The sequence below is a fragment of the Limosilactobacillus frumenti DSM 13145 genome, from assembly GCF_001436045.1.
GTDB classification, from domain to species: domain Bacteria; phylum Bacillota; class Bacilli; order Lactobacillales; family Lactobacillaceae; genus Limosilactobacillus; species Limosilactobacillus frumenti.
In genome coordinates, this window is sequence record NZ_AZER01000004.1 from 57672 (window position 1) to 115342 (window position 57671).

The following is a 57671-nucleotide window of genomic DNA, read 5'->3' on the forward strand; positions in this document are numbered from 1 at the left end:
GCGGTGCCCTTGACCAATCACAGTCGATAACCCCGCTGGTAAAGTGGCCACTAGATTATCTAGCCCAACCACATGAACAGCTTTTTCAACCTGCCGATCACTGACATCTGGCGTATAAAAAGCGATGTTGTTACGCAGTGTATCCTCAAAAATGTAAGGATGTTGCGGAATATACAAGATTTGCTGCTGCCAATCACTAATGTTCATTGAATTAGTCATTGTCCCTTGTACATTAAATTGGCCAGCGGTCGGTGCTAAAAAGCCAGCCAGTAAGTTAATCAGAGTTGTTTTGCCAGCGCCGCTCATACCAATAATTCCCACCTTTTGGTAGCCCGTCAAAGTTAAATTCAACGGTTTCAATTGACTACCAGACGGGTACTGGTAACTGACCCCAGTCAATTTCAACTGGTCGTTCGGTAACCACGAATGTAATTGGACTTGAGGCCGCTGGGGTTCAGCCATTTTCAAAATCCGGTAAACCGCATGAAAAGAATTCTTACCATTTAATGTGGCATGGTAATCGTTCGCAAAATTACGAATTGGCATGAAGTACTCCGGAGCCAAGATCAGAATGGCTAACGCCGGAAACAACAATAAGTGCCCATCAATCAATCGCAGCCCGAGGAAAACCGCTAGGATCGCAATCGCTAACGTAGTGAAAAAATCCAACGCGAAGGTTGACAGCATGGCTACCCGAATAACGCTCATCGTTGAGCGCCGAAACTGCTCACTAGAACGAAAAATGCTTTTTGAATATTGCTTGCTGATGCCAAAATACTTTAAAGTGTCAATTCCTCGTAAGGAATCAATAAAGTGGTTCGATAACATTTGAAAATTGGCATACTGGCGATCCGCCTTTGCCTTGGCCGCGTAACCCAGAATAATCATAAATAGGATGATTAATGGGTAAATGGCTAACATTACTAAACCAGAAACCCAATCCAAATATAAACACACGATCAGGAGCAAAATGGGAATGACCATCATTGACACAAATTTGGAAAACAACAAGTTAATGTAAGTTTCCACTTCCGAAATTCCATCTAATGCTAGCGTCACCATATTCCCGGTCCCTTCCCGATTTATCAGAACGGGGCCCAAGGTAAATAGACGTTTTAACAACTGTTGACGCAATTGGTCGGCACAATGACGAGCATAACTATCAAGTCGCGCCTGTTCGAGCCAATTAGTCAAGTGGCGGGCAGTAAAGCAACCGGCAAATAACAAGAGCCACTGCCACTGACTGGCTAAGGGATGTCCTTGCCAGAGGTTTGTTAAGAGCATCGCAAGCCCTAAAGCTTGACCAAGGATAAGAAAAGCTTGCAGAACGTACAGTCCCACAAGCTTTACCATGATCTTCTTGCTCTCTGGAAGTGTAAAGAGTAATCGATCAATCATTCTATTACTTGTCCTCCGTAATTACTGGCATCGCAATCCGCTTCCGGAAAATCCAGTATGCCCAGATCGTGTAAGCCAGAACGAATGGCAATAGGCAGCAAGTGGCAATTGTCATCACAGTTAAGGTGTAGTGAGTCGATGAAGCGTTCTGAATTAACAGGTCATAACGTGAACTAATGGAACTAATCAGGACACGTGGGAATAGACCAATAAAGATCAATGCAACCAGTGAAACAAGTGTAAGACCACTGGCAATGAAGGCAGTTAATTCCTTCTGCTTCATCGTTGCGGCATGTGCAACAATCGACAGGATAACAATTACTACTAACATCGTTAACGTACCAACTGGATGAACATGAATGAAGTCCGTCATGAAGATCAACATTAGAGCAAAGACGATTAAGCCTAAGTACAGTACCCAGTATAAGAATTGAGCATAGTTGTTTGACCGCTCCTCGACTTCACCAGCTGTCTTCAAGGACAAGTAGTTCAAGCCATGCAAATAAGTTAACAGGGTTAACGCAATTCCACCAACCACTGAGAACCAATTAATGTAGTCAAAGAATGTTGCATGAAAATTACCATTAACATCAATTGGCATTCCTTTGATCATGGAAATAAACATAACCCCAAGGAAGAACGGAACCATTGCGGAACCAATTCCTAACGTCCAGTCCCAAATCTTCTTATGCGGCATTGGGCTCTTTGCCCGAAATTCGAACGAGACACCACGAATAATTAAGCCGACTAAGACCAACATTAAGATCAAGTAGTAACCACTGAACAAGCTGGCGTACCAGAATGGGAACGATGCAAACATCGCACCACCAGCCGTGATCAGCCAAACTTCATTACCGTCCCAAACAGGGCCAATTGTTTGCACCATTTGATCACGTTCTGCTTCGCTATGAGCAACCGTGATTGTTGCCATCCCAACACCGTAATCAAAGCCATCTAGGAAGAAGAAGCCCGCAAACAAAACACCGATCAGGAAAAACCATAATAATTGAAGAGCACTCATTTAGAACGCCTCCTTATCAAATGGATCCAGAACCTTCTTAAATTTAGGTTCAATTGTTTGAGTTGGGTCCTTCTTTAATTCCCGAACAACTAAAGCAATCATTGCGATAGCTAACGTGGTAAATAAGCAGAAGTAAATAATATTGGATGTTAGTAAGGACGCAACCGAAACGTTTGGTGAAACACTTTGTTGAATGGTAAATAAGCCATAAACTGTCCACGGAACACGTCCAAATTCAGTAACAAACCAACCAGCTGTATTACCAAGGAATGGGAAGAATGTCGTAATCGCAATCAACCACATTAACCAACGATGGCGATAAAGCGATTGCGACTTTTCACGACTCATAATTAAGCCGATAAGTGAAATTAGGATAATCCATGCAGCAACACCACACATAATCCGGAAACTATAGAACAAGGTGTTAACGGGTGGATAGTAATCAATGTTCTTGCCATACTTATGTTTGTACTGAGCGTTTAATTCATTCATCCCAGTGACCGCACCAGAGGTTGAATGATATGACAAAATACTCAATGCATACGGTACATCAAGGTTGTATTCTTCCTTATGCTGCTTTGAATTAGCAATCCCAACAACTGTCCATGGAGCATGCTTGCCAGTCGTAGTATAAACAGCTTCGGTGGCTGCAAACTTCATTGGCTGCTCCTTAATCAGGTATTGCATTTGCAAATCACCAAGGACTAAGCCAAAAATAGCGAAGATCAGTGAAATGGATAATCCTAACCGCAACGTCTTCTTATAGATGTGACGAGCAGCATCAGATGCTTGCTTCTTCTTTAACAGTTGAAAAGCAGCTAAGCCAGCGAATATTACACCACCCATCATGATGGCATTCAAAATAACATGGCCAAATTCGTACCATAGTTGAGGATTTTTCAATAAAGCACCAAAATCAACCATTGTGGCCCGTCCATTTTTCTCGACGTAACCAACTGGGTGCTGCATAAAGGAGTTCGCTGTAAGAATCCATAATGCAGATGTTAAAGAGCCAAAGCTGGTCATCCAGATAAAGAATGCGTGTAAGCCCGGCTTAACTTTATCCCAAGTGAATACCCACAATCCAATAAATGTAGATTCGATAAAGAATGATAGCAATGCTTCAAGAGCCAAAGGAGCACCAAAAATGTCCCCCATAAATCGTGAGTAATCAGACCAGTTCATTCCAAACTGGAATTCTTGAATAATTCCAGTAACGACACCGACAGCAAAGCTCAGCAAGAAAATATTTCCCCAGAACTTCGTCATCTTTTTATATGATTCATCCTTAGTATGAACATACATGCTTTCCATAAGTGCAACGACAAAGGCTGTCCCAATTGAAAATGGAACAAAGAAGAAGTGATAGACCGTCGTCATCGCAAATTGGAAACGAGCAAGACTAAGAATAGTCATAAATAAGAACCTCCCTCCAAAGGATATAATTCTGAAACCGTTTCCTGTTTCATTCCACTTTCATCATAATACTTGTGATAAGGAATTACAAATGTATTTGCCAAATATTTTAGAGGTTTAAATACAAATAAACCCTTTAGACCATGCGTATCGCATTTGCTTATCAAATGATATCATTTTATTTAAAAATAGATAATAAAAGAGCAAGCCGATAACACCGACTTGCTCTTCAAATACGTTTTAAGCATTCGCTAATGAAGCTAACCGATCCTTGGCGGCAGCAAGCTTTTGCTGCCAATCCTTAGCCTTAGCACGTTCTTCGTCAACAACTGCCTCAGGGGCATTGTCAACAAACTTTTGATTACTTAACTTCTTTTCAGAACGTTGGACTTCTTTTTCCAGTTTAGTGATTTCTTTTTGCATCCGTGCGCGTTCCTTATCAAGGTCCACCAATTCAGCCATTGGGATATCCACTTCAGCACCGGTAATGATTGAAGACAAAGCTAACTTTGGCGTTGCCACATCAGTACCAATGGTCAATTCTTCAGGATGGCAGAAGCGATCAATATAGTCTTGGTTATCCTTAAAGATATCAGCCAGCTGCTGAGTTTCGACTTTGATCACCATATCAACGGGCTTGGACATCGGGGCATTCGCTTGATTACGAATGTTCCGTACCGCCGTGATTAATTCGATCAAGTGGCTCATTTCTTCAGTAGCATCCGCATCGTTAAATTCAGGGTGGTCAACCGGGTATTTAGCAACCATGATGGATTTACCATCATGAGGCATTGACTGCCATAGTTTTTCGGTAACAAATGGCATGATTGGGTGCATTAACTTCAAGATCTGATCCAGGACATAGCCAAGGATGTTCTTGGTGTCCTGCTTTTCAGCAGCGGTACCATTGTTCAACTTTTCCTTGGTCATTTCAATGTACCAGTCACAGAAATCGTTCCAGATGAAGTTGTAGAGAGCCCGACCAGCTTCACCAAATTCGAACTTATCGAACTGGGCAGTAACCTGAACAACCGTTTCATTCAAACGTGATAAGATCCACCGGTCTGCTAAGTCCCACTTGCTCTTTTCTGGTAATTGTGGAGCTGGCATGTCGCCTAAGTTCATAATAACGTAACGACTAGCGTTCCAAATCTTGTTAATGAAGTTCCAAGCAGCATCCATCTTAGTGTAAGAGAAACGAATGTCTTGTCCAGGAGTAGAACCAGTAATTAGGAACCAACGTAGAGCATCAACCCCATACTTCTTGATCACATCCATTGGATCAATCCCATTACCAAGCGACTTACTCATCTTTCGACCCTGTTCATCGCGAATTAAACCGTGCAATAAGACATTCTTAAATGGTGCCCGACCGGTAAATTCTAGTGACTGGAAGATCATCCGAGAAACCCAGAAGAAAATAATATCATAACCGGTTACCAAAGTATTGGTTGGGAAATACCGCTTATAGTCAGGGGCATCAGTGTTTGGCCAACCCATCGTTGAGAATGGCCATAATGCACTTGAGAACCAGGTATCAAGAACATCTTTATCTTGTTCCCAATTTTCAGCATCTTTAGGTGCTTCCATTCCAACATATACTTTACCGGTTTGCTTGTTATACCAAGCTGGAATCCGGTGTCCCCACCAAAGCTGACGAGAAATAACCCAGTCATGGATATTCTCCATCCACTGTGTAAAGGTATGTTCAAACCGCTTTGGAATGAAGTTAACCCGGTCGTCAGTTTGTTGGTTCTTTAAGGCTGCTTCCGCCAATGGCTTCATCTTAACAAACCATTGAGTAGACAAACGTGCTTCTACTTGAACACCAGTCCGTTCGGAGTGACCAACAGAGTGGACAATTGGAACGACCTTAAGCATGTAACCCTGGTCTTCCAAGTCCTTTACCATCGCTTTACGAGCTTCAAACCGATCCATGCCCTCGTACTTACCAGCATTTTCATTCATTGAAGCGTCTTCGTTCATAGTATTTAATTCTGGCAGATTATGACGCTTACCAACCTTAAAGTCGTTTGGATCGTGGGCTGGGGTAATCTTAACCATCCCGGTACCAAAGTCTGGGGTAACGTAGTCATCAGCGATAATTTCGATTTCACGATCAACTAACGGAACTCGAACTTTCTTGCCGACTAATTCCTTGTACCGGTCATCATGCGGGTTAACCGCCACCGCTTCATCACCAAACATTGTTTCTGGACGAGTGGTGGCAATTTCGATGTAGTCCTTACCATGGAATTTGGTGCCATCAGTAAATGGGTACTTAACATGGTAGAAGGCCCCCTTATCGTCCTTGTGGATAACTTCGATGTCTGATAAAGCAGTCCGCGCTTGTGGGTCCCAATTAATAATATAAGTTCCCCGATAGATCAAGCCCTTATTGTAAAGATCAACAAAGACTTTCCGGACAGCTTTATTTAGACCCTTATCCAAGGTAAAGCGTTCCCGATCATAGTCAACGGAGATTCCCATCTTGGCCCACTGCTTGTGAATAATATCAGCATATTCGTCTTTCCAGTCCCAAACCTGCTGAACAAACTTGTCACGGCCAAGGTCATAACGAGAAATTCCTTGTTTTCTTAACCGCGCTTCAACTTTTGCTTGAGTAGCAATACCAGCATGGTCCATCCCTGGAATCCACAAAACATCATAACCCTGCATCCGCTTTTGGCGAATAATCATGTCTTGTAAAGTTGTATCCCAAGCGTGTCCCAGGTGTAATTTACCGGTAACATTCGGCGGTGGAATAACAATTGAGTAAGGATGTGCTTTCTTATCGCCACTAGGCTTAAATAAGCCCTGGTCAATCCACCATTGGTAACGACCGGCTTCGACAGCTGTCGGATCGTACTTGGTAGACATTTGTGTTTCGTCAGTCATAAATGATCTCCTTTCGAAATAAGCATAAACAAAAAACTCGTCCTATCGATAATAGGACGAGTTCCGCGGTACCACCTAAATTGGATTGTAAAGTTACAACCCCACTTAATCATTTAATAACGGTAAATGAACCGCCCCAGCCTACTTGGTTCAGCCGGGTTGCTCCCGAATTACCTTCAGGCACAGTCAGAAGGGGATTTTTCACCAATCATCCCTCTCTAGACTTCTTTCTGTGTCCTACTCTTTCGGTCAATGCTTTTCAATATGCTTGTATCATAGCCAATTTCTGCAACATCGTCAAGGCTGATTACAGAAGTTCTGCAAAGACGTCTTCATTTTGATTCAAGAAATCTTCACCATTATGAATTTCTGTGATTTTAATTCCGTCTAATGCCCGTTTTATTAAGCCATCAATATCTAGCCGCTGTTCGTACTTCCGTGTCCGTTCCAAATTAGGCTTAGTTTTCGGCGACGGTGGTGTAAAGACAGTACAACAATCTTCATATGGCAAAATTGATAAATCATAGGTATCAATCTGCTTGGCTAGTGCAATGATTTCAGTCTTATCAAATGACAGTACTGGCCGCAGTACTGGGAGGTTTGTCACATCATTGATGACTAGCATACTTTCCATTGTCTGGGAGGCCACTTGACCCAATGATTCACCATTAAAGATCGCCAAACCGTGGCGTTTCATCGTGAGTGCTGCTGCCAATCGCAACATCATCCGTCGCTGAACAGTCATTAGATAACCTTCTGGAACCTTTTCTTTTACTGTTTCTTGAATTTCCGCAAACGGTACCTGAATGAATCGAATGCTACCACTATAACGAGCAAGTTTGGCAGTCAGTTGCTTAGCTTTGGCCAATGCTTGCGGGCTAGTATATGGCGGACTAAAGAAGTGGACCATTTCCATTGAAACGCCCCGTTTCATACCCAAGTATGCGGCAACTGGGGAATCAATACCACCTGACAACATCATCATACCCTTACCCGCAGTGCCAACTGGTAACCCACCAGCACCCTGGATAGTTTCACTTGACAGGAAAATTCCATTCAGTCGAATTTCAACTCGAATCGTCAAGTCTGGATGATGAACATCAACCTTTAATAAGTCAGGAAATTTTTGCAACAGGTAACCACCTAAGCGGTCGTTCATTTCAAAGGTGTCGATCGGGAATTTATGATCAGACCGCCGCGTATTAATTTTAAAGGTAATCGGGTGGTCCACTTGTTCTTGCACCATCTTAACGGCTGCCGCTGCAGTGGCTGCAAATGTCTTATCGACCCGAATAGATGGTGAAAAGTTTTGAATACCAAAGACATCCTTTAAACGATTCATCACCTGGTCATAATTGGCACCGTTTAATTCAACGTGCAGGCGATCACGCTGAGCATGAACTTTAACTTGCTCAAATCGGTGCAGAGCCTTGCGAACATTGGCCCCTAAACGGTCAATAAAGTTTTTCTTATTGTGGCCTTTGGTGGACAGTTCACCATAGCGGACCATAATTTCTGTGTATTCCACTAGTTCATCCCCTTCCAATCCTATTCAATGATTTTCTTGAAACCAGCGTACAGTTGATCAAAGACTTTGTTAAATTGGTCAGCTTCTTCTAACGTATTTTGGTCACCCAAGCTAATCCGGACAGCACTGGTAGCAATGTTATCAGGAACTTTCATAGCAGCTAAGGTACCAGCTTCTGAATGTTTCTTAGATGAGCAGGCACTCGTCGTGGATATAAAGATGTTTTGATCTTCAAATGCGTGGACAATCGTTTCTCCTCGTACGCCTTCGATTGCAAAGCATAAAATGTGGGGGGCGAAACCTTTGTCACGACCGGAAATCATGTGAACATGGTCAAATTTACTAATGTGATCATAGATTCGTTCTTTAATTGCTTGTTCACGCTTAACAGCTGCTGCTTCATTTTCCTTAACTAAACGAATTGCCCGAGCCATTGCAACATCCCCAGGCGTATTTTCAGTACCACTCCGCAGTGTCCGTTCTTGACCACCCCCGGCAACCAAGGGTGCTAGTTTACGTCCTGAACGAACAAAGACAAAACCGGTCCCCCGCGGTGCATGGAACTTATGGCCAGAGAACGTCGCAAAATCAACCCGGTCACTAAATACTAAATCATCAAGACCCTTACCAATAGCTTGAACCGCATCCACATGGTAATGAATATTTGGATAGTCTTTCAGAATCTCGCCGACTTCCTTAATAGGCTGAATCGTACCAATTTCATTATTGACCGCCATGATGGAAACCAGAATCGTATCAGGACGAATGGCAGCCTTAACATCTGCTGGATTGATTCGTCCTTCCTTATCTACCGGCAGATAGGTAATATCGAATCCTAAATCTTTTAATTGTTGCGTTGGGTTCCGCACGGCCGCGTGTTCCACTGAAGTAGTGATGATATGCTTACCAAACCGGTGCTTGGCCATTGCTGTCCCCTTAATAACCCAGTTGTCACCTTCCGAGCCACCAGAAGTGAAAATAATTTCACTTGGCTTAACATGAAATAAGTCAGCAATTTGCTGACGCGCTTGCTCTAATAAATTCCAAGCATTTTCTCCCCAGCTGTGTAAACTACTTGGGTTCCCCCAGATCTTTTGGCTGACGGTATCGTAGGTTTGTAAAACTTCGGGAGCGACTTTGGTAGTCGCACTATTATCAAAATAAATCATTTAGCTATGAACCTTCCCATTGATTAATCTTTAAGCGCATTGGATAGATTATATTGGTTCCTAATTTGATAAATCGATTGTTAATTATAGCAGAACTTGCCATTAAATACAGCGGTAACCCTTGATAAATTAAAGCAATGTGATGTCCGACTCAAAGTAAACGTGTAAGAAACCCTCCAGGGATAAAAGGAGACTCTAGAGTCTCAATTCCAAACTCTAGAGTCTCCTTTTACCTATGAAATTAGTTTTATCATAAGTCTGTTCTTTAAAAAATTACTTTAATTCTGCATAGTAGCTGTCCTCAATGCGTTTGTAGCTGCCTGGTTCAACTTCTTCCAAGGCAGTAGCAATAGTCTCCAAACTAGCAGTGTAGTTATAGTTTTCAAATTGTTGGCGTGATTTAGCAGCAGCAGCGGCAATCTTTTTATTGTCAGCCAAGCGGTTCGCATATTGTTGAAGACGTTCCGTCAGTTCAGCGCTATCGCGAACATCATTGGTCTTGTCGCGAAGAGTTTCCAAATCAGATTCAACAATAATTAATTGCTTCGTCACTTCATCCATATCAACTCGATATTGGTTTAACTCTTCCGCTAGTTTTTTGATTTCATCACTAACCCCAAAGAAGTAATTTAGATAATCCTTTGGAAAGCCTGGCAAGTTCAATTGGTCAACCTGGCGCCGCAAAGCTCGAATCTGAGTAGCGTACTTTTGGAGCATCTGCTTAGCACGTTGTTCATCAGTTTGAAGTTTGGCAACCTCATCATTAATCTTGGCTTGCTGCTCTTCAATCTGATGAAGTGACTTTTCATTAGCTTGCTCACGGTCTAGGACTTGACTATAAATTGCTGTTTGCTTCTCAATCGCCTGAGAATCTTCCTGGTATTCTTTACGGATCGTACTAATTTGCTCATTTAAGGAACGGGTATCCTCAATCTCATGATTGTTCAAACTGTAATTAATACTCAACCGATCAAGTTCGCGAGCGAGTTCATCATTTTGATGTGCCGCATGATCCACAAACTTGCCAATAACACCCATTAAGTGTTTGACCTGTGGCTTAGCATCTAGTTCTTTTTGCATCGTGGCATACAAATCGTCAATCTGGTCCGCCATTTCCTTATTTGATCGTTCAATGTCAGTCAGATCTAACGAATTAATTTGATCGATAGCCTTTTGGCGCCGGTCTTGCAAATCGGCAATCTGGTTAGGAATATCTTCAGTCGTAAAGTGATAGTGCTGCTTTGTTAGTTGGTCATAGCCCTGCTTCAATTCATCTAATTGAGTCGGAAATTCTACTGCTAATGGACGGTATAAATCGGGTATTTGTTCAATTTCATTTGCTAACACGGTGTTGTCATGTTTCAAATCATTTAACAGTTTTTCCGCGCCTTCATAATCACCCTGATCAGTTAGCTCAATAAAATGGGCATACTGCTGTTCCAATTCAGCCAGTTTTCGCTTCAACGGCGTGATACTATCACCAAACTGAAAACTCTTTTCATCCAAGACATGGTGGAAGTGACGATAGCGGGCCTTAATCTGATCGATGGCATGTTGGTGTGATTTTTGCAACTGAGTTAAGCGCTGAATGGTGCCCGTTGCTTGGTGCAATTCCTGTTTTATCCGGCCAATCAGCAACTCCAGATCATTTAATTGCTGGCTTAATGAAAAGACTCTACTGGTGTGGACATTCTTCTCTGCCGCATCCAACTGATTCTTTAATTGCTTAAATAATGGTTGAACGTCATCATGATAATGCTTTTCCAGCTGAGTTAATTCTTTTTGTGAATCACCACTAACCTTTAGGCTTTGCGCATCCTTTAATTGTTGATCCATGTTTTGCTCAACCAGTCGTTGGTACTGTCCCTTCAAGTCAGTAACCCGTTTGACAATATGTTGTTGGTACCAATAAATTCCACCAAGGATGACAACAACAACAATTAAAATACCAATAATAATTTGAAACATATTCAATCCACCTACTAAATTACTAGCCAACGTTGACAGAACTTGCGTTAAGCCATAAAATTCTAACAAAATTATAACATAGTCGTAAAAGCAATATGAAAAGAGGTAATAAATAATGGCAGATTTGTCCTTATTGAATGAACAAGTGACCGCTCTTCTTACCGATGAACACAACCCCATCGCCAATCTGGCCAATGCCAGTGCATTGATCATGGAAAACGTTGAGCAGCTTAACTGGGCAGGCTTTTACTTATTTAATGACGATAGCCAGCAATTAGACTTGGGACCTTTCCAAGGAAAGGTTGCTTGTATGCACATCGCACTCGGTAAGGGTGTTTGTGGGGTGGCAGCCAGCAGTAAAGAAACACAAGTGGTGGATGACGTGACCCAATTCAAGTCCTATATTGCATGTGATAGTGCCGCCCAATCCGAATTAGTTGTCCCCTTATTTAAAAATGATCAGCTGTACGGGGTCCTCGATCTTGATGCCCCTGTCAAAGCCCGCTTCAACCAGGCAATGGCAAAACAAATGGAAGAGTTTGGTCGTCGGCTCATGAAAACCATTGACTAAGCGCTAGTAGTCGTTGTATAGTTGTATTTGTGTAAAATAATGCAGCAGTGAGGGACAAGCTCGTCAACAGACTGGTGCCAGATGGTGTTTTTAGTAACCCAGCTGCAAGGGTGAAAAATTCAAATCAGCCTGCACGAATGTCAAGCTCACAATCGGATTATTTTACTCCAACAAAATTATTGGAGGAATTTATTTATGTCTCGTTATACTGGTCCAAGTTGGCGTGTATCTCGTCGTCTTGGTGTTTCACTTTCAGGTACTGGTAAGGAATTAGCTCGTCGTGCATACGCACCTGGTGATCACGGTCGCGACCGTCATGGTAAGCTTTCTGAATATGGTACTCAACTTCGTGAAAAGCAAAAGCTGCGTTTCATGTATGGTATGACTGAACGTCAATTCTCCAACCTCTTCGTTCGTGCCGGTAAGATCAAGGAAGGTACCCACGGTGCTAACTTCATGGCCTTACTGGAACGTCGTTTGGATAACATGGTTTACCGTCTTGGTTTGGCTACTACTCGTCGTCAAGCTCGTCAATTGGTAAACCACGGTCACATTACCGTTGATGGTAAGCGTGTGGACATCCCTTCATACGAAGTTTCCGTTGGTCAAGTAATTGCTGTTCGTGAAAAGTCCAAGAATCTTGACGTTATCAAGAACGCTGTTGATGCTGTTGTTTCTCGTCCTTCATACGTTGACTTTGATGCCGACAAACTTGAAGGTAAGTTAAACCGGATCCCAGCTCGTGAAGATATGGACGCTGATATTGATGAATCACTTATCGTTGAATTCTACAACAAGTAATCTTTAAGATTGCTAAAAGGTTGATTTATCAACTAAGGGCACCTCATCATGAGGCGCCCTTTTTATATACCTTTATTTAAGGAGGACTGCTCATGCCAAATAAAGATAAATCGGCAGTGGATCAAAGACTGGAAAATGGTATTTATGGGACCCCAAAAATCAAACCAGACGAACAGCGCAAGTACCTTGGAACATTTCGTGAACGAGTTTGTTTAACCATTAGCGTCGCTGAATTGCAACAACGTAATTGGACGGTTGCCGTTACCAAGGAACTGCAACGGGGGATCGGTAATTTGGTATTTATGAATGGCAACCTTCCCCATTCTGAACTACATCCCTATATTAAGGCAGCAGTTGCTGCTAAAAGTCAATTCACAATGAAGACGGATCCTGAATTTAAAACCGATCCAGATTCACTTGCCATTGTCATCGCTGCAAAAAATGCAGTTTATCAATCACCAGTCGATGTGGCCAAACGTTATCCCCGCTTACTAGAAGATCACAATGCTCAACAGCCCCAAAAGGCACCTGCTCATCATAGCTGGTTAAATAAACTTTTTTCAAGGAAAGGTGACTAATAATGCAGCATCCCCTTGCCTATCGCATGCGGCCCCGCAACTTATCTGAAGTCGTGGGTCAACAACACCTTGTTGGCCCCGGTAAAATTATTGCACGGATGGTGAAAGCAAAGACGCTCTCTTCAATGATTCTGTACGGTCCGCCCGGCACTGGTAAAACCAGTATTGCCAGTGCAATTGCTGGATCAACTAAGTATGCTTTTCGTAAGTTAAACGCGGCAACTGATACCAAAAAGGACCTTCAAGTTGTCATTGAAGAAGCCAAAATGAGTGGAACCGTCATTCTACTATTAGATGAAATTCATCGATTAGATAAGGCCAAACAAGATTTCCTACTTCCTCATTTGGAAAGTGGTCGGATTATTTTGATTGGGGCAACAACTGAGAATCCCTATATCAATATTAACCCTGCCATCCGCAGTCGAACCCAAATTTTCCCGGTTCATCCCCTGACAATTGATGATATGAAAACTGCCGTTGAAAGGGCCCTTACGGATAAAGAACGCGGGCTGGGCAAGTTACCTATTCAGCTAGATGCCGACGCTGAGCAGCAATTAGTAACTGCAACCAACGGTGATTTACGTAGTGCCCTGAATGGCCTTGAGTTGGCAGCTAAGTCGACTGACCCGGCTGATGATGGCATGATTCACTTAACATTGCCAATTATTGAAGAGTGCGTTCAAAAAAGGGCACTGAAAGCCGATAAAGATGGTGACGCTCATTATGATGTCATTTCAGCATTTCAAAAGTCCATCCGCGGGTCTGATACTGACGCCGCTCTCCATTACTTGGCACGGCTGATTGCGGCTGGCGATCTAAATAGTATAGCGCGACGGTTAATCGTAATTGCTTACGAAGACGTTGGCTTAGCTAATATGCCAGCAGTTCAACGGGCCGTCACTGCTGTCCAGTCCGCTCAACAAGTCGGTTTACCAGAAGGGCGAATTCCACTAGCTGATGCAGTCATCGAATTGTGTCTTTCGCCCAAGTCAAACTCTGGAATCACAGCAATTGATGATGCACTGGCACAGGTGAAAGCTGGTGGCTATGGTGAAGTTCCTGATCACCTTAAGGATGCCCATTATCAGGGTGCCGCTAAATTAGGTCACGGTACTGATTATGTCTTCCCGCATGATTTCCCAAATGATTGGGTTCCCCAACAATACTTGCCTGACCGTATCAAAAACGCCGAATACTTTCACCCGAAGAAAAATGGCCGTTTTGAAGCCGCATTTAGTCAACGCTACTGGCAATTAAGAAATACTCAACGCCAAGCACTGCGTGGCCATCACCATCCCCAAAGCAGATGATTGCGTAATTGATATAACCATGCTAGGATAATAGGTGAAGATTCTGTGGTGTACGCGTTGTCTAAACGCAGGTTTGCCTTACAGTCTTTTAATTTTGGGACTAGTACATTCGTAACCGGACAACATGCCTTTTCACTTGGTAGTTGGAAAGTTAACAGTCGTGTCCCACCTGTCTTAAACACAGGTCAACACTGAATGACAATTAACGGCACTAACGGAGTTTTCGTACATATTAAAGAGAGGCTGGGTTCCCCAACCTCTTTATTTTTATTTACGAGGTAGAAACAATGCTTTTATCAATCCTAATGACGGTTTTTGGACTGATTGCCCTTTATGAGGGCGTCTTCTTTCTTACCCATACCACTAAACCATTCTTGGTGTTTGAGCCAAACAGGGACCTAGCGCTGGCAAAGGCTATTAAGATTTGGGGAATTATTCTCACGATTGTCGGCCTGCTCGCCTGTTGGTCCGCGTGGGCAAATTCCCTTGCCTTTCTGGTAATTATGGTAATTATTGGCTGCGTTTTAGAAACGCTCATGGCATACTCTTTAATGGGTCATTTTCAAGCGACAAATAGGCAAAAGTAGCTGTTTGCCCCTTTACGGCATTTTTTGATTAAGTGTATAATAGAAGTAAATAAATAAGGAGGCACCGTGATATGGCTCAACAATATAAACACATCTTGGTTCCTGTCGACGGCTCTGAAGAAGCTGAATTAGCCTTCAAGAAGGCAGTCGCAGTTGCTAACCGTAATGGTGAAGATACGGAATTACGTCTACTACACGTTGTTGATACGCGGGCATTTCAAAATATTTCTAGCTTTGACAGTTCAATGGTTGAACAAGTTACCGAAACTGCTAAGAAGACGTTAGATAAGTACATTGAATACGCAAAGAACAATGGTGTTAAGAATGTTAGCTATTCAATCGAATATGGTGCACCAAAGACAATCATTGCTCGTGATGTTCCAAAGGAAATGAACGCTGACCTGATTATGATTGGTGCCACTGGTTTGAATGCCGTTGAACGGATTCTCATTGGTTCAGTTACTGAATTCGTTACCCGGACTGCTATCTGTGATGTCCTAGTCGTTCGGACCGATTTGAAACAAGCCAATTGAGGTTGAACCAAAGAAGAAGTAACATTAATAAATAAGAATTACTAAAAAGAGAACTTAGTTGATCAACTAAGTCCTCTTTTTCATCTGCAATTTAATCTAGTGATATTAATGCTGCTCGAATTTGTTCTCTGACTGCCGATTCTTTCCGGGCAATGCTAATACTTTGGGCAATCTGCAGCGACTGCTTTGCATCATCTTTCTTGCCCAGGTTTTGTGCTGCTAATCCCTGTGCATAATACAGTTCATCAAGAATAAAGAGTGAATCATGTTGGCGACATAGTTCCACTCCCCGAGTAGCCATTTCTTCAGCTTGCGAATATTCACCTAATTCTTGATACAAGTTAGCAAGCTGACAATAAATAGACGCCCACTGATGCAAGCTCCCAATCAGTTTCTTATTATCAATTAACCGTACGGCGCGGTCCGTCAACCGCTTGGCGCGTTGATGATCATGGCGTTCGTAGTAGGCCAACGCCATTCCCGCGGTGGTCATTGCAAGGTAAATATTTGCACTAGTTGTTGCAAACTGGGTTAATACTAATTCAAAGTTAAAAATGGCATCGTCTAACTGCTGACTATGAACTTGAACCATCCCTAATAGGTAGTAGTACCGTTGCTTATCAAAGTCAGAATTTAACTGTTTAACTGACATATGATTTAATAGCTGTTCCGCCTGGTCAAAATGATGCGAAACAAGTTCTTGAACAATGTTATTGAATTGTTCATTAATCTGATTACCTTCGTTCTCGATAATCCGTTCTGGCTGAATACTCAACCGCTTGCAAATAGCTGTTAAAATATCCATTTTAGGTAACCGATTTTGCTTTTCCATTAAGCTGATCGTCGCCTGAGTACAGATTCCATCCGCTAACGCAGTTTGTGATAATCCCCTCTTGCGACGTATTTGTTTTAAGACGTCTCCCCGGAGTTTCATATTTTCCCTTCCTCAAATCAAAATTATCATAGTTTTTATTGAAAAAGACTTTCAATGTGGTTAGTCATTGGAAATACTTTTGATATTATAGCACTATTATTATAAAAATCGAGCGTTAAGCAACTTTAATTATTACAAAAGCACAGCTCACACTCACTTCAACTGAGTATAAGTTGTGCCCTAATTGACGTAGCTTTTAACGCAATTCTAATTAATCCTGATCATTGTAATTCTTCTGACCGACCTTTTCCTTGCCTAACTTTTGGAAGTCATACTTAATCTCACTGTTGCGTTTAAACTCTTCCAATCCCAGCTTAATTAAACGATCAATCAACTCTGAATAACTAATTCCTGAGACTTCCCACATTTGCGGGTACAAACTAATATTTGTAAAGCCTGGTAATGTATTTGGTTCGCCGAGGTATGGCACGTTATTACTGTCAACTAAGAAGTCGATCCGTGACATTCCCTTCATTCCTAATACCTTGTAAGCTTTCAGTGCCATTTCGGTGATCTCATCAGTAAGGTACTGGGGTAACTTTACTGGCAATTCAAAAACCACACCACTAGCATCAACGAACTTATTTTGGTAATCGTAGAAAGCATCCCCCTTAGGAACCCGAATAGCCCCCAGTTTAGAAGCAATTGGGTGTTCATTTCCTAAAATAGAAATTTCTACTTCTTGTGGGTGGTCGATTCCTTGTTCTACTAAAATCTTAAAGTCATACTTAAAAGCATCATCCAGGGCCTTTTCATATTCTTCGGCGTTCGTTACCTTGTGAATACCAACGGATGATCCTTGCTTAGCCGGCTTAACAAATGCCAGATCACCAATTTCTTCTTCAACCCGATCCCATGGATACTCAGACCGGTTTTCAGGAGTGACCAAAACATATGGTGTATTGCGAATACCTGCTTGGGTAAGAATCTTCTTCGTTAAGTCCTTATCGAAAGACATGGCTGAAGCAGCAATGTTAGACCCAACGTATGGTTTATTGAGAAGCTTAAACAACCCTTGGATAGTCCCATCTTCTCCTAAATTACCATGAATAACCGGGAAGAAGAGGTCAACCTTCTTAAGCTCATTGAGAGCCAAAATCGGCGCTAGCACTTGACTAGTATCCATCTTAGCGTATGCTTCCTTAACAACTTGATCCTCATCTTCACCATCAAAGATCCGTTGAGAATCAGCATTCCCCAATAAAATACCATCCTTGGTAAACATGAACAAGCTAACATCATACTTGTTTTTATCAAGGGCATCGTAGATATTGTGAGCAGAGCGTTTGGACACGTCATGTTCAGAGGAGTTACCACCAAACAGTAATGCGATGCTTAATTTATTGGTCATAATATATACCACCTTACTATAAATATTTTTACCGTGTTTTCCGAACCTTTAGTATAACATGATTCATTACTCCATACTAGCAAATTTCACTTCATCATTAGTCCATTATTGCGATATAATAGTACCAATTTTCATTACTGAAAGGAGTCAATATGGCACAAACTAAGGTTCCAATTTGGAAACGTAATTTGCGAGTACTAGCGGTGGCTGTATTTATCGCCGGCATTGCTTTTTCAGAAGTGATGCCCTTCTTACCGCTATATATCAGTGCGTTAGGTCATTTTTCTCGCCAACAGTTGAATATGTGGTCTGGTTTAGTTTTCTCAGGAATCTATTTTGTTTCCGCACTCATCTCACCATGGTGGGGAAAACTCGCCGACAAGAAAGGCCGCAAACTAATGATCTTGCGAGCCTCATTAGGAATGTCAATTGTCTTAGCAGCGATGGGCTTAGTTACTAATGTTTGGCAACTATTCCTCCTCCGAATGACACAGGGTTTCTTTGCTGGCTTTGTCTCTAATTCTAACGCCCTCATCGCTACTGAAACCCCGAAAGAGAAGTCTGGTCAGGCTTTAGGAACAATGACTGCTTCGTTCACTGCTGGTAACCTGCTCGGCCCCTTCGTCGGTGGCGCGCTAGCTTCCATTTTTAATTACCGGGTGACCTTCTTCATTACTGGTCTATTACTGCTAATTGCCTTCCTCCTATCCCTGTTATTTGTTCATGAAGATGACTTTCGTCCTGTTACCCGAAAAGACCTGGCAAGTACTAAGGGAGTGATTAAGGCTTTGCAGTATCCGCAAATGATTTTTGGATTATTGCTAACGACCCTGATCATTCAAGCAGCAACTAACTCAATTAACCCAATTGTTTCCCTCTACGTTAAACAATTGATGCACAATCACGGTAACGTCGTCTTTCTCGCTGGTGTCATTGCGGCCCTTCCCGGGATTGCGACTTTCCTAGCAGCTTCACGATTTGGGGCGATTGGTGACCGTGTTGGGACCCACAAAGTGATCGTGACTGGCTTTATTGGTGCAACCATTCTTTTCTTCCTAACGGCCTTCGTTCGCAATCCTGTTGAACTTGGTATTCTTCGCTTCTTGGTGGGCTTTACCGATGCCTGTTTATTTCCCCAAGTTCAAACTATGCTGACGAAAAATTCCCCTTCGATGGTCACTGGACGAATTTTCTCCTGGAACCAGAGTGCAATGTACATCGGTAACATTATCGGACCCTTGTTGGGTTCAACAATTGCTGGTATTTCAAGCTATAGCATGGTGTTCATTGTTACCGCATTAATCGTGGTCCTTAACTTGATTCTATTTAGAATGAACGTCATTAAATTCATTAAGTAAACAAATAGCCAACAGTGGCGGTGACTCCGCTCGACTGTTGGCTATTGTTATATTTGATTAACTATTATTTACCGTTTGGGTAAACAGCTTCAACCCCACCCTTGTAATGCTTGTTGATCCATTGCTGGGTTGACTTGGATTGCAATGCCTTCATTAACTTCTTAACGGCAGGCTTGTTTTGGTCACCCTTTTTAACAGCAATCAAGTTGGCATATGGGGAAGTATTCTTTTCAAGGGCAATTGCGTCCTTTTGCGGATTCAATCCTGCTTGAACGGCGTAGTTGGCGTTGATAACAACGGCATCCCCTTCACCACGCTTGTAGAATTGGGTCATCAGCTTTGGTTCAAGGTCATGCTTGAACTTCAAATTCTTCTTGTTCGTCTGAATATCATCAAAGGTTGCAGATTCTAACTTCGTCCCTGGTTTTAAGGTGATTAACCCTTCGTCCTGCAAGATCTTCAAAACACGCCCGTAGTCAGCAACATTATTGGAAACTAAGATTGTCGCCCCATCTGGTAAGTCCTTCAAAGACTTGTACTTCTTAGAGTAAAAACCAATTGGTTCCAAGTGCACATTACCAGCACTAACCAGGGTACCATGATTCTTCTTGTTCCAATTATCCAAGAATGGCTTATGTTGGAAGTAGTTAGCATCCAAATCGCCAGATGCTAATTCCTTGTTTGGCAAAACATAATCTTGGAAAGTCTTAACTTGTAGGTTAACCCCTTCCTTCTTCAGTTGTGGTTGAACGTGACGTAAAATTTCAGCATGTGGTGTGGCAGATGCACCAACTGTTAAAGTCGTTTCCTTCTTTTGTCCACAACCAGTTAACAATAAAACTCCGGCAGCAATTGTTGCTAAGCCTGCTAACCATTTCTTCTTCATAATTAATTCCTCCTCAATTAACGTTTATCAATTCTCTTCACGGTGTAATCACCAATGAATTGGAAAACAAAGACAATAATAACGATAATGATTGTTGCCATCATAGTAATGGCATTGTTATTGGCTTGGAACCCATCAAGGTATGCGAGGTTCCCCAGGCCACCTGCACCAATGGCCCCCGCCATAGCAGTATAACCAATCAACGAAATAGCGGTAACCGTTAAACCAGAAACTAACGCTGGTTTACTTTCGGGAATCAAGACCTTGGTAACAATTTGCCAATTCGTAGCCCCCATCGCCTTCGCTGCTTCGATCACACCATGATCCAGGTCATCGAAAGCAATTTGTACCAGTCGGGCATAGAATGGTGCCGCTGAAATAATCAATGACGGCAAGGCAGCCCGTGGACCAATGATTGTTCCCACCATTGCTTGCGTAGCCGGTAAAAGTAAGACAATCAAAATAATAAATGGAATGGAACGAAAGACGTTCACTAACGCGGCGACAATCCAATTAATAATTCTTGCCCAGATCGACGTGCGCTTACGAGTTTCAAAAAGGATTAACCCCAGAATCAACCCTAAGATTGCTACCAGGATCATGGAGACAACGGTCATCCAAATTGTTTCCCACGTGGCTTCCCACATCTTCGGCCAATTAACATTACTAAATTGGAAGAAGGAAGCAAAACTATTGTTGTTCACTGTTAATCACCTCTGTTTCAACCCGCATTGTATTCAGGTAATCCAATGCTCCTTGAATCTGTTTCTGTTGACCTTGTTCAGCCTCCAGCTGAATATAGAGCGAGCCAATTGATCCTTCCGTCGTTTGGTGAATATTCCCTTCAATAATACTCATATCAACTTCAGGGAATTGCCGAAGCATTTCAGAAACAATTGGTAACTTCGCTTGGTCACCATGGAATGTTAACTTAACAATCACGCCATCTGGATGAGAAGCCAACAATTGTTGAACAACCGTCTTCGTATCTTGTGCCGATCCAGTAGACGTTTCTTGATTAACAAACCGTTTCGTGATGGCTTGTTGAGGATGTTTAAAGACATCGAGAACTGGACCTTCTTCAACGATTCGACCAGCATCAAGAACGGCCACGTGATCACAAATCTTACGAATAACATGCATCTCATGAGTAATCACGACAATCGTAATTCCCAAACGATGATTAATGTCCAACAATAATTCCAGAACTTCATCCGTTGTTTGCGGATCCAAAGCACTCGTTGCTTCATCAGACAACAGGATCTTGGGATCATTGGCCAGTGCTCTGGCAATCCCGACCCGTTGCTTTTGTCCACCAGATAATTCCGATGGATAGGCATTTTCACGTCCCTGCAGGCCAACCAGCTTGACAAGCTCCTCAGCCTTCTTTTGACGTTCTTTCTTATTGCCCTTTTTGGCAATTTCTAACGGAAACTCAACATTCTCTAAGACGGTCCGTGACCAGAGAAGATCGAAGTGTTGGAAAATCATCCCAATTTGTAATCGTTCTTCACGAAGACGCTGGCCACTTAATTCACTAACGTTTTGACCGTTAACCGTTACTTTCCCCGTAGTTGGCGTTTCCAACCCATTCAGCATTCGAATCAGGGTACTTTTACCTGCCCCAGAATAACCAACGATTCCATAAATCTTACCATCCGGAATCGTCAGGTTAACATCAGTAATTGCTTTTACTGGCCCTTCCTTGGCCTGGTATGTTTTTGAGACATCCTTAAACTCAATCACTGCTCATTCCTCCTTCTAACAAAAAGCCTTTGCCAATTTGATAATTATTACATTATCAAACGGGCAAAGGCTTTTTTCGCGGTACCACCGTTATTCACAACTATCTCACAATAGTTGCCTCAGTAAGTGCATCATAACACTCTGCTGCGATAATGGGCACCAACCATTACTAACTCGTCTGAACAACTCATCAGTACCTGTTTACCAAAAGACCATCTTCAATATTATTCATTAATTCCATTTCACCAGATAGGAACTCTCTGAGTAACAAATTAATATCTACTCATCTTTCAAATTAGTTTTTAATAATTAAGTTGTTATTATAGTACCGACTTAATTATTTAATGTCAAGAGTTTTTAAAATAAAAATGAGGAATTTCTCATTAAAAATCGAGAACCCCTCATCATTTCTAATTAACTTCGACAATCCAATTATCATCATGACTAGTAGAAGATAACTTACTTGGGTCATCAATTGCTGTTTGGTTACTGGCAACAATTTGACCATTAACTGGACTATCCAGATCAGTAACTGCCTTCTCTGCCTCGACTGAAATGAACTTCCCGCCACTCTTTAACGTGACACCAATCGCTGGAACATCAATAAAAGAGATGGCGCCCAGGTCATCACGCGCTTGATCACTGATACCAACACGCTGGTGACCATTGGCTAATTTTTCAACCCAAAATGCTTGTTGTTCGTCCATTATGACACCTACTATCTAAATTCCTTATTATTACTAAACATGTAGGAATGGTGATGGTACCGCATTGACATAACCATTCCAATCCCAATCAGATTACCGATTAATGATGAACCACCGGCACTGATAAATGGTAACGGGATACCAGTTAATGGCAGCAAACCAATATTCATTCCGATATTTTCGAATACGTGGAACAGGATCATCATAATAACCCCGGTTGAAATATAAGCATAGAACTCATTCCGGGTATCAAATGTGACCCGGATCATTAAATAAATGAGCAATAGGTAGAGTAAAATTAATAACGCACTACCAATAAAGCCAAAATTCTCACCAATAACAGAAAAAATCATATCAGATTCACGAACTGGGACATAAACCTTAGAATTATTAAATCCGGTCCCTGTGATACCACCAGAACCCACGGCCTTGATACTCTGCCACAGTTGATACCCTTGATTAGAAGTATCCTGCTCAGGATGTAACCAGGTATCAACCCGGTCGAACTGGTAAGCCTGGAAACCGATATGTTCCAAGATAGTCCGGCCTAGCGTACTAGTAACCATGGCCAAAGCACTACCACCAATAACGACTAATCCAGCAGCAACTGGAGCAATGATCCGCCAGGTAACACCAGATACCAAAACCATTCCACAAAAGATTGCAAAGAAAACTAGTGAAGTCCCAAAGTCATTCTGAAAGTGCAACGAGATCAAAACTGGTAATAACCACAAGGCCATTTCGCCAATTAATCGCCAGTCTGAATTCACCGTGTGGACACTATAACGATTATTGTGGGTAGTAATGACCCGCCCCATCATCAAGATATAAGCCGGCTTCATTATTTCAGAAGGCTGAAAGGTGAATGGACCGATGGCAAACCAACTCTTGGCACCAGTATTGGCAAAGTACGAACGACTATAGAAGACCAGAATTGCGTACATCAGAAAGATCCCTACCCAGTATACAACTGGCGCCACTTTCCATAATTGTTCTGAGTCAAACTGCATAATCACAACCACCAATATGGTACCAACGGCATACCAAACAAGCTGTGAAATTACTTGGCGGGCTACACTGGTTGCACCACCGGTATCATGACTAGCAGCAACATAAATTGAAGCCAGACCGATTAGGGCTAGCAAGAGAACACAGAAAATAATGCCCCAGTCAATTCGACTTTCTTCATCATTTCTAGATCGTTGCATTAGTTAGCTCCCTTTTTCAATATTTCCAGTAGAGCTATGCCTGATGCAAATGGTACTGCTGGAGAACTGTTTCTAAACCCTCTTCTTGTGAACGGACATAGAATTCACTTTCATCCGCGGTCAGAAGAGCCTTGAAACGATTGCCATCAGCAACAACTTCACCAATCAATTTTTTTCCAATAAAAATTTGTTGGACTGGTTGATGACGGCGTTCAATATCTTTAACACTAACTTCAATTTTTTTATCTCTTTTTGACACGTTTTCACCCTTACTTGTGTTGTGACCGCAGGAGTGTAAAATGGTCCGGCACCGGATCATAACCGCCGCGTGCAAACGGCTGACAGCGTAGAATGCGGGCAATTCCCATTAATACTCCTTTAAGGCCAAATTTTTCAATTGCTTCTAACATGTATTGTGAACATGTCGGTTCAAAACGACAAACCCGGTACGGGCGGCGTGCAGAAATCGTCCGCTGATACAAACGTACCAGGGACGATAACAGCCGTTTCATATTAATCCTTCTTAGAATCAGTTGCTTGCATCCGTTCTAGCATCTCACCAGCACCCTTAGCAACGTTGTCTAATGGGTCTTCGGAGACTACTACAGGAACCTTCAAACGGGATGAGAACAATTGATCAATACCGTGTAACAGGGCCGTCCCACCAGTTAGCATAACTCCACGATCAATAATATCTGAAGCTAATTCAGGCGGAATTGTTTCGAGAACACCAACCGTGGCCTTAACAATCTGATCAAGGGTATCATGGATAGCTTCTTCAATTTCATTTTCATTCGTGGTTACTTGCTTTGGCATCCCAGTGGCGACGTCCCGTCCACGAACATCCATTTCCTTTGGTTCATCTACTTTAAGAGCTGTCCCAATTTCCATCTTAATCTGTTCAGCAGTGTGTTCACCAATAATTAAGCCATGATGGTCCTTAATGTAGGCGGTAATATCGCTGTTCAACTTATCACCAGCCATCCGGATTGATTGACTAGCAACGATGTCACCTAATGACAAGATGGCAATATCACTGGTACCACCACCCATATCAATTACCATGCTTCCACGAGGCTTAAAAATATCCAAACCCGCGCCAATAGCGGCAACCTTTGGTTCGTATTCCAAGTAAACCTTACCACCACCAGATTGTTCAGCAGCCTGAATAATGGCCTTACGTTCAATTTCGGTAATGTTAGTTGGAGCACAAATCATAATGTTTGGTTTCGACATGAACCCCTTAACGCTCAACTTACCGATGAAGTAAGATAGCATTTCTTGAGTCACATCGAAATCAGAAATAACCCCATTTTTGAGAGGACGGATTGCCCGAATATTACTTGGTGTCCGTCCAACCATCCGGTAAGCCTCTGAACCAACAGCTAACACTTTATTAGTCTGTGTATCAATTGCCACTACGGATGGTTCGTTCAATACAATTCCTTTGCCTTGAACATAGATCAGGACATTTGCTGTCCCTAAATCAATACCAATATCCTTTGCCATGTCATTCGTTCTCCTTTGCGTTAATAACGTTGGTAATTATACCACATTCACCACTATTGCCTAGCCCCGTGAGCTATGATCAATCAATTGATCGGGAGTCATTTGAATAGTGTCGTCAATATCAATACGATCGATTTGCGCACCTAGTTGATGCAGCTTCTGGTGAAGGTGGTAATAACCACGATCGAGGTATTTCAAATTGCGGACTTGAGTAATCCCATCAGCGGCTAAGCCCGCAATTACCAGCGCTGCCCCAGCACGGAGATCGGTAGCAGATACTTCAGCACCACTGAACTTTGTAGGTCCATGTAACACAGCCGCAGAGCCAGCAATCTCATAGTTAGCGTTCATTCGCCGTAGTTCTTCCAGATGCATGAAGCGCTTTTCGAAGACTGTCTCATCCATGGTGCTCGTTCCATTAGCTAACAGCTGAAGAACCGTCATTTGCGGCTGTAAATCCGTTGGAAAACCGGGGTAAGGGGCTGTCCGCACATTTGTTGGTAGTAAAACAGAGGTCCCCAGAATACGGATACCATCCGCTTGTTCAACTACCGTTACGCCCATTTCACGCAATTTGGCAATTAACGGTTCATTATACCGCGGATCAGCTCCCTCAACGATCACATCACCGTTAGTCGCGGCTGCTGCAATCATAAATGTACCAGCTTCAATACGATCTTCCATAACGTGAAAATCACAACCATGAAGGAAATTAACCCCTTGAATGCGAATCAATTCTGTTCCGGCACCATGAACACGGGCCCCCATCTTATTCAGAGTATTTGCAAGGTCGACAATTTCTGGTTCACGAGCACAGTTTTCAATAGTGGTAATTCCGTGAGCTAAAGTGGCCGCCATCATAATATTCTGTGTTGCCCCCACGCTTGGAAAATCCAAGTAGATATGAGCACCGGTTAAATGGTCAGCCTGCGCTTCAATAAAGCCATCATGTTGTTCAATCTGTGCTCCTAATTGGCGCAAACCTTTGAGATGCAGATCTACTGGTCGCGAGCCAATCGCACATCCACCGGGCATGGCAATACGGACATGACCAGTACGTGCTAGCAATGGTCCCATGACAACCATTGAAGCCCGCATCTTCGAAACATATTGAAATGGTGCCTTGGAAGATAACTGGTGACTCGCGTCAAATGTTACCGCATGCTCATTGGGATCAAAATTAACCTGGATATTTAAGAATTGGAGAAGCTTGTTCATCATCACAACGTCAGACAGAACCGGAACGTTGGTTAACTTGGTCTGCCCTGTGGAGGCGAGAATGGACGCCGCCTGAATTGGCAGAACCGCGTTTTTTGCACCTTCAACCTTGACACGACCAGTTAAACGATGACCACCTTTAATGACAATCTTTTCCATAATTAATTCTCCTCACTGAACTAATGAAATAAGTTGGCTAGGCTATTAACAGCAGACAAAAACGAAAAGAGAAATTGAGCACAAGTAAAGCCCACACTCGTCGCTAATAACACAATTAACAAAGGCAACGTCCGTGGTGGGCGACGAAACATATGCTCGATATGAATTCCCTGAATTGCAGAAAATGTAATCCAAATCATCATCAGAGTAATAATCATTTCTAATAATGCTTTAAATCCTTGTACTTGCACTCAATTCACCTTCTTTAAACCATTTTGTATCATATCATATTCGTGACGCTGACAATAGGTCAATTAATAAAGCTTAATCATAAGTTAACAAAGCAAATAGAGATAAACAAAAAGCGAATGGCTAATTACCATTCGCTTGGAGTAAATTAATCTTGCTTCTTGTATTGTGAAACCTTCAAACGGTTAATTGCCCGCTTAAGATGTACTTCCGCACGAGCAAGATCATTTTGACGATGTTCTTCCTTTGCATGCCGAATTTCTTCTTCAGCACGAGCTTTGGCTTCTTCAGCACGGTGAACATCAATCTTTTCAGGCATTTCGGCACTATCTGCAGTGATTAAGGCATTTTTACCATCAAACTGCAAAATACCACCATTAACAGCTGCAACTTCGTCAGTTCCCGTATTATGGTGAATCCGCAACTGACTAATCTCAAGAGATGCCAATACCGGGACGTGATTAGCCATGATTCCCATTTGACCACCAGAAGTGTTCATGATAATCATTGTAGCTTTGTCATTATCATATACGGTCCCATCAGGAGTAATAATGGTGACTTGGAAATTTGTATCAGCCAAAATTATCCCTCCTAGTCTTTAGCACTCTCTTCGTCACTGTCTGCCTTCATTTTCTTAGCCTTTTCCACGGCATCATCAATGGTACCAACCAGACGGAATGCTTCTTCTGGAAGGTCATCATACTTACCGTCAAGAATAGCCTTGAAGCCCTTAATGGTATCCTTCAAAGGTACATACTTACCAGGGGTACCAGTAAATTGTTCAGCGACGGAGAAACTCTGTGATAGGAAGTTCTGAATCCGCCGTGCACGAGCAACGATTACCTTTTCTTCATCAGATAATTCATCCATCCCTAAGATAGAAATGATATCTTGCAATTCGTGGTAACGTTGCAAAACATGCTGAACTTGTGTAGCTACTTCATAATGTTCCTTACCAACAATTTCTGGTGTTAAGGCAGTTGAAGTAGAAGCCAGCGGGTCAACGGCTGGGTAAATACCAATTTGCGTTAACCGCCGCTCCAAGTTGGTAGTCGCATCCAGGTGCGCAAAAGTCGTAGCTGGAGCTGGGTCGGTATAGTCATCGGCAGGAACATAAACCGCTTGAATAGAAGTGATTGACCCCTTCTTAGTAGAAGTGATCCGTTCCTGTAACTGACCCATTTCAGTAGCCAAGGTTGGCTGATAACCAACGGCTGAAGGAATCCGCCCCAGCAAGGCAGAAACTTCTGAACCGGCCTGGGTAAACCGGAAAATGTTATCAATGAACAAAAGCACATCTTGGCCCTTGACATCACGGAAGTATTCCGCAATTGTCAAACCTGTCAAAGCCACCCGCATACGAGCACCAGGAGGTTCGTTCATCTGACCATATACCATGGCAGTCTTTTCCAGAACGCCAGAAGCCTTCATTTCATAGTACATATCGTTACCTTCACGGGTTCGTTCACCGACCCCAGTGAAGACAGAGATACCATTGTGACCTTGTGCAATGTTGTGAATTAATTCCTGAATTAAAACAGTCTTACCAACACCGGCACCACCGAATAGACCAATCTTACCACCACGAACGTATGGGGCTAAGAGGTCAATAACTTTGATCCCGGTTTCGAGGATTTCAGTGTTATTGTTTAATTCATCATACTTTGGTGCATCACGGTGAATAGGCATCCGCTTTGCATCAGGACCAAACTTCGGTCCGTTGTCGACAGGTTCACCTAAGACGTTAAAGACACGACCAAGAGTGTCATCACCAACTGGAACACTAATTGGTGCACCAGTGTTTTCGACTTCCATTCCCCGTTGAAGACCATCAGTACCGTCCATGGCAATCGTCCGAACAACACCATCACCCAATTCTAGGGCAACTTCTGTTGTCAAAGTCTTGTCATCACTTTCCTTAATCTTCAGGGCATCGTTAATCTCTGGTAACTTTTCGTCTAAGGGGAATTCAATATCAACAACTGGTCCGATAACTTGGACAACTTTACCAGAACTCATGTTGTGTTTCCTCCTCAGTTAAATTTATTCTTGTGCCGTCATACCACCAGTAATTTCAGTAATTTCAGTGGTAATCGCAGCCTGACGAGCACGGTTATACTGCAATTCTAGCGATGAAATAATATCATCTGCGTTATCAGTTGCTGACCGCATAGCATTGGCACTTGAAGAGTGTTCAGATGTCTTGGCATCCAAAATAGCTCCATAAATCAAGCTTTCTGCGTACTGAGCAACCAAAGCAGCAATAATTTCCGTGTCTGATGGTTCAAATTCATATTCAGCGGTTACTGGCGAATCATCAGTAGATGGATTTTGATTTTCATCTTCCATCAGAGACTGCTCAGTAATCGGCAGAACATCATGAATAATGATCCGTGATGAAATTCGGTTAACATAATGGCTAAAAGCCATGTACATCTCATCGAATACACCATCGTCATACATCTGCACAGCTGTCTTAACAATCTGGTGAACTTCCCGGAATGTTGGGACGTCACTGACACCGGAGTATTCATATACAACGTTCATCCCACGCTTCTTAAAAAACTCGGTTCCAGTCTTACCAATTGTTAAGAATACCGTATTATCAGCGGTTAAATGCTGCTTCTTCATCAAGGCCATGGTTTCTTTAATAATATTATTATTGTAAGACCCCACTAATCCACGATCAGATGTAATAACTAAAATTCCAGTCTTCTTTACTGGACGTTTCTCAAACAACGCAGCATATGCATCATGAATTGAGCTAGCTGCAGATGCGTTGTGAGATTTAACCAGATCGGACAACATGTTTCTTACCTTTTCAGCATAAACATCGTATGTCTTTGTATGGTGTTGAATTTGATTCAATTTTGCAGTTGAAACCATTTGCATAGCAGAGGTAATCTGCCGAGTGCTTTTTGTGGATTCAATTTTGTGTTTAACTGCAGCAAGTGAAGCTGGCACTAAATCTCACCGTCCTTTCGACTAGTCATCACTAATTTTTCTGTGTTGCTTTCTTCTTGTCTTCACTGGTTTGGAATGAAGCAGTAAAGTCAGCAACAGCCTTCTTCAAATCATCGCCTTCTGGCAATTTACCAGTAGACTTGATGCTGTCGTAAAGGTCTTGGTGGTTTGCATGCATGTAAGCAGCCAATTCACTTTCGTAACGAAGAACATCATCAACAGGAATCTTATCAATGAATCCATTAGACAATGCAAACAATGTTACAACTTGTTGTTCAACTGGTTGTGGCTTGTGTAAGCCCTGCTTCAGGACTTCCATCGTGTGACGACCACGTGACAACTTAGCTTGCGTAGCAGCATCCAGGTCAGAACCGAATTGGGCAAATGATGCCAATTCGTTATATGAAGCGATATCCAAACGAAGGGTACCAGCAACCTTCTTCATAGCCTTAACCTGGGCGTCACCACCAACACGAGAAACTGAAGTACCAGCATCAATAGCTGGACGTTGACCGGCATAGAACTCATCAGCATCCAGGAAGATCTGACCATCAGTAATAGAAATAACGTTAGTTGGAATGTAGGCAGAAACGTCCCCAGCCTGGGTCTGAATAATTGGCAAGGCAGTCATTGAACCACCACCAAGGTCATCAGACAACCGTGCAGCACGTTCCAGCAAACGTGAGTGGGTGTAGAAAATATCACCAGGGTAAGCTTCACGACCAGGAGGCCGACGAAGAATTAAGGACAGTTCACGGTAAGCATCGGCCTGCTTTGATAAGTCATCGTAAACGATCAAAACATCCTTGCCGCCATACATGAACTCTTCACCCATCGCAGCACCAGCATAAGGAGCGATGTAAAGCATTGGTGCAGGGTTAGAAGCACTAGCAGAAACAACAATTGTGTAATCTAATGCTCCGTAACGACGCAACGTTTCGACATTAGCCCGGACAGTAGATTCCTTTTGACCAATGGCAACGTAAATACAAATAACGTCCTTATCCTTCTGGTTAATAATTGTATCCAAGGCAATCGCAGTCTTACCAGTCTTACGGTCACCAATAATCAATTCACGCTGACCACGACCAATTGGAACTAAGGCATCAATAACCTTAATACCAGTTTGCAGTGGTTCACTAACGCTCTTCCGCTCCATAACACCTGGAGCCTTCTTTTCGATTGGGCGTGTCTTATCAGTTTTGATTTCACCCAAGCCGTCAATTGGACGACCAAGTGGATCAACAACCCGTCCTAACAATGCATCACCAACGGGTACTTCCATGATTCGACCCGTCCGTTTAACAGTGTCACCTTCACGGATACCAGTAAAGTCCCCTAAAATAACGATACCAACATCGTTGCTTTCGAGGTTTTGTGCCATTCCGTAAACACCGTTACTAAATTCGAGCAACTCACCAGCCATGGCATTTTCCAAGCCATCGGCACGAGCAACACCATCACCAACGTACGTAACAGTACCGGTTTCTTCAACAGAAACTTGGTCTTGGTAATTGGCGAGTTGTTTCTTGATGAGTGAACTGATTTCCTCAGTTTTAATGCTCATAAAGGTCTCACCTCTTTGAAATAAGATAATTATCTAACTAGTAAACGACGAATCTGCTTAATCTTTGAGCTGAGACTACCATCCAATGTCTTATGATCTGCATGGACAATAACCCCACCTAAAATTTCCGGATCAACTTTAGCATGCAAAACAACTTCGTTTGCTTGGAAACGAGTTGCCAAATTAGCCTTCAACTGATCCTGTTGTTGTTTATCGAGTTGGATTGCAGTAACAACATCAGCATGAAGCCGCTTCTGATCGGCATCATAACGATGTTCAAACTCATCAACAATTGCGACCAAGCAATTAATGCGGCCGTAATCAAAAGTCATTTGGATCAGGTTCTGCACTAATGGTGAGAAATCCTTCTTTAATTCCGAAATTAATGACTTTTTCTCATCGAGCGACAACTGAACACCTGCAAGTGCAGATTCCAATCCCGCGTTGTCCTCAAAGATTTGGCGTAATGAGATCAATTCTTGATAAGTTTGATCGAGTGTGTTGTTTTCCTTCACTAACTCGAAAAGTGCCTTTGCATAACGCGTGGCAATTGTTTGCTTATCAAGACTCATGATCTACCAACCCTTCAATGTATGAGTCAATCAATTCTTTTTGATCGGCTTCATTCAATTCTTTGTGGATGAGTTTGGAAGCAATCTCAATAGATAGGTTTGCAACGTCATCCTTAGCACCATTTAGTGCATCGCGCCGGGCTTGTTCAGCATCTTGCTGAGCACGTTGCTTCAAAGCTTGGGCATCGTTTTGTGCACTTTCAATAATCTGGGCACGTTGAGTTTCACCAGACTTCTTTGCATTGTTAACAATGTCAGCAGCTTCTTGCTGAGAATTCTTCAGTTCAGCTTGACGTTGAGCAGCCATCTTTTCAGCGCTTTCGCGTGACTTAGCAGCATTGTCGATATCATTAGCGATCTTATCTGCACGTTTCTTCATCATGTCCGTGATTGGTTTCCAAGCAAAATGCTTAACCAATAACATCAGGATGATAAAGGTAACAATGTAGAAGACCAAGTCTCCAATGTATAAACTATTAGATTCAGCTAAAACACTATTCACAAACATCTATTGACACCTCCTTGCTTTGAATATTATCAAAAGCAACCAATTACTTGTTCATAACAAGGAAGCCGATAACAATAGCGATGATAGGCATGGCTTCAATCAAACCAACACCAATGAACATCGTAGCTTGTAATCTACTTTGTAATTCTGGTTGACGTGCGATACTGTCGACAGTGTGACCAATTAAGATACCATCACCAATACCACCACCGATAGCGGCACCTAATGCAGCGAGTCCTGCAGCAATTGCTCCTAATGCCATGTTAAAATTCCTCCTTAGAGATGATTATTATTCGGAAACCTTCCGAGAAATATAAACCGTCGTTAATGTTACAAATACATATGCCTGGATTGAACCAATAAAGACTGAGAATCCTTGCCAAAGTAATTCAAGCAGGAACCCTGGAACAATTGTCAGAGCACCGTGAGAGAATGCAACTCCAGCAACGAGCTTTAATAGCAATTCACCAGCAAAAATGTTACCAAATATCCGGAGACCCAGAGTTAAGAAGTTAGCTAGTTCCTCAATGATGTTAACAGGTAACATCAAAGCAAACGGCTTAACATACCCCTTCAAATAGCCGCCAAAACCTTTGTGGGCAATACCAGCAAAGTGTGCCAAAGTAATGACCATCAAAGAAAATGTCAACGTTACAACGGGATCTGCGGTTGGACTTCTAAGTACTTCAGCGTTATTCCAGCTGAGATTGAAAATCAGACCAAACTGGTTTGCAAAGAAAATAAAAACAAAGAGTACAAAAGCAAAGAAACTATAGTGCCCTGTTTCTTCAGCTGGCATTTGACTTCTCACAATCCCGTTTGTGAAATCAATCAACCATTCCAGAACGTTTTGCGCACCGGTAGGCTTCATTTGAATCTTACGGGACATCCCAAACAAGACAAAGAAGACAATTGCGTAGATAACTAGTCCAGAGATGATGTTGGTTGCGTTGAAAGTCAGGCCGAATAGCTTAAAAGTTAAAGCATCACCGCCCATTCATATTTCACCTCTTTCCTTATAACAATAATTTGGCTGTAAATTGGATGAACGTTGTATATATGAACGAACTAGCCCAAATTACAAATATTAATATATCATCATTTTAGGTAACATTCAAAAATTTTCATAAAAAGCTGAAGATGATTAAATCCCGTACCAACAATAAGTAAGAGCTTTCTCTCCTAATGAGAAAAATTTAAGAATATGGCGGATAAATGTCCTTTAAACAAGTAAAAGAGACCAGAATAAATCCAATCCCTTCCATACTTTATTTATTTTTTGCTTGATTTGCTAAGTCGCGTTCACTCCGCGCTTCTTGCGGTAATACCAGGTTCAGGATAATCCCTAAGACAGCTGCAACCGCCAATCCAGAGAACTGGTATTGTCCCAACTTCAAGTAGGCGTTCCCAATTCCAATAACTAGAATAGCCGAAGCAATCATCAGATTTCGTTTTTTATTAAAGTCAATTTGATCTTCAATCATTACCCGCAACCCACTTGAGGCAATTACCCCAAACAGCAGGAACGAAATTCCCCCGATAACAGGCATTGGAATAGTTTCAATCAGAGCACTTAGTTTACCGACAAAACTAAAGAAGATAGCGAACAATGCCGCTCCGGCGATAACATACACGGATTGGACCTTGGTAATCGCGATAACACCGATATTTTCACCGTATGAGGTAACTGGAGGGCCACCAACAAAACCAGCAATGATGGATGCCGTCCCATCACCTGCTAAAGTATGGTTCAACCCAGGATCCTTGAAAAAGTTCCGTTCGGTCAATTCGTTTAACACCATGATGTGGCCCAAGTGTTCCGTCATGGTAACAAACGCGATGGGCGCCATACTTAATATTGCACCCCAGTAGAATGAAGGATGGTAAGTTACAAATGGTACTTGGAATGCTGGTAGGCTAAACCAATGGGCCTTTTCCACTGGAGTAAAGTCCACGATGCCAAAGAGGCACGCAATAATATAGCCAAAAACAATGCCCATTAGAATCGGAATTAATCCCATAAAGCCTTTAAAGTACATATTAAAGGCAATGGTCAATAGCATCGTAATCATCGCTACTGCAAAGAACTTCAGATCATACTTGCCAGTAACGGAATTAATTGTGGCATCCTTAGCAGCAGTACTAGCTAATGAAAGACCAATAACAACCACAACCGGCCCAACGATAATTGGTGGCAGCACCTTATCAATCCAATCGGAACCAATCATGCTAACGATTAAGGAAACAATCAGGTAAACACAACCAACTGCAACGGTCCCTTGTGCAATCCCTGGATAACCGGTTGATTTCATCAGTGCCATCATTGGTACAACAAAAGAAAAACTAGATCCCATGTAAGCAGGAATCTTATGCTTAGTAATCAACAGGTACATTAACGTACCAACACCTGAAGAGAACAAAGCAATTCCTGGGTTTAATCCAACCAGAATTGGGACCAGTACGGTTGAACCAAACATGGAAAACATATGTTGAAGTGACAGGCCAAACCATTGACCGGCTTTTGGCCGTTCATCAACATCAAGGACAACATCATCACGATGAGCCATTTATCTTCCCTCCTAAAAATAAAAGCAACCTTTGCCCAGTGGACCAAAGTTGCTGTATCTCTTATATGGGAATATTAGACCGCACCTTTGAAGCCTCACTGGACCTTCATTAAAGGTTTAATTCAAATTATGAGTATACTACTTCTGTTTCGCCTGATTGTCAACTATTGCTCCTCGTCGCTTGGTCATTACCCAAGCGGTTATGGGCACCGTCAGTAACACCCCAATGAATGAAATCAGGACTTCAATTGCCTCCGCAACCAGAATTTTATTATTCATAATCATCCCAAATGAATAGTGTAGCCCCAAGAACCAAATAAAAAGGGAGAGAAATCCGCCAAAGAAACCGAAAAATAGGGTATTCAAAGTGGTCCCAATAATCTGTCGACCAATTGACATCCCTGAAGCCATTAAGCGGTGGTTATCAACGTCCGGGTAATTAATTAGAACTTCCGATAATCCAGCTGATACGGCCATTGCCGCCTCAGCAATGGCTCCCAAAATTGAAATGATGGTGGCCGTCACAGACACCTTCAAATAAGAAATACCAATTAAAATGGACATTCCCTCTAGGTCATCGCTATCCTCTTGACCAAACCCTTGAGCCATTGCCCAATGAGTAACAATCAGAATCAAGGCTAGCACTAGCATCATAACAATTAACGAAGCATAAAAGGCCGTCACGGTGGTCCGTAAATCGTCCTCACCCATAAAGATGGTGATCGCTAAAATAATAATACTCGTGGTTAGGGTAACAAACATGGGTGGTACATGAAAGTCAATTAGCACAATGGCAAAAAAGAGGAACCCAAAGTTCAACAGAAGACTCAGAAATGAACGCCATCCCTGCTTGCCACCGACTGCAACCATACAAACCATTAAGGTTAATCCTAAGGCAATTATCGAACTCATGCTGATTTCCTCCTTCCCAGTAATAATGCCCCTAGTGCAGAAACAACTGGCACCACAATCACAATCCCGATGCCACTAATTAAACTCTGAACCATGCCCAGACTCATGTTCATATCAAAAGTGTATCCCCACGAATTACCATTTTTCAGGAATAACAAGCTAGAAGTAAATGTGTCCGCCATAAAGATCAAGAACAGGACATTAACCAGCGGCCCCATAATTGATTTACCAACATTACGCCCGGACATGAAAAGCTGCCAACGACCAATCGCGGGGTTCAGCTGCTTCAATTCAAACAGAGTCGCAATAATATCACTAGATTCATCCATCACTGCTCCTAAGGAACCCAAGAGGATCTCCGCAATAAATAACGGACGCGGTACCTGAGTCACATATTGCATTGATTCGTAATATACACCCCGATGGTGGGTTAGTTCGAGAATAAAAAGTCCCACCATTATGGAAATAACAGTTCCGACAATAGTTGCCAGCAAGGTCGCCAACATTTTCTTATTGGGACCGAGTACTAACAGTAATGAAATAGCAGCAAAGGCTAACGCCAGGCTCCCAAACGTAAGTAATACATGGGCTCCCTGGTTGTCGAGGTCGATCACAATCGCTAGGATAAAGAGGATCCCATTGATAACAACAGAGAGTAAGGCAAACGCCCCTGAGGTTCCCATCAATACCAGCAAAAGGAGGACCACCATCCATAGGAGAAAGACAATCACGGTGTCACGCTTATATCCACTAGCGTTGGCCATTAATTGTCCCCGCTTATTGGCATGTAATTGTGAAAGAAAAATTTGATTGCCATGGTAAAATCGTTGGTCCATCGGCTGAGAATCGCTATAAGTGTTGCTAACTTTAGCCGTTTGTCCTTGATAATGACCATTCATTATCCGAACCGTCAATCGTTGGCTAGTTTGGTGGTCGATATTTTTAAACTGATCAGTCGTCCGATGTGATTGCCCATTATGAACTGTTATGACTTGCCCAATGGGTTGCCGGTAGAAGCGTTGATTGTTCATCGTAAAAATCATTGCTCCTATGCCCACAACCACAATAATAATTAACACCCACCATTTAGTGCGGGTCCATTTCCAGGACATTCATGGCACCTTCTTTAACAAAGTCTGTTTTCCATTCTACATTTAACCAGCAAAAATAAAAGGAAGCTTGCAAGATTTTTAAAAAATTGCAAGCTTCTCTAATTATTGTTGCTTAAGCCATTGGTCAACCAACTGTTCCACTTCAGGAGCTGTTTCACATTCCGTCACTGCACGCTGGTACAGTTGATGACAGGCTTCACTATCTAAATTACTCATCATTGAGCGCGTTCGTAAAATGGAAGATGCACTCATCGAATATTCGTCTAATCCCATGCCAATTAATAATGGCAAGGCACGACGATCACCAGCCATTTCTCCACACATTGCTACGCTTGTTTGATGATGGTGACCAGAAACGATAATATGATGGATTAACTTCAAAAATGGTGGATTCAATGGCTGATATAAGTATGATACTGACGTATTCCCCCGGTCAGCTGCAAAGCAGTACTGAATAAGGTCATTAGTTCCAATACTAAAGAAGTCCACTTCTTCGGCCAACCGTTCTGCATACAATGCTGCTAAGGGGACCTCTATCATAATTCCAATCTTAATCTGGTTCCCTAAGCCGGGCTGTTGCTTCTGAAGGTGTGATAACTCACTATGGTAGATCCGCTTTGCCTGTCGTAACTCATCTAAGGTAGTAATCATAGGGAACATGATGTTAATGGGCCCGTAAGCGGAAGCACGAATCAACGCCCGGAGTTGTTCCTTAAACATTTTTGGCCGGTTCAACGAGATCCGAATAGCCCGATAGCCCAAGAACGGATTCATTTCATGGGGGAGCGGCATGAATGTTAATGGCTTGTCACCACCAATATCAAGTGTCCGCACTGTCAAGGTCTTTCCTTGCAAGCCAGTAACGGCTGTCTTGTAGGCATTAAACTGTTCCTCTTCCGTTGGTAAATGTTCACTCTTCATATAAAGAAATTCGGTCCTGAAGAGGCCCACTTCATCCGCGCCATTTTGTAATACCGCTGGTAAGTCATTTGACGATCCAATATTAGCAGAAATCACAAATTGACGGCCGTCTTTGGTGACTGAGGGGGCGTTAACCAACTGTTGCCATTGGAGACGTTCAGCGGCAAAACGGTTGGCAATTGCCTGGTAATGATCAACTTCAGTGGTTGTCGGATTAGCAATGACCTCTCCAGTAAAGCCATTCATAATGACATCCTCATCATTGTGAACACGCTTGGTAATTCCAGGGCATCCGACGATGGCGGGAATACGCAGAGAGCGCGCCATGATGGCAGCATGGCTAGTCTTACCGCCAACTTCAGTGACAATTCCCTTAACATACTTAGCGTTCATCTGAGAAGTGTCGGAAGGACCAATCATGTGGGCTACTACAATCACAGGGTGATCCAAAGCTTGAAGGTTTGGTAGGGCCTTACCCTCCAGTTTTGCTAATACTTGATCGCGAATATTTGCAAAATCAGTCGCCCGCTCTTGCATATACTTGTTACCAGTCATGGCGGTAAATTCTCTAATTACTCGAGAAATGACTTCTTCAAAGGCAGTTTCTGCATTTATTCGTTGACTTCGTACCCGGGTTACTACTTGGTTAAACATTTCCGGATCATTAAGAATTTCAATATGCACGTCAAAAATTGCCAAGTCTTCCTTACCCATTCGTGACGATGCCTGTTTCTTTAAGCGGCTTAAATCATCCTGAACAGCTGCTAAAGCATCTTTAAACCGCTTAATCTCTGCCAAGGGATCACTGATCCGTTGCTTAGCAAAGCTTAAGTCCGGCTTGGTCATTAAATATACAGGGGCAATCCCAATTCCATCACTTGCCGCGGTTCCTTTTAAGTGCTTTGTCATAATCAAATTCCTTCCCGCTTAAATCTCATATAATACCTTATTCATTATAGTTGAACCGCTTCCAGATAACCAGTTTCACCCAAACAAAAAAGACCGAGGAATCCTCGATCTTTGAAATACTCAAAATAGATTAAATTACTTGGTACCAAAAAGTCGGTCCCCAGCATCGCCAAGGCCTGGCACAATGTAACCATCCTTGTTCAGGTGATCATCTAAGCCTGCGGCATAAAGATCAACATCTGGATATGCTTCACGAACGGCCTTCACACCCTCTGGAGCAGCAACCAGACAAGCAAACTTCATGTTCTTTTCAGAGCAGCCACGCTTCTTCAATGCTTCGATTGCCATCATTGCCGAGCCACCAGTAGCTAACATTGGGTCAACAATAAACAATTGCCGTTCTGTAATATCATTTGGCAACTTGACGAAGTATTCGTGAGGCTTTAGCGTTTCTTCGTCACGGTACATTCCAATAAAGCCAATCTTTGCGGCAGGAATCAAGTCAGTCATTCCGTCAACCATTCCCAGGCCCGCACGAAGAATTGGAATAATGGCAACTTTCTTACCAGCCAATTCTTTCTTCGTAGTCTTAGCAATTGGCGTTTCAATTTCAACATCCTTTAATGGCATATCACGCGCAACTTCATAAGCCATTAACGTTGAAATTTCCTTAACAGTTTCACGGAAAAACTTAGTACCAACATTCTTATCACGAATCATTGTTAATTTATGTTGAATCAGCGGATGATCAATAACTTCAAATTTACCCATGCCAAATACACTCCTTTGAATTTCTTATCCATTCTACCATATTACTAGGTACTAACAAGACTGTTTTTGCTAATTAATTGGATGCGCTTTAGTTAAGACTGTAGCTCGTTTAGAAACTGGTTGCTTAGCTTACCATCATTGTCCTCCATGACTCATCATCGGCCAAAACTCTGGTGATTCGTTTATCTCCCTTTTGCGGCACATGAAACTGTAAAAAAAGCGATTATTTCCCTAACAAATGTGCAAATAACCGCTTCCAACAATTTTCGATTTTATTTTACCATTCTACTATTTATTTTGCGCACCAAAATGTACCCCACCGGCTGATTTGTTCAACCGGTTCATATATGCGCGTCCAAGGTCCTTTGCCGGAAAAGCCTGAGCAACAATGGCTTTAACATTAGGCTGGTCATCAAACTGTCGCAAGCCATCAAATAACCGTGCGCTCGCATCCTGAACATTTTTACCTAATGAGAACTGAATCGCGTTCATCGGTAAACTGGCATGTTGAAGGATCCGTTCCTCAGCCATCATTCCCACGTCAAATGGTTGCTTACTAATCCAATCTACCACTCGTTGCCAATCAGTATCCTGGTCCACAATGTAAACTTGGGCATTAGGAGCGTAGTGTTTATATTTCATCCCTGGAGCTTTAGGAATTTCATTCTTACCAACATGGTGGTGATTAAGATCAATTGATCCAATCACATCTTCAATTTGGGCCTTAGTAACGGCACCTGGACGTAGAATCACTGGCTGGTCAGTCGACATATCCAGAACTGTTGATTCAACCCCAACCCGTGTTGGGCCATTATCAATAATTCCAGCGATTTTACCGTGAAGGTCATGGTAAACATGCTGGGCAGTGGTTGGACTTGGCTTCCCTGAAGTATTAGCAGATGGTCCAACAATTGGCACACCAGCCTTTTTAATTAAATCCAAGGTTGGTTGACAATCAGGGAAGCGAAAAGCAACCGTAGATAAACCACCAGTCACCGTCTTTGATAAAACATGGCGTTTGATTGGCAAAATAATGGTCAATGAGCCTGGCCAAAACTTTTTCATCAACTTTCGTGCATTATCAGGAATATTGGCTGCATACTTTTCCACCATTTCAACAGAGGCAACATGAACAATCAATGGATTATCACTTGGCCGCCCCTTGGCTAAATATACATTTTTAACAGCGGCCTCATTAGTTGCATCGGCTCCCAATCCATACACTGTTTCGGTCGGAAAAGCAACGAGGTGTCCTGCTTGGATTTCCTTCGCCGCTTGATCGATTTCATCTAAATGAAAAATCCGCGTATTCATTTTTTCTGGTTTCCTCCTGTGTTTAAAAAGTCCCATCCATGAATCATCCTCATCTTATTCGCCACATCGTGTCGTGGCACTATTTTTGCTCCAGGGTTCAATCTGTGAAAAAGAGCTTGAATCCTTTTTTCTTGGTCAAAACCCGTTTCACCAAATAACTCACCTTTTGGAGTAAGGTGACCTGCAATTTGCTCAAATAACCGCTGGTAAAAGCCGAGGCCATGCTCATCAGCATATAAGGCCAAGGCTGGTTCGTATTTCACCACTGCTGGATCCATTAATCCCTGGTCCGCCCGGTCAACGTAAGGGGGATTAGTCACAACTAGGTCAAACCTTCGATTAACTAAACCATCAAAAAGGTCGCTTTGCACGAGTTCCACTTGAGCTGATAATCGTTGTGCATTAAATTTTGCAACGTCCAATGCCGTATTAGAAATATCTGATAGGGTCACCTGCCATTGGGGACGTTCTAAAGCCAATGTAATTCCAATAACTCCACTACCAGTCCCAAGATCTAAAACCTGGAGTGGTCGGTCATCCTTTTGATCCAGCACCCACTCAACTAAATCTGCCGTTTCCGGTTCAGGAATCAAAACATGCGAATTGACTTGGAAAGTCCGTCCATAAAATGGTGCTTTACCAACAATATACTGTGCTGGTTCATTATTATTCAAACGGACCACTGCCTGCTGAAACCAATTCCATGCTTGCTCACTCATCTGTTCCCGTTGGTGAAGCAGAAAATGGGTATCATCCCAACCATACTTCATTTGAAGTAGGAAGTGCGGAGCATTGTAATCCAAATGCTGTGATCGCATTTGCTGTTCTGCCCACTTCAACGCAGCAAAAAATGTTGGTGGCTGATGATTATTCATTGCGCAGTTGTTCCAGTTTCTTGGTTTGGTCGGCCACGATCAACGCTTCAATGATTTCATCGAGGTCGCCGTCCATAATTTTGTCCAGTTTATTTAAGGTTAAGCCAATGCGGTGATCAGTTACCCGATTTTGTGGATAATTATATGTCCGAATCCGTTCAGAGCGGTCACCCGTCCCAATAGCATCCTTACGTTTCTTGTCATAGGCACTCTGTTCTTTTTGCTGGTAATAATCATAAACCCGTGATTTTAAAATCCGCATTGCTTTGGCACGGTTCTGTTGCTGTGACCGCTCATCCTGCATAGCCACTACAATTCCTGTTGGCAAGTGGGTCATCCGCACGGCTGAAGACGTTTTGTTAACGTGCTGACCACCAGCACCGCTAGACCGATAGACATCAACCCGGATATCCTTGGGGTCAATATCTACATCAACGTCTTCTGCTTCAGGCATCACTCCAACCGTTGCTGTCGACGTGTGCACCCGTCCTTGTGATTCAGTAACCGGCACCCGTTGAACACGGTGCGCACCATTTTCAAACTTCAGCTTAGAGTACACCTTATCACCGGTAATCATCAATGCAATTTCCTTAAAGCCACCAACTTCGGTTTCGTTTTTATCAACAACTTCCACCTTCCAACCTTGCTTTTCTGCATAGTGCAGATACATGTTGTACAAGTCAGCAGCGAACAGACTCGCTTCATCCCCGCCGGCGGCTCCACGGATTTCCATGATGATGTTCTTATCATCATTCGGGTCCTTAGGGATTAACAGAATCTCTAATTCTTTTTCGAGCTTGGCCTGCTGGTCCTTCATCGATGATAATTCGTCCTTCGTCAAGGCCGTCATATCAGGATCATCCGTTTCACGAAGAAGTTCCTCATCATCACTGATTGTCTGAGTCACTTTTTTGTACTGGTTATACTTTTCAACGGTCTCCCGCAAGCTACCTTCTTCTTTGGAAAGTTTAGTAAACCGCTGTGAGTCAGCGATGACTGCTGGATCTGAAATTAACTCATTTAACTCATCATAACGGTCGGCAACTGCTTGAAGTTTATCAAAAATTTCTTGCATTTCCATGGTATTGCTTACTCCTCTGTATGATTTAATTTTGGATGAAAATAATGATAACGACAAACGGGGTAGTACATTTCATTTCCCCCAATTTGCACTTGTTCGCCCTCATAAACTGGTTTGCCATTGTGGATGCGCAAGTTCATCGTTGCTTTACGGGCACAAAACCAACAAATAGTTTTCATCTCTTCAATCTTATCGGCGTAAATTAGTAAATATTTAGAACCTTCAAAGAGCTCATTCTTAAAGTCATTCTTGAGGCCAAAAGTCATCACCGGAATATGAAGTTCATCTACAATTTTAATAAGCTCAAGAACATGATGGCGTTCCAAGAATTGCGCCTCATCAATCAGCACACAGTAAATTTTTTTATGCATCTGACGAACATAGTCATAAATATTGGTTTCCGACATTACTGGCTGTACTCGTCGTTTTAATCCAATCCGACTAGCAATAATCCCGCGCCCAGAACGATCATCGACGGCACTGGTCATTAACACTACTGGTTTCCCCTGTTCTTCGTAGTTATGAGCGACTTTTAAAATATCAATCGATTTTCCAGAATTCATGGCGCCATATTTAAAAAATAACTGTGCCAACGTTGATACGCTCCTTTTTTATCCAATATCTTTACTATTATAGCCAATAATAAGGGGCATTTAAATAGTAACCCAAACTGACTACTTGCTAAAATCAGGTCAAATACTTTTCTTTTCAGACCATAAAGCTTAAAATTAACGGGTACTAAATTAGGAAAGGATTCTGCCAATATGTCATTACGCAGTGCGTTTGCAGAAGCTGCCGGACGATCGTCTTACTGGTTCCTGCATACTTTTAGAAATGGTGGTAGCTCTTTACCAGGCAAGTTAACACTGAAACTCGATCCTAACATTCTCCAGGCATTCAGCAAAAAGTATGACCTGGTAATTGTCACTGGTACTAATGGGAAAACCCTAACCACAGCTTTAAGTGTGCGGGTTTTACGTGAAAAATATGATCAGGTACTGACTAACCCCACCGGTTCCAACATGGAACAAGGGATCGTCACTACCTTCATTACAGCACCACGACCAAAGAAGAAGGGCCTAGCGGTTCTTGAAGTTGATGAGGCAAATGTGGTCAAGGTTACAAAATATATCACCCCGATTGCATTTATCTTCACTAACATTTTCCGTGATCAGATGGATCGCTATGGTGAAATTTACACAACTTATCAGAAAATTCTTAATGGAGTTAAACTGGCACCTAAAGCAACTATTATTGCCAATGGTGATGAACAACTATTCAATGGGCATCATCTACCCAACCCAATTATTTATTACGGATTCAATCACGAACATAAGGAAGCCTTTGATGCACCAGCTAACACTGATGGTCTCCTCTGTCCGAAGTGTCAACACATTTTACGTTACCACATGCGGACATACGCTAATTTAGGGGATTACTTCTGTCCAAACTGTGGTTTCAAGCGACCAAAGCTCACCTATGCTGTTACCAAAATTGATAACTTAACGCCAACTAGTTCCACCTTTGAAATGGATGGTGAAACCTACCGGATCGGTATTGGCGGCTTGTACAACATTTATAACGCTTTAGCAGCTTACGCACTCGGCCGCTTTCTGGGTGTAAGTCAGGCGCAGATTAAAGATGCCTTTGAATCAGATGAACGGGTCTTCGGTCGCCAAGAAGTTATCCACATTGGCGATAAAGAAGTGACCCTTATCCTGGTCAAAAACCCAGTAGGGCTGAACCAAGTTTTGGACATGATCGAAACCGACCCCCAGCCATTCAGTTTCACCTTCTTATTAAATGCTAATTACGCTGATGGGATTGACACGTCGTGGATCTGGGATGGCAATTTTGAGAAACTTGTTCAGCATCAAATTCCCCAGTACATGACTGGTGGCGAACGGTACAAAGATATTACAACTCGCCTAACAATGGCTGGCGTTCAAAAAATGTGGCATGAGCCTGATCTGACGAAGGTCATTGCCAAAATTAAGCAGATGCCGACTAAACATGTTTATATTTTGGCAACCTATACCGCAGTGCTCCAATTACGTAAGCAACTTGCTGAGGGCGGCTATATCAAAGGAGGGATGGACTAATGGCAAAATACCATTTACGATTGGCACACCTCTATGGCAACCTGTTAAACACCTATAGCGACCTAGGCAATATCATTGCGTTACGGTACTATGGCAAACAAATGGATGCCGATATCGCCGTTGATGTCATTAGCATTAATGAACAGTTTGATCCTGATAAATATGACATTGCATTATTCGGTGGGGGTCAAGACTATGAACAACTGGTTGTTTCTAAGGATCTTCCAAACAAGAAGGCTGCTTTCCAGAAGTTTATCGATGATGGCAAGCCCCTCCTAGCCATTTGTGGTGGCTACCAGCTCCTTGGTAAATACTACATTGGTGCACAGGGTGAAAAGATTCCCGGGCTGGGGATCTTACCCCACTACACACTGAGCCAAGACCATAATCGCTTCATCGGCAACATCACCATTAAAAACGAAAGTAATGGCCAACTTTATCACGGCTTTGAAAACCATAACGGAATGACCTTTTTAGGAAAAGGGGAACGGCCGTTGGGTAAAGTTGTATCTGGTCATGGTAATAATGGTCAAGATCAAACGGAAGGGGCTATTTGGAAGGAAACATACTGCTCATACTTCCATGGACCGATCCTGACCCGCAATGGTGAAATTGCCAAGCACTTACTACTGACTGCACTTCACCATAAATACCTTGAAGCTGACCTTTCACAGGCCGAGAATTTAGTAATCAAACCAACTTTCTAGATATTACAAAAGGCTGAACGGAAATTCCGTTCAGCCTTTTTTGAATAGCTGTTGATTGATGAACTCGATTTTACAACTTAATTAGCTAATAGTAATAGTACCGTTAGCAACTAACCAAATAGCTACGATACTCAAAACAAGAATCAAAACCATTACGCACTTTTCAGCAGTCGTCATCTTGTGGTTGTTTTCCCGACAAGCAAGGTAGTAAATGATGAATCCAGGGATGAAACTGATGGAAACAAGCAATACTTCTTGCCAACCAGCTAAGAACATGCATGCGAACATGAATGCAGCGGAAAGCAGACCAATTGTGAATTGACCCCATTCCTTGTTTTCTGAACTGTACTTCATTTGGTAAAGACCAACGAACAAGTATGAGAACAAGATAGCAGCAGAACAAAGTGAGTAAGCAAATTCATATGCTTTTTCAGTGAATAACAGTGAGAACAGGAAGATCGTTTGGAGAACAGCAGTAATCATTAAGGATGCCGTAGGAGCGTTCTTAGCGTTTACCCGACCCCAAATTTCAGGCATTGCCTTGTCCTCAGCAACTAACATTGTGGTTTCAGCTGGCAGCATCGTCCATGATAACCAAGAAACAATGGTTGAAATAATTAAACCAACGTTGATTAAGACAGAACCCCAGGTACCAACAGTAGCCTTAAGAACATGACCAATAGCAGGTTGCCCCATGGAAGCCAATTGAGCCCGGTCAAGTGTACCGTAAGGCAGGATGGAAATCAGGACATAGATAACAACCAAGATTACGAAGGCTAAGATGGAAGCTTCTTGAGCAGCAGAACGTGACTTAGCACGGTGAGCCATAACAGAAGCCCCTTCAACACCGATAAAGACCCAAATCAGAGTCATCAAAGTACCTTGCATTTGTGACCAAACAGAACCAGTCGTGGTTCCCTTAGAAGCATTGTTAGCTACCCGGCCCCAGAAGTCAGCAGTAAACATACCGGCCTTGAAGCAAACAATCATAATAACGATGAAGATAATCAAAGGTAAGACCTTGCAGATCGTCCCAATCATGTTAACAAAGGAAGCAGATTCCACACCATTGTTAACTAAGATGGTCAGCAACCAGCAGAAAATAATTGCTACGATGATTGATGGTAAGTTCTGACCACCCTTAAAGGTTGGGAAGAAAGTCCCGATTGAACTCATTAACATGGTAGCAAAAGCAATGTTACCAAGCCATGCAGATAACCAGTAGGACCAACCAGAAATAAATTCACCCATTGGTCCAAAACCGGCACCAGCATAAGAGAAAATGCCGGCAGTTAAGTCTGGTCGTTTTTCAGACAAATTGTTCAATGAAAGAACAAGCATTAAGAATCCGATACCAACGAAGACCCATGCTAACAGAGCTGGACCTGGAGCGGCAGCGGCTGAAACATCACTGGTAATTCCAAAAATACCAGTACCAATACAGGAACTAACGATGAGGGCAATTAATTCGCCCTTACCAATTCCCTTCTTTTCGTTTTCCATTTATACCCCTCATTTCTATTAAAGATGTGAGTTCATGTGCTCAACAATTAAATTGTAAATCACCTGTGCATCATCATTGCTCTTGCTAATAATGATTAGAGTATCATTGCCCGCTAAAGTCCCTACAACCTCTGGAATATCCAGTTCATCGAACATTCCCCCAAGGATCGTTGCGTAACTAGAGTTCAATGCTGTTTTGACCACGTTCATAAATTGAACGGTTTCGATGGTCCGCACATTGTCACGAATTCCAGCATACAGGCGACTAAAATCATGCTCAGGAGTTAATTGTAACTGAACATAGTAGGTTCGCCCCTCACCATCATTAGCTTTCACAATATTGAGTGCGTGAATATCTCGCGAAATTGTCGCCTGCGTGGTTTCAACGCCATGTTGGTTAAGTAATGCCAGCAGCTCATCTTGAGTTTCAATTTTATGATCACTAACCAACTGTTCGATCATTTTTCGCCGCGCTGTTCGATTCATTCACTTCATCCCCAATCAACAACTTAACAGCCTAATTATACAATAAAAGCAGCAGATTAACGTAAAGTGAATTAAAATTCACCTGGTACGAATAATTTGCTGCTTCTATTTAGAAAATATTATTTAGTCAGATCTTCACGTACAATTGGGCAAGACATGCAACGTGGACCACCACGACCACGTGATAATTCGCTTGAACGAACCTCATGAACGAGAATTCCGTGCTTCCGCAGCAAGTCATTTGATACATAGTTCCGGTCGTAAGTTACAACCTCACCTGGAGCAATTGTCAAAGTGTTGGAACCATCATTCCATTGTTCACGTGGAGCAACGATTGGGTCACCGTTACCAGTTGGAATCAAGTCAATTTCAGGCTTGTCCAATACTTCTTCCAGAACCTTTTGAAGGTCAGTACGGTGTTGAATTTCGATTTCGCCATCCTTACCTGGGTGGAGAATGTAGGTATCAATCTTACCGCCATCTAAGATTTGTGGATGAACAGTGAATTGATCGTAGTTGATCATTGTGAAGACAGTATCCAAGTGCATCATAGCATGGTTGTGTGGAATATGAATAGCAACAACCGTGTCGTAATTTGAATCCTTGAACAGGTTCCGAGCAATGTCCATAATAGCATCGGCGGAAGTCCGCTGAGAGATACCAATAGCAAAGACATGGTCAGAAAGTACTAATTCGTCCCCACCTTCGATACGAGTATCGTGGTAACGATCACGCCATACATGAACACCCTTGTTAGCAAAACGTGGGTTGTGCTTAATGATGTATTCAGTAAATAGTGATTCACGTTGACGAGCCTTGAAAGTCATGTGGTTAATCGTGATACCTTCACCGATTGAAGCTTGTGGGTCACGAGTAAAGTAGGCGTTTGGCATTGGATCCATAAAGAATGGGTAATCAGCATCTTCAGCCATTTCAGCAAGTGAAACGAACTTAGTCTGAATTTCATCTTTACGAACACCAGCAATAATCTTATCAACCATTGCTTGGGTATCCATACTCAGTAAGTATTCCTTCAAAGCGTCGTGAACAGCACCAGCAGCGTGGCCGGATTCTGCCAACATCTTTTCAAGGAATTCATTCTTTACTTGGTCATCTGCTAATGCTTCAGCAGCCAACTTAGCAAAGTAAAGGACTTCAACCCCGTTGTCCCGTAATGTCTTAGCAAAGAAATCATGTTCTTCTTGTGCAATTGGCAGGTATGGGATGTCATCAACCAGCATACGGTGAAGAATGTCAGGGTAGACATTTTCGATTTCGTGTCCTGGACGGTGCAGCATAACTGTCTTAAGCTTTCCAATTTCAGATGTTACGTGAATTGGGCTTTGCATATACACTCACTCCTTTGTGTGCTTTCATTTGATTACAAGTACATCATACAGATTTATGAAAACGTTGTCAAACACTTTATTAACGGGAGTTTGTGTACTTTAGACCAGTTATGAATGAACGGTCAATTTATTCAATCTAATATACATTATTCACCAGCTTTGGGTATATTATTCGTTACTAATTGAATAAAAATTGAACAAATTTTTCACAATCTTTTTTGCTGATTTTCACGCAAATAAGTAGCAAAAATATGGTCACGGGCATCTAAGAATGCTTGATTCTTCGCACTCGGATGAACACGATTTGTAAGAACAACCATCCCCGTATCTTGCTGCCGATCCAGAATTATCCAGGTCCCAGTGAAGCCAGTATGAGAGATCAAAATATGTCCATCCACCGGTGAATGCAATAATTTCCAGCCCAAAGAACGACTGTGGTGACCAGGAATTAATGTTTGGTCAGTAAACAACATATCAATTAGCGAAGCACTTAGTTGCCCATTCATTTGTCGCTCAATCAAGCTTCGGCCGAATGTTTCAAGATCAGCTAATGTCGAAAACAAGCCAGCACAACCACAATCATCGCCTAGAATATACCCCTTCGGATCATGGGATTGTCCACGAATGACCCCACGGACCGCTTGCTTTTCTGTTGGTACGGCATTCACAGCTGATGGATGATAGCTAGTATCTGCCATTCCCAGTGGTTGGGTGACTAATTCCCGGATAGCATGAGCAACCGATTCTCCCGTTACCTGTTCAATGATCCAACCCAACAATAAAAAGTTGACATCCGCATATCGAATCTGCCGGTTAAAACTATCGTCAACCCGCTGGGTAGTAATGAAAGCCCGTTTTAGTTCTTGAGGACCTAATTGATTGCGATGAGGAATATAACCATGAAGACCTGATGTATGCGTTAATAGGTTGCGAACGGTTGGCCGAGAATCAGTAAACTCAGGCAAAAAACGAGTGACCGGATCATCAAGGCTGACCAATCGCCGTTGCATTAATTGTTGGATTACCGGTACCGTACCCACAACCTTTGTCAGTGATGCCAGATCATACTGCATTCCTGAACGGAGAGGTTCTTCTTCCGGCAACCACGCCGCCTCTCCCATCACTTTGCGAATGGTCTGCTCTCCATCAAATAAGCAATATGAAATTCCCGGAACAATGTGTTGATGAACTAAATTAACTAATAATTGTTGTGTTTTGGGATACTGATTCATATTCACCTTTCCTTTACGAATTAACTGCTAATATTGTATACACAAAGACAGCGGAGAACGCAATTATTCTTCGCTGTCTTGTTATTTTATAAGTTATTACCAACAAACTGACTGTTGTAGAGGTCAGCATAAAAACCATGTTGGGCCATTAATGACTCATGATTACCAGTTTCGATAATGTGCCCATGGTTAACAACGATGATTTGTTCAGCATTCCGAATAGTCGAAAGCCGGTGAGCAACAACAAAGCTTGTCCGGTTAGCTTGCAGTTCCGTCATCGCCCGCTGAATTAAGGATTCAGTTCGGGTATCAACGGAACTGGTGGCCTCATCCAAAATCAAAATTTCTGGATTAGCCAAGAAAGCCCGGGCAATGGTCAAAAGCTGCCGCTGGCCTTGTGAAATGTTCGAGGCACTCTCGTTTAATACCGTTTGATACCCATCAGGTAATTCACGAATAAAGCCATCAGCATGCGCCATTCGAGCAGCCTGATAAACCTCTTCTTCAGTCGCGTCTTCACGCCCATACTTGATATTATCAAAGATTGTCCCGGTGAATAGCCAGGTATCCTGCAAGACCATTGCAATGTGCTTCCGCAGTTCTGGCCGCGTCATTGAACGTGTATCACGACCGTCCAAGTAAATGTGACCATCCTTGACATCATAAAACCGTTCCAAAAGGTTAATAATGGTCGTTTTCCCGGCCCCGGTTGGACCAACAATAGCGACCGTTTGGTTAACTGGCGCCTTTAAATTAAAGTTTTCAATCAGTGGCCCATCACCATAGGAGAACTTAACATCCTTAAATTCCACCTTTGGTAAGGGCTCCTCTTGAATTTGCGTTGGATCAGCATCAGATGGTGTCATTTCCTCCGCATCCAGAACAGCAAAGATCCGTTCCGCCGAAGCAATCGTTTGTTGAATGGTACTACTCAAGTTAGCAATCTGCGTAATTGGCTGAGAAAATTGGTTGGTATACTGCAAAAATGCCTGAACATTACCAAGCGTAATTTGTCCATGAATCACTTGAATAGCACCGACGACAGCCACCAAAACGTATCCTAAATTCCGAATGAAGTTCATTAGTGGATAAATTAAGATGGAGAAAAACTGGGCTTTCCAAGCAGCTCGATAATAATTGTGGTTTGCCTTGGCAAAGTTTGCTTCTTCAGTAGCTTCCTTATTGAAAGTCTTAACAATAGTATGACCAGCATAGTTTTCTTCGACCTGCCCATTAATTTTCCCGAGCTCTGCCTGTTGACGACCAAAGAGCCGTTGCGCAGTTGGGGCAACAAAAGCAACTAATAATCCACTCAGCGGTAACATAACCATCGCTACCAGTGTCAACTGCCAGCTAATGGTCAACATTAACACGAGGACCCCAACGAAGGTAATGGCACTGGTAATTAATTGGATCAAACTTTGCTGGAGAGTTCCGGCAATGTTATCCATATCATTAACCATCCGGCTCATAATATCCCCGTTGCTGTGGTTATCGTAAAACTTCACTGGGACCCGGGCCATCTTGGCCTTTAAATCTTGTCGCAAGTTATACACAACCCGTTGCGAGATCCTGGTCATGATAATCTGTTGAATAAAGGAGAACAGTCCTGAAAAGACATACAATAGAACGACCGTAACACCAATAATAAAGATCCGGTGAAAATCAATTGGGAAACTAGTAATATGGTGACCATTTTTGATCAGTGCGGCGCCCTTTATTACCCCGTTATAGATAATGGTCGTTGCCTCACCTAAGATCTTTGGAGCAAGGATAGAAAGAATAACCGAGGCAATCGCGAGCAAAATGGAAATTACCACGCCCGCTGCCCAGGGACGAAGATATGCAATCAGCCGTTTCGACGTCGGCCAGAAGTGTTGAGGCTTATTTCTCCGTCGTGGTGCGTTATGCATTCTCGTCATCCCCTTTCTGAATTTGCGAGTAAACAATCTGGCGGTAAGTTTCATTATTCGCCATTAACTCTTGATGACTTCCCTGACCAACTACTTTTCCATCATCTAACACAATAATGAGGTCAGCATCCGCCACAGTGGAAACCCGTTGGGCAACAATCACGCTTACCGCCTGCTTGATCATTGAATCTTTGTGCAGAGCTTGCCGCAACTCAGCATCCGTCTTAAAGTCCAATGCTGAGAATGAGTCATCAAAAATATAAATCGACGCGTGCCGAATAATCGTCCGGGCAATTGCTAACCGCTGACGTTGGCCACCAGAGAAGTTATCCCCATTTTGTTCAACTTCGGCATCTAGTCCGCCAGCTTCTTTAACGAAATCGGCTGCTTTAGCAACTTCTAACGCATGCCACATTTCTTTATCGGTCGCATCAGGATTACCAAACTCAAGATTTGAGCGAATCGTTCCACTAAATAGAACGGCCTTTTGCTGAGTAATTGATATATGGGAGTGCAACTCGTGCTGGTTCAGTCGGTCGATTGGTGCCCCATCAACCTTAATTTCACCACTTTCAATATTAAACAAGCGGGGAATAAGGTTCACAAGAGTCGATTTTCCTGAACCGGTCCCACCAATAATTGCTAAGGTCTGTCCGGCACCAACATGGAAGTTCAGATTCTGCAATGCTAGTTTTTCAGCACCGGCATAGCGGAAGTTAACGTTCGTAAAGTCTAGTGAAGCCGGCGCGTCTTTGGCAATATGGGTTTGCTGATCGACTGGAAGGTCGGCAACACTTGGCTTATGGTCCAGCACTTTATTGATCCGTGCTGCTGATGCAGAAGCCCGGGGAATAAACACGAAGATCATTCCGAGCATCATAAAACTAATCATGATTTGGGTAGCATACGTTAAGAACGCAATCAAATTCCCTACTTGCATGGTCATATTGGCAATGAGGTGTGAACCCATCATGATGATTCCCACGTTAGTTAAGCTGAGGATTAAAGTCATTACTGGAAACAAAAATGACACCAGTGTAAATGCCTTAATTCCCGTCGTCGTGTAATCATTATTGGCTTTTTGGAAACGGTCTTGTTCCCGTTGGTCCTGACGAAAGGCCCGAATCACCCGAACTCCGGTTAGTCCTTCACGAAAGATCAAGTTAATCCGGTCCGTTTTTGCCTGGATGCTCTTGAATAACGGCACTGCCAACGCCATCACAATGATCACAACGATTGCCAAGATTGGTAATGAAATCAAGAAGACAACCGTTAACCGTGGTTCCCGGTAGTAGGCCAATACACAGGCAGCCACTAACATAATTGGTGATTGGAGCATCATCCGTAAGACCTGCATCATCACGTTTTGTACTTGGACAACATCGTTGGTTGACCGGGTAATTAATGAAGAGTCACCAAATTCACTCATATCACGACTAGAAAAAAGTAAAACATGATGAAAGATCTGCTTACGAAGCTTTTCACCCACTTGCATCGATTGTGTAGCTGCAAAGTACACGTTACCAGCGGCTGCCAGGAGGCCCAAAGCAGCTACCAATAACATCATGCCTCCCTGGTGCCAGACATATGACAGGTTCTGTTGCATAATTCCGCGATCGACCAGGTCGGAGGTAATGGTTGGGAGGTACAGATCACAAGCGACTTGAATCAAAAGAAAGAAGACTGCTAATGTGGTCGCCCACCCGACTAAGTTCTTGCGTGCAATTTTAATCATGGTGTTTGTTCATCCCCTTCTCTAACTGATCACCATAGTAATGCTGTAAACTGTGTTCCATCCGATCTAACACCTGACAAAAATGTTGTCGTTCCCCATCCGTCAAGTCTTTAGTTAAATTCTGTTCAAATTCGACCCGTTGTTGGTTAATTTGATCGTACATCGACTGTCCCTTAGCTGTTAAAGACACTTTCACTACTCGTCGATCGTTTGAGCAGCGATGACGAGCAATAATTTTCTGCCGGTCCATCCGCTCCAGAAGCTGGCTTAACGAACCGGGCTTGATGTGGGCTCGTTCTGCTAATTCTCTTTGTGTCAGTGGTTCCCCTTCTTGCGCTAACAAGTGGATAATACGCCCCTGACCACGGAACCCACTCGATTGGACTTTGTGGGCAATCTCATTAATATTCGTCACAAAACGGAATAGTTTAATAAAAAGAATGTCATCCTGATTAATATTCATAACTCGTCTCCAAAATTAATTAGGTACATAATGATTAGGTGCGTAACTATTTTATCATCATTTATTTTGATTGCAAACAAAGCAACTAGTTTTCTTGTTAGCAAATTAATTACAATAAACATTACATAAATGTTACAAATTGATTGCTAATGAGTTACAATAGAAGTGAGGAAACAATGAGTGGAGTCCAAAGGGGGGTCTTGTTCATGAAGATGAATAAAATATTAACGAGTTCAATTGCAATTCTGATGGCTTGTGGTTTGGCTGGCTGTGCTGCCAACAGTAGTGCACCTGCTTCACATGTTCACCACGCTACGAGCGCTAAAGTTGTTAAGAACAATAATAAGACGGCCCAAACCAGCAATAGTAGTCAAAAAGTGGCCACAACGGGTGAAAGCCACGCTGCCATTAATAATAGCGTTGCAATTCAGTCTCCTGTCCAAACACAACAACAACCGGTTGCTACGCAAGCAAGTCAATCAAGTTCTAACGTAATAACTAGTCAACAGGTAACTACACAACAACCACAATCTGAGGAAAATGTATTAAATGGTTTCTTCAAAGCCAGTGGTGTTCAACAACAAACTAATGATCAATACATTGTTACGAAGAAAAATAACGAAAACTACCAAATCGAGATTCGGAATAATAACGATGATAATACCGTTTCTCATTTGAGTGGCTTGTACCAATACAATCCAACTTCTGGCAATGTTCAACACATGAACATCACCAGTGGTCAATTTGAATAGTTAACAACCGGGTGTATGATCCATTAATTATTTAGTCATACACCCTATTTGTTATGTGAAAAAGCAGGTTGGTGGAAATCCACCAACCTGCTTTTATTGTTATATCAACACTATTGTCAACTAATAAATCACCCGCACGGGGATAATAACCCCTTAATATACCGGGCTTTGTGGCGGGTTTTTCCGCAGTTTTTCCGCACAATTTACAATTCCGCTAATTTCTCGATAATTACAGTATCATTTTTGGCCTTAAATTCATCAATCAAATACGAATAAGTGTTTAGCGTTACGGTGATATTAGAGTGGCCTAATCGCTTGCTAATTGCGTATATATCTACGCCCTTGCCTAATAAGTAAGCTACATGGACATGGCGCAATGAGTGAAAATGAAACCCTTGCTTTTCGATACCAGCCGTACTCATAATAGAGCGTAGACATTTATTCAAAGCGTTGCTTGTGGGAATCGTTCCTAAAACGTTTTGAAACACCATAACACTACTATTAGCCTTTAAGTCTGCTAAATGGTTTAGCAACGACCGGTTAACCTTAATTACCCGGTTACTGCTTGCCGTCTTAGTGGATTTAAAGGCTTTTGTTTTTTCATTCCATGACTTATTGACTGAGATAGTGGAATGTAAGAAATCAATATTTTTCCAGGTTAGCGCCTGGACTTCTGATTTACGCATACCCGTATAAATGGCGGTTAGAATCATGTAACGACTGGTGTTCAATGGATTCAGGCCCTTAACAACCGCCTGCTTTAGCTTCGTCAATTCATCATTGGTAAGATACTGAACTTTTACCTTTTTATCGTGATTATAGGTAACCGTAACATTATGCGTAAAGTCCTTGCGGATAATATCATCATCAATCGCATAATTTACAGCCGTCCTGATTGCGCCGTTTAGCTTGCTAACAGACTTGTAAGCATGATCAGCACCATACCAGTTAATAAATTCCTGGTACTCAGAACGGCGAATATCACGCATTTTGGTATCTTGCCAGTATTCACGAATGTATTTCTTCATAATGCTGTACTGATTGCGAGCGCTAAAACTTTTGGCCTTGCTTTTCTTATAAAGATCAAACCAGCGGTCAAAATAATCTACTAAAGTAATATCGTGAAGATCAGTATTAACCTTATCCAGTTCTCTTTGTAAATTGTCCGCTTCAGCCAGCGCTTGCCGTTTCAGTTTGAAACAGCCGGCGCTTTTTTGGTGACGTTTGCCGTCTTTAGTCTGGTACTCAGCGATACCGTAGTATCCGTTTTTCGCTTTCTTTGCGTAACTCATAGATAAAACCTCTTTCCATCACGCTTACCGGCGGGGATGAATGAGGATAGCTGATAAGGGAGCAACCCCATAGGCTTACACAGGTGGTGAGGTGGTTAAGTAGACCATCCCCTGAATTGCCCCACCGTGAGAGCCTATAAAGCTAGTTTATTAACGTTTGATATGGATTTGGCCTAATTTGAGCTGGGTTTCTTTAAGAATATCAACAATCTGTTTGTAGGCTTGTTCATCCATATCTTTCCGAACATGAGTATCACCAGCATTGGTTACCATAAGCGATGAATCTGGGGAAACTGGTGTTGACTTTTGAACCAGAAAAGCATTATCAACATCGTTTAACAACTCATGTATCTTTTCTTGAATACAATTGATAGTTCCCGTAGTTGTTGTAGGAACATGACCATCTAGACTTTGAACAGCATAACCAATTTGACGCTGAATATCTTCATCTTGATCAATTCGACCAGTCTTAATCAAACGCTGAACCTCAGTTTTAAGCTGGTCAACAGAATATCCAGTAGCTTCCGCCCATTCTTGCCACCCTATTTTGTCGTTTGAGTGGCCAGACAAGTAGAATTGAGGAACATTTAACGACCAGGCCAACAGTTCCCATTCATGTTTAGAGGGCTGATAATTGCCATTCTCAATGTTCTCAATGGTTTGGGCGCTGATATGCTTTTCTTTATGATCAAATACTGATAGCTTATCGGCTTCCTGATTGTAAGCGTCCGCTACTTGCTGAATCGACAAGTGTTTAGCATTGCGAATACTTCGTAAACGGCTACTATCTTTGCCGGGTTCATCAGAAACACCAGTAATATAGGAAACAGATACATTAAATATATCGGCTAATTTCTCCCAGGTGCTGAGTTTGGGTTCTCTAGAGCCTTGTTCATAACGGCTAATTGTTCCATTAGCAACGCCTAATTCATCGGCTAGTTGCTGAATGGTCAAATGTTTT

The 57671-nt window shown here is 42.5% G+C and carries 54 protein-coding genes, 1 other RNA gene, 1 pseudogene and 1 other annotated feature (2 of these 57 cut by a window edge); of the genes and pseudogenes, 11 read left to right on the top strand and 45 right to left on the bottom strand.

What is annotated here, in order from left to right; genetic code table 11:
• The 7 genes from cydD to ezrA form a co-directional block, all read right to left on the bottom strand.
• A protein-coding gene (gene cydD, locus FD27_RS00735) for a thiol reductant ABC exporter subunit CydD (protein WP_057748012.1) crosses the window boundary here: on the bottom strand, positions 1-1398 show its 5' portion. Its footprint begins 327 nt before the window's first position; the window shows 1398 of its 1725 coding nt (coding positions 1-1398); the start codon lies at positions 1396-1398; the stop codon falls past the left edge of the window.
• Between the two features lie 4 nt (positions 1399-1402).
• A complete protein-coding gene (gene cydB / locus FD27_RS00740) occupies positions 1403-2419 on the bottom strand; it encodes a cytochrome d ubiquinol oxidase subunit II (protein ID WP_057748015.1) in 1017 nt (338 codons plus the stop codon).
• Complete coding sequence (locus tag FD27_RS00745) at positions 2420-3835, bottom strand: cytochrome ubiquinol oxidase subunit I (protein ID WP_057748018.1); 1416 nt, start codon at positions 3833-3835, stop codon at positions 2420-2422.
• Between the two features lie 240 nt (positions 3836-4075).
• Positions 4076-6733, bottom strand: coding sequence for a valine--tRNA ligase (locus FD27_RS00750; protein ID WP_057748022.1), 2658 nt, complete (start codon positions 6731-6733; stop codon positions 4076-4078).
• A gap of 49 nt (positions 6734-6782) precedes the next feature.
• Positions 6783-6995 (bottom strand) — a binding site (T-box leader).
• A gap of 45 nt (positions 6996-7040) precedes the next feature.
• Positions 7041-8261, bottom strand: coding sequence for a tRNA uracil 4-sulfurtransferase ThiI (gene thiI, locus FD27_RS00755; protein ID WP_057748025.1), 1221 nt, complete (start codon positions 8259-8261; stop codon positions 7041-7043).
• 20 nt (positions 8262-8281) lie between these two features.
• A complete protein-coding gene (locus FD27_RS00760) occupies positions 8282-9430 on the bottom strand; it encodes a cysteine desulfurase family protein (protein WP_057748028.1) in 1149 nt (382 codons plus the stop codon).
• 273 nt (positions 9431-9703) lie between these two features.
• On the bottom strand, positions 9704-11398 hold the full coding sequence (gene ezrA, locus FD27_RS00765; RefSeq protein ID WP_057748030.1) for a septation ring formation regulator EzrA: 1695 nt from the start codon (positions 11396-11398) through the stop codon (positions 9704-9706).
• A gap of 115 nt (positions 11399-11513) precedes the next feature.
• Here ezrA and FD27_RS00770 point away from each other — a divergent pair, with 115 nt between their 5' ends.
• The 7 genes and pseudogenes from FD27_RS00770 (at position 11514) to FD27_RS00795 (ending at position 15800) form a co-directional block, all read left to right on the top strand.
• Positions 11514-11969: a GAF domain-containing protein gene (locus FD27_RS00770; RefSeq protein WP_057748034.1), complete on the top strand. Its 456-nt coding sequence runs from the start codon at positions 11514-11516 to the stop codon at positions 11967-11969.
• 195 nt (positions 11970-12164) lie between these two features.
• Entirely contained in the window at positions 12165-12770 is a 606-nt protein-coding gene (gene rpsD / locus FD27_RS00775; RefSeq protein WP_057748037.1) for a 30S ribosomal protein S4, read from the top strand.
• Between the two features lie 92 nt (positions 12771-12862).
• Complete coding sequence (locus FD27_RS00780) at positions 12863-13348, top strand: YueI family protein (protein ID WP_057748042.1); 486 nt, start codon at positions 12863-12865, stop codon at positions 13346-13348.
• Between the two features lie 2 nt (positions 13349-13350).
• Positions 13351-14658 (top strand): replication-associated recombination protein A, encoded by a 1308-nt coding sequence (locus FD27_RS00785; RefSeq protein WP_057748045.1) that lies wholly within the window; start codon positions 13351-13353, stop codon positions 14656-14658.
• A gap of 37 nt (positions 14659-14695) precedes the next feature.
• Positions 14696-14883, top strand: a non-coding RNA gene (gene ssrS, locus FD27_RS08530) — 6S RNA.
• Positions 14884-14945: 62 nt separating this feature from the next.
• Positions 14946-15245, top strand: coding sequence for a hypothetical protein (locus FD27_RS00790; protein WP_057748046.1), 300 nt, complete (start codon positions 14946-14948; stop codon positions 15243-15245).
• Positions 15246-15316: 71 nt separating this feature from the next.
• A pseudogene (locus FD27_RS00795) lies at positions 15317-15800 on the top strand (universal stress protein).
• Positions 15801-15869: 69 nt separating this feature from the next.
• On the opposite strand, the gene FD27_RS00800 reads toward FD27_RS00795, so the two are convergent.
• Both FD27_RS00800 and FD27_RS00805 read right to left on the bottom strand, forming a co-directional pair.
• Complete coding sequence (locus FD27_RS00800; RefSeq protein ID WP_057748053.1) at positions 15870-16712, bottom strand: helix-turn-helix transcriptional regulator; 843 nt, start codon at positions 16710-16712, stop codon at positions 15870-15872.
• A gap of 211 nt (positions 16713-16923) precedes the next feature.
• On the bottom strand, positions 16924-18063 hold the full coding sequence (locus FD27_RS00805; RefSeq protein WP_057748057.1) for a D-alanine--D-alanine ligase family protein: 1140 nt from the start codon (positions 18061-18063) through the stop codon (positions 16924-16926).
• Positions 18064-18215: 152 nt separating this feature from the next.
• Here FD27_RS00805 and FD27_RS00810 point away from each other — a divergent pair, with 152 nt between their 5' ends.
• Complete coding sequence (locus FD27_RS00810) at positions 18216-19421, top strand: MFS transporter (RefSeq protein ID WP_057748060.1); 1206 nt, start codon at positions 18216-18218, stop codon at positions 19419-19421.
• Between the two features lie 64 nt (positions 19422-19485).
• Here FD27_RS00810 and FD27_RS00815 read toward each other — a convergent pair whose 3' ends face one another.
• The 27 genes from FD27_RS00815 to FD27_RS00945 all read right to left on the bottom strand — a co-directional run bounded on the left by FD27_RS00815 (position 19486) and on the right by FD27_RS00945 (position 43769).
• Entirely contained in the window at positions 19486-20307 is an 822-nt protein-coding gene (locus FD27_RS00815) for a MetQ/NlpA family ABC transporter substrate-binding protein (protein WP_057748063.1), read from the bottom strand.
• 17 nt (positions 20308-20324) lie between these two features.
• Positions 20325-20954, bottom strand: coding sequence for a methionine ABC transporter permease (locus FD27_RS00820; RefSeq protein WP_151495815.1), 630 nt, complete (start codon positions 20952-20954; stop codon positions 20325-20327).
• A 43-nt stretch (positions 20955-20997) separates the two neighbouring features.
• Positions 20998-22053 (bottom strand): methionine ABC transporter ATP-binding protein, encoded by a 1056-nt coding sequence (locus FD27_RS00825; protein ID WP_057748070.1) that lies wholly within the window; start codon positions 22051-22053, stop codon positions 20998-21000.
• Between the two features lie 410 nt (positions 22054-22463).
• On the bottom strand, positions 22464-22760 hold the full coding sequence (locus FD27_RS00830) for a glycine cleavage system H family protein (protein WP_057748073.1): 297 nt from the start codon (positions 22758-22760) through the stop codon (positions 22464-22466).
• 11 nt (positions 22761-22771) lie between these two features.
• Entirely contained in the window at positions 22772-23968 is a 1197-nt protein-coding gene (locus tag FD27_RS00835; RefSeq protein WP_057748076.1) for an FtsW/RodA/SpoVE family cell cycle protein, read from the bottom strand.
• 34 nt (positions 23969-24002) lie between these two features.
• Positions 24003-24227 (bottom strand): DUF2969 domain-containing protein, encoded by a 225-nt coding sequence (locus FD27_RS00840; RefSeq protein ID WP_057748078.1) that lies wholly within the window; start codon positions 24225-24227, stop codon positions 24003-24005.
• A gap of 10 nt (positions 24228-24237) precedes the next feature.
• Positions 24238-24480: a membrane protein insertion efficiency factor YidD gene (gene yidD / locus FD27_RS00845; RefSeq protein WP_057748081.1), complete on the bottom strand. Its 243-nt coding sequence runs from the start codon at positions 24478-24480 to the stop codon at positions 24238-24240.
• Between the two features lies 1 nt (position 24481).
• Positions 24482-25477 carry a rod shape-determining protein gene (mreB, locus tag FD27_RS00850; RefSeq protein WP_057748084.1) on the bottom strand — a complete coding sequence of 332 codons (996 nt, stop codon included), beginning with the start codon at positions 25475-25477 and terminating at the stop codon, positions 24482-24484.
• 60 nt (positions 25478-25537) lie between these two features.
• Entirely contained in the window at positions 25538-26854 is a 1317-nt protein-coding gene (murA, locus tag FD27_RS00855; RefSeq protein WP_057748087.1) for a UDP-N-acetylglucosamine 1-carboxyvinyltransferase, read from the bottom strand.
• A gap of 20 nt (positions 26855-26874) precedes the next feature.
• Positions 26875-27105, bottom strand: a complete 231-nt coding sequence (locus FD27_RS00860) for a DUF1146 domain-containing protein (protein WP_057748091.1) — start codon at positions 27103-27105, stop codon at positions 26875-26877.
• A 146-nt stretch (positions 27106-27251) separates the two neighbouring features.
• Positions 27252-27683 (bottom strand): F0F1 ATP synthase subunit epsilon, encoded by a 432-nt coding sequence (locus tag FD27_RS00865; protein ID WP_057748096.1) that lies wholly within the window; start codon positions 27681-27683, stop codon positions 27252-27254.
• 11 nt (positions 27684-27694) lie between these two features.
• Positions 27695-29122, bottom strand: coding sequence for a F0F1 ATP synthase subunit beta (gene atpD / locus FD27_RS00870; protein WP_057748099.1), 1428 nt, complete (start codon positions 29120-29122; stop codon positions 27695-27697).
• A 24-nt stretch (positions 29123-29146) separates the two neighbouring features.
• Positions 29147-30067 (bottom strand): F0F1 ATP synthase subunit gamma, encoded by a 921-nt coding sequence (locus tag FD27_RS00875; protein WP_057748102.1) that lies wholly within the window; start codon positions 30065-30067, stop codon positions 29147-29149.
• 31 nt (positions 30068-30098) lie between these two features.
• Complete coding sequence (gene atpA / locus FD27_RS00880) at positions 30099-31634, bottom strand: F0F1 ATP synthase subunit alpha (RefSeq protein ID WP_057748105.1); 1536 nt, start codon at positions 31632-31634, stop codon at positions 30099-30101.
• A 29-nt stretch (positions 31635-31663) separates the two neighbouring features.
• Positions 31664-32206 carry an ATP synthase F1 subunit delta gene (atpH, locus tag FD27_RS00885; RefSeq protein ID WP_057748109.1) on the bottom strand — a complete coding sequence of 181 codons (543 nt, stop codon included), beginning with the start codon at positions 32204-32206 and terminating at the stop codon, positions 31664-31666.
• A complete protein-coding gene (gene atpF / locus FD27_RS00890) occupies positions 32196-32714 on the bottom strand; it encodes a F0F1 ATP synthase subunit B (protein ID WP_057748113.1) in 519 nt (172 codons plus the stop codon). Before atpF ends, atpH begins: the two co-directional genes overlap by 11 nt.
• A gap of 43 nt (positions 32715-32757) precedes the next feature.
• Positions 32758-32976, bottom strand: coding sequence for a F0F1 ATP synthase subunit C (gene atpE, locus FD27_RS00895; protein WP_057748116.1), 219 nt, complete (start codon positions 32974-32976; stop codon positions 32758-32760).
• A gap of 27 nt (positions 32977-33003) precedes the next feature.
• Positions 33004-33711 carry a F0F1 ATP synthase subunit A gene (gene atpB, locus FD27_RS00900; RefSeq protein WP_057748120.1) on the bottom strand — a complete coding sequence of 236 codons (708 nt, stop codon included), beginning with the start codon at positions 33709-33711 and terminating at the stop codon, positions 33004-33006.
• 271 nt (positions 33712-33982) lie between these two features.
• Entirely contained in the window at positions 33983-35281 is a 1299-nt protein-coding gene (locus tag FD27_RS00905; RefSeq protein ID WP_057748123.1) for a solute carrier family 23 protein, read from the bottom strand.
• Positions 35282-35419: 138 nt separating this feature from the next.
• Positions 35420-36193 carry a YibE/F family protein gene (locus FD27_RS00910; protein WP_057748126.1) on the bottom strand — a complete coding sequence of 258 codons (774 nt, stop codon included), beginning with the start codon at positions 36191-36193 and terminating at the stop codon, positions 35420-35422.
• Complete coding sequence (locus FD27_RS00915; RefSeq protein WP_057748129.1) at positions 36190-37305, bottom strand: YibE/F family protein; 1116 nt, start codon at positions 37303-37305, stop codon at positions 36190-36192. Before FD27_RS00915 ends, FD27_RS00910 begins: the two co-directional genes overlap by 4 nt.
• A gap of 102 nt (positions 37306-37407) precedes the next feature.
• Positions 37408-39135, bottom strand: coding sequence for a phosphoenolpyruvate--protein phosphotransferase (gene ptsP, locus FD27_RS00920; RefSeq protein ID WP_057748133.1), 1728 nt, complete (start codon positions 39133-39135; stop codon positions 37408-37410).
• A gap of 135 nt (positions 39136-39270) precedes the next feature.
• Positions 39271-39906, bottom strand: a complete 636-nt coding sequence (upp, locus tag FD27_RS00925) for a uracil phosphoribosyltransferase (protein ID WP_057748136.1) — start codon at positions 39904-39906, stop codon at positions 39271-39273.
• A gap of 288 nt (positions 39907-40194) precedes the next feature.
• Positions 40195-41220, bottom strand: coding sequence for an L-threonylcarbamoyladenylate synthase (locus tag FD27_RS00930; protein WP_057748138.1), 1026 nt, complete (start codon positions 41218-41220; stop codon positions 40195-40197).
• On the bottom strand, positions 41217-42095 hold the full coding sequence (gene prmC / locus FD27_RS00935) for a peptide chain release factor N(5)-glutamine methyltransferase (protein WP_057748142.1): 879 nt from the start codon (positions 42093-42095) through the stop codon (positions 41217-41219). Before prmC ends, FD27_RS00930 begins: the two co-directional genes overlap by 4 nt.
• Positions 42088-43170, bottom strand: coding sequence for a peptide chain release factor 1 (gene prfA / locus FD27_RS00940; RefSeq protein WP_181578049.1), 1083 nt, complete (start codon positions 43168-43170; stop codon positions 42088-42090). The genes prmC and prfA overlap by 8 nt, the downstream gene beginning before the upstream one ends.
• 14 nt (positions 43171-43184) lie before the next feature.
• Positions 43185-43769 carry a thymidine kinase gene (locus tag FD27_RS00945; RefSeq protein WP_057748147.1) on the bottom strand — a complete coding sequence of 195 codons (585 nt, stop codon included), beginning with the start codon at positions 43767-43769 and terminating at the stop codon, positions 43185-43187.
• A gap of 171 nt (positions 43770-43940) precedes the next feature.
• On the opposite strand from FD27_RS00945, the gene FD27_RS00950 reads away from it, so the two are divergent.
• Both FD27_RS00950 and FD27_RS00955 read left to right on the top strand, forming a co-directional pair.
• Entirely contained in the window at positions 43941-45278 is a 1338-nt protein-coding gene (locus FD27_RS00950; RefSeq protein WP_057748150.1) for a Mur ligase family protein, read from the top strand.
• Positions 45278-45985: a type 1 glutamine amidotransferase gene (locus FD27_RS00955; protein WP_057748153.1), complete on the top strand. Its 708-nt coding sequence runs from the start codon at positions 45278-45280 to the stop codon at positions 45983-45985. Before FD27_RS00950 ends, FD27_RS00955 begins: the two co-directional genes overlap by 1 nt.
• A gap of 81 nt (positions 45986-46066) precedes the next feature.
• Here the strand turns inward: FD27_RS00955 and FD27_RS00960 are convergent, their stop codons facing one another.
• The 7 genes from FD27_RS00960 to FD27_RS00990 all read right to left on the bottom strand — a co-directional run bounded on the left by FD27_RS00960 (position 46067) and on the right by FD27_RS00990 (position 54666).
• Positions 46067-47488, bottom strand: coding sequence for a basic amino acid/polyamine antiporter (locus tag FD27_RS00960; protein ID WP_057748156.1), 1422 nt, complete (start codon positions 47486-47488; stop codon positions 46067-46069).
• 18 nt (positions 47489-47506) lie between these two features.
• A complete protein-coding gene (locus tag FD27_RS00965; RefSeq protein ID WP_057748160.1) occupies positions 47507-47974 on the bottom strand; it encodes an arginine repressor in 468 nt (155 codons plus the stop codon).
• A 119-nt stretch (positions 47975-48093) separates the two neighbouring features.
• The gene (gene arcA / locus FD27_RS00970; RefSeq protein ID WP_057748163.1) at positions 48094-49323 is read right to left on the bottom strand and encodes an arginine deiminase; all 1230 of its coding nucleotides are present in this window, start codon (positions 49321-49323) and stop codon (positions 48094-48096) included.
• Between the two features lie 206 nt (positions 49324-49529).
• Positions 49530-50555 carry a serine hydrolase domain-containing protein gene (locus FD27_RS00975; protein ID WP_057748165.1) on the bottom strand — a complete coding sequence of 342 codons (1026 nt, stop codon included), beginning with the start codon at positions 50553-50555 and terminating at the stop codon, positions 49530-49532.
• Positions 50556-50641: 86 nt separating this feature from the next.
• On the bottom strand, positions 50642-52477 hold the full coding sequence (locus FD27_RS00980) for an ABC transporter ATP-binding protein (RefSeq protein ID WP_413230745.1): 1836 nt from the start codon (positions 52475-52477) through the stop codon (positions 50642-50644).
• Positions 52461-54203, bottom strand: a complete 1743-nt coding sequence (locus FD27_RS00985) for an ABC transporter ATP-binding protein (protein WP_057748171.1) — start codon at positions 54201-54203, stop codon at positions 52461-52463. The genes FD27_RS00980 and FD27_RS00985 overlap by 17 nt, the downstream gene beginning before the upstream one ends.
• Positions 54196-54666, bottom strand: coding sequence for a MarR family winged helix-turn-helix transcriptional regulator (locus tag FD27_RS00990; protein WP_057748174.1), 471 nt, complete (start codon positions 54664-54666; stop codon positions 54196-54198). Before FD27_RS00990 ends, FD27_RS00985 begins: the two co-directional genes overlap by 8 nt.
• A 206-nt stretch (positions 54667-54872) precedes the next feature.
• Between FD27_RS00990 and FD27_RS00995 the strand changes: the two genes are divergently transcribed.
• Positions 54873-55418, top strand: a complete 546-nt coding sequence (locus FD27_RS00995) for a hypothetical protein (protein ID WP_057748177.1) — start codon at positions 54873-54875, stop codon at positions 55416-55418.
• A gap of 203 nt (positions 55419-55621) precedes the next feature.
• Here the strand turns inward: FD27_RS00995 and FD27_RS01000 are convergent, their stop codons facing one another.
• Together FD27_RS01000 and FD27_RS08535 are read right to left on the bottom strand one after the other, a co-directional pair.
• Positions 55622-56710 carry a tyrosine-type recombinase/integrase gene (locus FD27_RS01000; RefSeq protein WP_057748180.1) on the bottom strand — a complete coding sequence of 363 codons (1089 nt, stop codon included), beginning with the start codon at positions 56708-56710 and terminating at the stop codon, positions 55622-55624.
• 150 nt (positions 56711-56860) lie between these two features.
• Positions 56861-57671, bottom strand: partial view of a helix-turn-helix transcriptional regulator gene (locus tag FD27_RS08535; RefSeq protein WP_083482658.1) — the 3' portion only. 53 nt of this gene lie beyond the right edge of the window; the window shows 811 of its 864 coding nt (coding positions 54-864); the start codon falls outside the window, past its right edge; its stop codon occupies positions 56861-56863.

Coding starts and splice junctions, on each gene's coding strand:
- cydB (WP_057748015.1), bottom strand. CDS start 2,419: ATGAGTGCTCTTCAATTATTATGGTTTTTCCTGATCGGTGTTTTGTTT.
- FD27_RS00745 (WP_057748018.1), bottom strand. CDS start 3,835: ATGACTATTCTTAGTCTTGCTCGTTTCCAATTTGCGATGACGACGGTC.
- FD27_RS00750 (WP_057748022.1), bottom strand. CDS start 6,733: ATGACTGACGAAACACAAATGTCTACCAAGTACGATCCGACAGCTGTC.
- FD27_RS00760 (WP_057748028.1), bottom strand. CDS start 9,430: ATGATTTATTTTGATAATAGTGCGACTACCAAAGTCGCTCCCGAAGTT.
- ezrA (WP_057748030.1), bottom strand. CDS start 11,398: ATGTTTCAAATTATTATTGGTATTTTAATTGTTGTTGTTGTCATCCTT.
- FD27_RS00770 (WP_057748034.1), top strand. CDS start 11,514: ATGGCAGATTTGTCCTTATTGAATGAACAAGTGACCGCTCTTCTTACC.
- rpsD (WP_057748037.1), top strand. CDS start 12,165: ATGTCTCGTTATACTGGTCCAAGTTGGCGTGTATCTCGTCGTCTTGGT.
- FD27_RS00780 (WP_057748042.1), top strand. CDS start 12,863: ATGCCAAATAAAGATAAATCGGCAGTGGATCAAAGACTGGAAAATGGT.
- FD27_RS00785 (WP_057748045.1), top strand. CDS start 13,351: ATGCAGCATCCCCTTGCCTATCGCATGCGGCCCCGCAACTTATCTGAA.
- FD27_RS00790 (WP_057748046.1), top strand. CDS start 14,946: ATGCTTTTATCAATCCTAATGACGGTTTTTGGACTGATTGCCCTTTAT.
- FD27_RS00800 (WP_057748053.1), bottom strand. CDS start 16,712: ATGAAACTCCGGGGAGACGTCTTAAAACAAATACGTCGCAAGAGGGGA.
- FD27_RS00805 (WP_057748057.1), bottom strand. CDS start 18,063: ATGACCAATAAATTAAGCATCGCATTACTGTTTGGTGGTAACTCCTCT.
- FD27_RS00810 (WP_057748060.1), top strand. CDS start 18,216: ATGGCACAAACTAAGGTTCCAATTTGGAAACGTAATTTGCGAGTACTA.
- FD27_RS00815 (WP_057748063.1), bottom strand. CDS start 20,307: ATGAAGAAGAAATGGTTAGCAGGCTTAGCAACAATTGCTGCCGGAGTT.
- FD27_RS00820 (WP_151495815.1), bottom strand. CDS start 20,954: ATGTGGGAAGCCACGTGGGAAACAATTTGGATGACCGTTGTCTCCATG.
- FD27_RS00830 (WP_057748073.1), bottom strand. CDS start 22,760: ATGGACGAACAACAAGCATTTTGGGTTGAAAAATTAGCCAATGGTCAC.
- FD27_RS00835 (WP_057748076.1), bottom strand. CDS start 23,968: ATGCAACGATCTAGAAATGATGAAGAAAGTCGAATTGACTGGGGCATT.
- yidD (WP_057748081.1), bottom strand. CDS start 24,480: ATGAAACGGCTGTTATCGTCCCTGGTACGTTTGTATCAGCGGACGATT.
- mreB (WP_057748084.1), bottom strand. CDS start 25,477: ATGGCAAAGGATATTGGTATTGATTTAGGGACAGCAAATGTCCTGATC.
- murA (WP_057748087.1), bottom strand. CDS start 26,854: ATGGAAAAGATTGTCATTAAAGGTGGTCATCGTTTAACTGGTCGTGTC.
- atpD (WP_057748099.1), bottom strand. CDS start 29,122: ATGAGTTCTGGTAAAGTTGTCCAAGTTATCGGACCAGTTGTTGATATT.
- atpA (WP_057748105.1), bottom strand. CDS start 31,634: ATGAGCATTAAAACTGAGGAAATCAGTTCACTCATCAAGAAACAACTC.
- atpH (WP_057748109.1), bottom strand. CDS start 32,206: ATGAGTCTTGATAAGCAAACAATTGCCACGCGTTATGCAAAGGCACTT.
- atpF (WP_057748113.1), bottom strand. CDS start 32,714: ATGTTTGTGAATAGTGTTTTAGCTGAATCTAATAGTTTATACATTGGA.
- atpE (WP_057748116.1), bottom strand. CDS start 32,976: ATGGCATTAGGAGCAATTGCTGCAGGACTCGCTGCATTAGGTGCCGCT.
- atpB (WP_057748120.1), bottom strand. CDS start 33,711: ATGGGCGGTGATGCTTTAACTTTTAAGCTATTCGGCCTGACTTTCAAC.
- FD27_RS00905 (WP_057748123.1), bottom strand. CDS start 35,281: ATGGCTCATCGTGATGATGTTGTCCTTGATGTTGATGAACGGCCAAAA.
- FD27_RS00910 (WP_057748126.1), bottom strand. CDS start 36,193: ATGAGTTCGATAATTGCCTTAGGATTAACCTTAATGGTTTGTATGGTT.
- FD27_RS00915 (WP_057748129.1), bottom strand. CDS start 37,305: ATGTCCTGGAAATGGACCCGCACTAAATGGTGGGTGTTAATTATTATT.
- ptsP (WP_057748133.1), bottom strand. CDS start 39,135: ATGACAAAGCACTTAAAAGGAACCGCGGCAAGTGATGGAATTGGGATT.
- upp (WP_057748136.1), bottom strand. CDS start 39,906: ATGGGTAAATTTGAAGTTATTGATCATCCGCTGATTCAACATAAATTA.
- FD27_RS00930 (WP_057748138.1), bottom strand. CDS start 41,220: ATGAATACGCGGATTTTTCATTTAGATGAAATCGATCAAGCGGCGAAG.
- prmC (WP_057748142.1), bottom strand. CDS start 42,095: ATGAATAATCATCAGCCACCAACATTTTTTGCTGCGTTGAAGTGGGCA.
- prfA (WP_181578049.1), bottom strand. CDS start 43,170: ATGCAAGAAATTTTTGATAAACTTCAAGCAGTTGCCGACCGTTATGAT.
- FD27_RS00950 (WP_057748150.1), top strand. CDS start 43,941: ATGTCATTACGCAGTGCGTTTGCAGAAGCTGCCGGACGATCGTCTTAC.
- FD27_RS00955 (WP_057748153.1), top strand. CDS start 45,278: ATGGCAAAATACCATTTACGATTGGCACACCTCTATGGCAACCTGTTA.
- FD27_RS00960 (WP_057748156.1), bottom strand. CDS start 47,488: ATGGAAAACGAAAAGAAGGGAATTGGTAAGGGCGAATTAATTGCCCTC.
- FD27_RS00965 (WP_057748160.1), bottom strand. CDS start 47,974: ATGAATCGAACAGCGCGGCGAAAAATGATCGAACAGTTGGTTAGTGAT.
- arcA (WP_057748163.1), bottom strand. CDS start 49,323: ATGCAAAGCCCAATTCACGTAACATCTGAAATTGGAAAGCTTAAGACA.
- FD27_RS00975 (WP_057748165.1), bottom strand. CDS start 50,555: ATGAATCAGTATCCCAAAACACAACAATTATTAGTTAATTTAGTTCAT.
- FD27_RS00980 (WP_413230745.1), bottom strand. CDS start 52,477: ATGACGAGAATGCATAACGCACCACGACGGAGAAATAAGCCTCAACAC.
- FD27_RS00985 (WP_057748171.1), bottom strand. CDS start 54,203: ATGATTAAAATTGCACGCAAGAACTTAGTCGGGTGGGCGACCACATTA.
- FD27_RS00990 (WP_057748174.1), bottom strand. CDS start 54,666: ATGAATATTAATCAGGATGACATTCTTTTTATTAAACTATTCCGTTTT.
- FD27_RS00995 (WP_057748177.1), top strand. CDS start 54,873: ATGAAGATGAATAAAATATTAACGAGTTCAATTGCAATTCTGATGGCT.
- FD27_RS01000 (WP_057748180.1), bottom strand. CDS start 56,710: ATGAGTTACGCAAAGAAAGCGAAAAACGGATACTACGGTATCGCTGAG.